Origin of the sequence: Gordonia sp. AC31 (assembly GCF_031844505.1) — a bacterium.
GTDB classification, from domain to species: Bacteria; Actinomycetota; Actinomycetes; order Mycobacteriales; family Mycobacteriaceae; genus Gordonia; species Gordonia hongkongensis.
This window is the reverse complement of record NZ_JAUZVK010000004.1, coordinates 172,696-229,506: the sequence shown is the minus strand read 5'-3', so window position 1 is coordinate 229,506 and position 56,811 is coordinate 172,696. Positions and strand designations below refer to the sequence as shown.

Sequence of the window (56,811 nt, the reverse complement as noted above, 5' to 3'; positions counted from 1 at the left end):
TCGTTCCCGGACCACGAGATGCGCCAACAGATCGCGGGTGGTCCAGCCCTCACACAAGGTGGGCGCGTCGGGGCCCACCTTTCGAAGGGTCTCGACGAGGGCTGCTCTTTCCTTCTGCGCTCCGGTCACACGACCACGGTAGCGACAACGCCGTGGTCTCGTTCCTCGACGCCGGTCAGTCCCCGACCGCGATGACCGTCGGCACGATCATCGGTCGGCGACGATAGGCGGTCGACACCCAGCGTCCCACCGCACGGCGAATCCCCTGGGCGATCCGATGTGTGTCGGAGACACCCTCGGCCGCCAGGGAATCCAGCGTCTGGTTGACGATGTCCGCCGCCTCCTTGAGCGCGTCCGGGTCGTCGGAGAAGCCGCGGCCGGAGACCTCGGGTGTGCTCACCGCACGGCCGGTGGTCACGTCCACGGCGACGGTGATGGCGATGAAGCCGCCCTCCCCCAGCACGAGCCGTTCGGAGAGCGTCGACTCCCCCACGTCGCCGACCGACAGGCCGTCGACGTAGACGTGCCCGACCGGCACCCGTCCGACGATGTCGGCGCGTCCGTCGACGAGGTCGACCACCACGCCGTCCTCGGCGAGGACGACCCGGTCCTCGGGCACACCCGTCGCGACCGCGAGCGCGGCGTTGGCGCGCAGGTGCCGCCATTCGCCGTGCACGGGCATCGCATTCGAGGGGCGCACCGCGTTGTAGAGGTAGAGCAGCTCACCGGCCGAGGCGTGGCCCGAGACGTGGACCTTCGCGCTCTGCTGGGTGATGACGGTGGCGCCGCGCTTGGCCAGCCCGTTGACGACGGCGAACACCGAGTTCTCGTTGCCGGGGATGAGTGAGGACGCCAAGACGACGAGGTCGTCGGCCCGGATGTTGATCTGCCGGTGCTCTCCGCGCGCCATCCGGGAGAGTGCGGACAGCGGCTCGCCCTGTGAGCCGGTCGAGATCAGCACGACACGGTGGTCCGGCAGGCTCGCCGCGGTGTCGAGATCGACGACCACGCCGTCGGGGACCGACAGGTACCCGAGGTCCTGCGCGATCTGCATGTTGCGCACCATCGAGCGGCCGACGAAGGTGACCCGCCGGTTGTGCGTGTGCGCGACGTCGATGATCTGCTGGATGCGGTGGACATGGCTGGCGAACGACGCCACGATGACCCGCTGCTTGGCCTTGCCGATGACCTGGTCGAGAACCCCGCCGATCTGGCGTTCCGGGGTCACGAAGCCGGGCACCTCGGCGTTGGTCGAGTCCACCAGGAAGAGGTCGACGCCCTCGTCGCCGAGGCGGCTGAACCCGGCGAGGTCGGTGAGGCGACCGTCGAGAGGCAGCTGGTCGAGCTTGATGTCGCCGGTGTGCAGCACGACGCCGGCGGGGGTCCGGATCGCGACGGCCAGGGCGTCCGGGATCGAGTGGTTGACCGCGAAGTACTCGCACTCGAACGGGCCGTGCGAGGTCTTCTGACCTTCGACGACCTCGACGAGCTTGGGCCGCAGACGATGCTCGCGGCACTTGGCCTCGACCAGGGCGAGCGTGAACTTCGCGCCGATCACCGGGATGTCACTGCGCAGCCGGAGAAGGAACGGCAGGGCGCCGATGTGGTCCTCGTGGCCGTGGGTCAGGATCACCGCGTCGACGTCGTCCATGCGGTCTTCGATGTAGCGGAAGTCCGGCAGGATCAGGTCGACGCCCGGTTGGGCGTCCTCGGGGAAGAGCACACCGCAGTCGACGATCAGCAGGCGGCCGTCGTACTCGAAGACGGTCATGTTGCGGCCGATCTCGCCGATGCCGCCGAGTGCCACCACGCGCAGACCGCCCTTGGGCAGTCGGCGGGGTGTGCCCAGCCGGTCGACGGGGGCCGGGGTCGCCGGTTCGGGCCGGCGGCCGCCACGGGCGTCGCCGCGCTCGTGGCGGGGGCGACGGGTGTTCGACGCGGGGCTCGCCGGACGCTTGGCCGCGTGCTTCGGCGAGTTCGCGTCGGACTTCGGTTCCGATGATCCGGTCCGCTCGGCTCGCGCGCGCCGGGGTTCCCTTGCCTTCGAGGTCACCTCGACAGGCTCGGCGGACGGGGTGGGCTCGGCGGACGGGGTGGGCTCGGCGGGCGGGGTCGGCTCGGCGGACGGGGAGGCCACTGCGGGGGGCGGACTCGGCGGGCCGGCCTTGCGGGCGGCCGCCCGGCGTCGGGTCCGGGGGCGGACGGTGCCGGTGGTGTCGTTGTCGGCGGTGTCGTTGCCGGTGTGGGGGCCGGTGGTGTCGTTGTCCGCCATCAGAGCAGCACACCCGCCGCACGCAGATCCACGATCAGTTCCTCGATCTGCGCGGGGTTCGCGGGCACCTGCGGCAGGCGCGGGTCGCCGACCTCCAGCCCGAGGATGCGCAGTGCCGCCTTCACCATCGTGACCCCGCCGAGGCGGCCCATGGCGTTGACCAGCGGCAGCATCGAGGTGTTGATCGCGCGGGCGGTCGGCAGATCGCCCTTCTCGACGGCGATCTGCATGTCGCGCAGGCGATCCGGGACAAGGTGGCCGATGACGCTGACATAACCGGTCGCTCCGATCGACAGCCACGGCAGGTTGAGTGCGTCCTCGCCGGACAGGTACTCCAGGCTGGTGCTGGCGATCAGGCCGGCCGCCGAGTGCAGGTCGCCCTTGGCGTCCTTCACCCCGCGGATGTTGGGATGTTCGGCCAGGGCGAGCATCGTCTCGTTCATGATCGGGACCACCGATCGCGGCGGGATGTCGTAGAGCAGCACCGGCAGCGCGGTGGCGTCGGCTACGGTCCGGAAGTGCGCGAGGAGCCCGGCCTGCGGCGGCTTCGAGTAGTAGGGGGTCACCACGAGGAGCGCGTGAGCACCGATCTTCTCGGACTCGATCGCGAACCGGACGCTCTCGGCGGTGTCGTAACTGCCTGCGCCCTGGGTGATCCGGGCCCGATCACCTACCGCGTCGAGGACCACCCGCAGCAACTCGAGCTTCTCCGGCACGGTGGTGGTCGGCGACTCACCGGTGGTGCCGGACACGACCAGCCCGTCACATCCCTTGGCGACCAGGTGGTCGGCGAGGACGGCGGCCTTGTCCAGATCGAGGCTTCCGTCCGGGCGGAAGGGGGTGACCATCGCAACCACGTTCGTCCCGAAGGGATGCTCGTGCAGCGGTTCCTGGACTGCGTTCATGGTGCTCAAGGCTACCGCCTCCCTGTTGGTGACGATCCTCACCCTTCCAGCACGAATGGTGAGGTGGCGACCTCGGTCCCGTCGGCCAGGGTGCCGATCTCGAAATCGCCGAACACGGTGGGCGCCACCCGCATCAGCTGGCGCAGACATTCGACCGCGAGCTGGCGGATCTCGACGTCGGCGTGCTCGGTGGCGCGCATGCCGACGAAGTGCCGCCAGGCGCGATGGTTGCCGGTGACGACGATCTTCGTCTCGGTGGCGTTCGGCAGCACGGAACGAGCAGCCTGACGTGCCTGTTTCCGACGCAGGATGGCGTTGGGGACGTCGGCGAACTTCGCCTCCAGCGCCGCGAGGAGCTCGGTGTAGGCCGCCCGGCTCGCGTCGGTCGCGGCGGCGAACAGGTCCTCGAGTTCCGGGTCGCCCACGATCGCCGGCGGCGCCACCACGTTGGAGTCGTGCTCGGGCACGAACCGCTGGGACAGTTGCGAGTACGAGAAGTGGCGGTGCCGGATCAGTTCGTGGGTGCACGAGCGGGAGATGCCACTGATGTAGAACGTCACCGATGCGTGTTCGAGCAGCGACAGGTGCCCGACCTCGAGGATGTGCCGCAGGTAGCCGGCATTGGTGGCGGTACGCGGGTTCGGCTTGTCCCAGCTCTGGTAGCACGCCCGGCCGGCGAACTCGACCAACGCCTCACCGCCCTCGGCGTCGGTGCTCCACGGCACGTCTCCCGGCGGGGTGAACTGGGTCATCGCCACCATCTGCACCTTCAGCGGCACCAATTCGGACACGCATGTCTCCTGTCGTCCGTCGCGGCCACACGTCCGCGTGCCGCGCGGTATCCGATTCTCCCCCACCACGTGAGTACCGCACCGTCGGGCTCCGCCCGCGGTAGAGTCCCTGCAGGCGTGGGCGAGTACCCGGGGGTGGATGCGATGACGACGCGACGCGACTTCCTGCGCACGGGCGCGGTCGTGACCGGTGCGGCGCTCGCCTCCCCCGCCGTCGTCGCCCAGGGCACGCCGCGGTCGCCCGGGCCCCCGTCGGCGGCGGTGTTCCGCCACGGCGTCGCGTCCGGCGACCCGCTCCCCGACGCCGTCGTCCTCTGGACCCGCATCACCCCGACCCCGGCTGCGACACCCGGCTCCGGCCTGGGGCCGGCGAGCCTCGTCCGCTGGGAGATCGCCCGGGACCCCGGCTTCGGCGCCGTCGTGGCCGCGGGCGAGGTGCGGACGTCCGCCGACTCCGACCACACCGTGAAGATCGACGCGTCGGGTCTGACGCCGCGCACCTGGTACCACTACCGCTTCGCGGTGCTGTCCGGACCCGCGACCGGCGCGGTGTCGCCCGTCGGTCGCACGTGCACCGCCCCCGCGACCGGTGCCGATGTCGCGAAGATCCGATTCGGCGTCGTGTCGTGTGCCAACTGGGAGGCCGGATACTTCGCCGCCTACCGGCATCTGGCCGCGCAGCCGGCACTCGACGCGGTGGTCCACCTGGGCGACTATTTCTACGAGTACGAGACCGGGCGGTACACCGGCAAGACCGGAACCGTCCGGCCGCACGACCCCCGCCACGAAATCATCACCCTGCGCGACTACCGGACACGCCACGCGCAGTACAAGACCGACCCCGATCTCGCCCGGCTGCACCGGGACCTGCCGTTCATCTGCATCTGGGACGACCACGAGTCGTCGAACGACTCGTGGTCGGGCGGGGCGGAGAACCATCAGGCGGGCGAGGGCTCCTGGGCCGCGCGGCGCACCGCCGCACTGCGCGCGTACGCCGAGTGGATGCCGATCCGCCCCGCCGTCGACACCGCGGGCCGGCACCTGTTCCGCAGGCTCCGCTTCGGCCGTCTGCTCGAATTGTCCATGCTGGATCTGCGCTCCTACCGCGACCTGCAGGTCAGCGCCCGGTCGGCGGCCATCGACGATCCCGCCCGCTCGATCCTCGGCCGGTCTCAGATGTCGTGGCTGACCAACGGACTCACGTCGTCGGAGACCCGCTGGAAGATCGTCGGCAACCCGGTGATGATCGCCCCGGTGCTGATCCCCCCGCTGGACCCGCAGACAACCGGCGCGGTCACCGCACTGCTCGGCATCCCGCGGGAGGGCATCCCGTACAACGCCGACCAGTGGGACGGTTACGCCGCCGATCGTCGACGTCTCCTCGAATCACTGCGCCGCAACCGCGTCGACAACGTCGTCTTCATCACCGGTGACATCCACTCGTCGTGGGCGTGCGACATCCCGGCCGACCCGGCGAACTATCCCGGCGGCGGGAGTGTCGCAACGGAATTGGTCGGCACGTCGATCACGTCGACCAACATCGACGACATGCTGAACGTGCCCGCCAACACCGCCGGGGTCGCGGTGTCCTCGGCCTTCGCGGCCACGAACCACCACGTGCGCTGGAGCGAGTTCGACGCGCACGGGTATTCGGTCCTGACCGTGACGCCGGCGGCGACGCAGATGGACTGGTACTTCGTGCACGACAAGACGAATCCGCGCTCCGGCCAGTATTACGCGAGGTCTTACCGGGTCGCGAACGGCACCCAGCGGGTCGTATCGGCGGGCGGGCCGGTCGACTAGCTGCCCGTCTCGACCTGATCCAGCAGCGCCGACAGCTTCGCGTGCGTGTCGGGCCAGCCGTGGACGGCGATAGACGTGATGCCCAGAGCCTTGACCGGGTAGTCGTTGCCGCCCTCGTCGAGCCGGTCGCCGAAGAACAGGATGTCGCTGGTGCTGAGGCCGAGGATGTCCATCAACTTCAGTGCGCCGTAAGCTTTGTCGATGCCCTTCTTGGTGACGTCCACCGACGTCGACCCGCCGCTGCGCACCTCGAGGTCGGGAAGTCGCTCGGCGGCGTAGGCACGCAGGGACTCTTTCTTCGCTCCGTCGGGGTCCCAGGCCGCCTTCGCGTCGACGGGCGCCTTCTGCCCCAGCGCGCTGAAGGTGATCTGGCTGCCGCGGTCCTCGAGGATGTCACCCCACGTCTCGCTCTCCCACAGACCCAGTTCTTTGGCGCCGGTCTCGAGCACGTCGAGCGTGCGCTGCTTCTCGTCGTCGGTGAGGAACTCCGCGTAGACCGTCTCCCAGTCGTTCCCGGACCACCGCACGTACTGCGTTCCGCACGTCGGCATGAGGTGGAGGTTGGCGACGCTGTCGAAGTTGCCGAGCCGCGCGAGAACCTGCTTCTCGAACTGGGTGAAGTTGCCGCCGGAGATGATGCAGCCCAGGCTCACGTCGAGCATCCGCCGCAACAGATCGACCATCTGGTCGTCGAGCGGGCTCTTCGACGGGGCCAGGGTGTCGTCGAGATCGAACATCACCAATCGGTAGTCGTTGCCCTCATACGACACGGTCATCGCTTCGTCTCCCATCGCTGTCGTGAACTTTCGATCCTCAGCATCGCATCACTCGGGGTGAGTCACGCGACGTGCAGCACCCGTTGCAGGTCGGGCGCCAGGTCGCCGCGTCCCGACACGACGACATCGTCGAGGTCCTGCCAGCCGGCGAAGCTCCGCAGATCCGCGGACAGCCGTTCGGCGACGAGGCCTCGGGAACGACCCGGCTCGCAGTAGGCCCCGAGCACCTGCAGGGTGCGGTTCTTGCGGTCGGCCTTCAGGTCCACGCGCGCGGCGATGTCGGTGCCCAGCAGATACGGCAGCACGTAATAGCCGTGCACGCGTTTGTGTTCGGGCACATAGATCTCGATGCGGTAGTGGAAGTCGAAGAGTCGTTCGGCGCGGGGGCGGAAGAACACGAGCGGGTCGAACGGCGACAGGATCGCCGAGGCGTCGACGCGCCGCGGAATCACTGCGCCGGCGGCCAGGTAGGCCGGGTCGCGCCAGCCGTCCACGGAGATCTCCTGCAGCCCACCGTCCTCGACGAGTTCGGCGACCGCCGGCCGCGCGTCGGCCGGCCGGAGCCGGTAGTAGTCGGCCAGATCGGCCACGGTGGCGACACCGAGCGCCTGGGCGGCACGGCTGACGAGTTCACGGTGCGCCTGCCCACGGTCGGGTCGCAGCGCGACGATGTCCGCGCCGACGATCCGTTCGGTGAGGTCGTAGTGCCGCACGAAGTTCCCGTTGCGGACCGCCGACAGGTCACCGGCGGCGAACATGGCCTCGCACAGGTGCTTGACCTCACCGCGCTGCCACCAGCTCCCGGCTGCACCGGGTTCACGTTCGATGCCCAGTTCCGCTTCGATGGCACGGGGCGTGGTCGCGCCGACCGCCTCGATCACGGCCCGGATGTCGCCGACCAGAGAACGGTTGCGACGCATCACGTCTCGCGTGTGCCGATACCGACCGTCGGCGAAGTCGTCCATCCGCCATCGGAAGAGGGGCCAGTCGGGTACCGGGATCAGCGCCGCTTCGTGGGCCCAGTACTCGACGAGTAGCCGCCGACCGCGCCCGGGCTGCCACGCGGCGCGGTGCAACAGGTCGGGATCGTAGGCACCCAGGCGAGAGAACAGCGGCATGAAGTGCGCACGCGCGGCGATGTTGACCGAGTCCATCTGCAGCAGCCGCGTCCGGCCGACGACGCGCTTCAGGTGTGCCATGGTGGGCGCGGCGGCGGGCCGACGGTCGGTGAAACCCTGTGCGGCGAGCGCGATTCGACGCGCCTGTGCGATCGAGAGACGATCCGGCGCCATCAGCCTCGCTCACGGACGTAGTCGATGAAACGGTAGCTAAGGCCGGTCGAGGAGATCTGTGGCTCACCCTTCCTGGCGACCGTCCACTCCGGCTCCACCTTCGGGGCGAATGCGTCGGCCCCTGGAACGTCGACGTCAATCTCGGTGACACACAGCTCTGTCGCGAACCGCATTGCGGCTCGGTAAATCTCACCGCCACCGATGACACTGACCGTGTCGTCGTCGGCAAGCCGCAGGGCTTCCTCGATGGTTGGTGCCACAAGGGCGCCATCTACGGACCAGTCGCGATTTCGCGTAACAACGATATTGGTGCGTCCGGACAGCGGCCGGAACTTCTCCGGCAACGAGTCCCAAGTCTTGCGACCCATGATGACCGGGTGCCCAAGTGTCAGCTTCTTGAATCTCGCCATGTCCTCGGGGACCCGCCACGGAATAGTGTTGTCCCGACCTATCGCAGCTTTGTCGATGGCAGCCCCATTGCCCTGCGCCCACACCAACCGAATACATGTCGGAAGGCGTGGCGATTCGCCCTTCACACTGCCACCGGCGCCTTAATAGCGGCGTGGGATGTGTAATCCACGATCTCGATGTCGGAAAATTCGTAGTCGAAGATCGAATCCCGCTTGCGCAGTTCGAGTTTCGGGTACGGATACGGGTCGCGTGACAGTTGCAACGTCACCTGCTCGACGTGGTTGTCGTAGATGTGGCAGTCGCCGCCGGTCCACACGAACTCGCCGACCTCGAGGCCCGCCTGCTGGGCCATCATGTGCGTCAGCAGCGCATACGACGCGATGTTGAACGGTACTCCCAGGAACAGGTCGGCGCTGCGCTGGTACAGCTGGCACGACAGCTTGCCGTCGGCGACGTAGAACTGGAAGAACGCGTGGCAGGGCGGCAGTGCCATCTGCGGGATCTCCCCCACGTTCCATGCGGACACGATGTTCCGGCGCGAATCGGGGTTGGTCTTGAGCAGGTCGAGGGCGGCCGCGATCTGGTCGATGTGCTCGCCGGACGGTGTCGGCCAGCTCCGCCATTGCACGCCGTAGACGGGTCCGAGTTCACCGTTCTCGTCGGCCCACTCGTCCCAGATCGAGACCCCGCGCTCCTGCAGCCATCGGACGTTGGAGTCGCCGCGCAGGAACCACAGCAACTCGTAGACGATCGACTTCAGATGCACCTTCTTGGTGGTGATCAGCGGAAAACCCTCGGCGAGGTCGTAGCGCAATTGCCTGCCGAAGAGGCTGCGCGTCCCGGTGCCGGTGCGGTCGGCCTTCGGTGTCCCGGTCTCCATGACGAGGGTCAGCAGGTCCTCGTACGGTGTCGGGATGGTCCCGGCCGATGAGATGTCGCGGGTAGCCGTGCTCACGGCGAACAGTCTAGGGCCTGGCCGATTACTCGCAGCTCAGACCCACCGGGCGCCCCTCCTTTTCCCAGCTGAGCAGGTAAGGAGCTGTGTTGGTTAAGACGGAGCCATGGTGACACCAAGTTGTGACTACTGTGACTCGTGTGATCCGAGCGGTAGGCTCCTCCCGTGGCCACCCGCAGCACCACCCGCGCCAATCGGTACGCGAAGCGTCGTCGCAAGCGTGTCGCCGCCCGCGACAACGACCTCACCGACGCCCAGTGGCTCGCGCTGCAGGAGGCCTGGGGTGGGTGCGCGTATTGCGGCGCGGTGGGCGTCGCCCTCCAGCGTGACTGCATGCTGGCCATCTCCCGCGGCGGCCGGTACACCGTCGCCAACGTCGTGCCGTGCTGCGGTTCGTGCAATGCGAGCAAGTGCAATTCCGAGGTCACGACGTGGATGCGGCGTAAGAAGCTGGACGAGAAGGCGTTCCTGGTCCGGCAATTCGAGGTGAGCCGCGCGCTCGCCGCCGCCGTCGACCCGGCCGCCGGCCAGGACGAGTGATCAGCCGGCTCGCGCCGCGCGTCGTACTCGTCCGGGTGAGGACCCGTTGACCCGCTTGAACGCCCGGCTGAACGCCGCTTCGGAGGAGTAGCCGAGTGCGCCCGCCACCGACGCTACGGATGCGTCCGGGTCACGGAGACGATCCGCCGCCACATACATCCGCCACCGGGTGACGTACTGCATCGCCGGCTCGCCGACGACGGCGGTGAACCGGGCCGCGAACGTCGACCGCGACATCGCGCACTCGCGGGCCAGTCGTTCGACGCTCCACTCCCCCGCCGGATCGCGATGGACCGCGGCGACCGCACGCCCGAGTTGTGGATCGGCAAGGGCTCCCAGCCATCCGGTGCGGGTTCCCTCCGCGTCCTGCAACCACGATCGGATGGCGTGGATGACGATGATGTCGGACAACCGGGTGATGACCGCCTCCCCGCCGGGCCGGAGTTCGCCGGCCTCGTCGATCACGATGCGCATGAGGTCCCGCAGCCACGAGTTGCTCGCACCCGCACGGGGATCATTGGCGCGGATGGCGAGGATCGGCGGCAGCATCGACGTCAGCGACCGTGCCGAGGGATGGTCGAAACGGACGACGGCACAGATCAGGACCGAGCGTTCGGGCCCGTCGCCGCCATGTCGCAGGATGGCATACCGATCGCTCAGGTAGTCGTGCGGCAGATCGGTGACGACCGGGGCGAACATCGCCTCGCCGTCGCCGCGGACGACGTGCGATCGGCCGTGCGGCACGACGACGAGATCTCCCGGCGCGAATCGCAGCGACTCTCCGTCCGGCGCGGACAACCGCAGCGCCCCCGACACGACGAGGTGCACGCACAGACAGTCCTCCCAGACCGGCATGGTCAGCGCCCAGGGCTCGGTGAGCTCCGACCGGCAGTAGAAGGCGCCGTTCAACCGGAAGAAGTGCAGGGCCTCCCCGAGCGGGTCGGGGCTGTGGAACGGGTCCGGGCGACTGTCGTCGGGTCTGCGCACCCGTCCATGATCGGTCATCGTGATCCGATCGTCTGCCGTTCTCGGACGATTGAGCATGCATCGCGGACTATGTGCGCTGTGTCGTCCGGCAACCTCGCTTCACTCTGGACATACGACATCGAACGATTCAGGAGGTCCTCATGTACACAGTTCTCGGGGCGACGGGCACCGTCGGCGCACAGGTCACCACCCGCCTGCTCGATGCCGGACACCGGGTTCGGGCGGTTGGGCGTTCTTCTGAGCGGCTCGACGCCCTCGCTAGGCTCGGTGCCGACACCGCGGTAGCCGACACCACCGACCAGTCCGCGCTCGCCACCGCCATGCGCGACTCGGACGCGGTGTTCGCGATGCAACCCGTGGATCACACCGCCGCCGACCACCTCACCTCGCAGCGGACGATGACCGACGCGATCGTCCGCGCCCTCCGCGAGTCGGGTGTGCCGCGTGTGGTCGCGCTCAGCAGCGTCGGCGCCGAGATCAGCTCCGGCACCGGATTTCTGGTCGGTCTGCACATCCTGGAGCAGCGGCTGGCGGAGTTGTCCGGCGTCGAGGTGCTCGCTCTGCGTGCCGGCTGGTTCTACGACAACGCCCGCTCCTACCTCCCGCTGATGCAGAATGCGGGCATCGTCGCGGACTCGCTGGATCCGCATGTCGCCGTTCCGATGGTCGCCACGCGGGACATCGCCGCGGCAGCGGTGGATGCGCTGGTCGGAACAGGCTGGGGCGGTGGACATCTGAGCCGGGAGTTCCTGGGTCCGGTGAACGTCGACCAGGCCACCGTGACGGCCGCGCTGGGACGTGCCTTTGGAATTCCGGAGCTGCGGTATGAGTGCTTGTCCGACGACGACATGGTCGCGACGCTCGTCGACGAGGCCGGATTCAGTCCCGATGTCGCACGCCATCATGTGGGCATGACACGGGCCATCAACGACGGCCGGGTCGTCGGCCGACGTCCGGGCACCACGGTGCTCACCGGGCCGACAACGATCGACGACTACGCCACCGGCCTGGCGGCAGCCGCGATGGCGACGATTTCAAGTCCCACCGATCACCTCTCCCGCTGATAGACATCCGGGATGCCGTCGTGATCGTCGTCCCGGGACTCTTCGTCGGCGACCCGGCGGTAATGCCGGTTGCGCATCCGCAGGATCACCGCCGAGGCCGAGGCGGCCGTCAGCGAACCGACCAGGACACCGATCTTGACGTACTCCGCGCGGTCGGATTCCGGGTCGTACGCCAGGTCGCCGATGAGCAGGGACACGGTGAAACCGATGCCGGCGAGCATCGCGACACCGGTGATGTCGATCCATCGGATGCTCGCATCGAGGGTGGCGCGCGTGAACCTGGCCAGAAGTGCGGTGGTACCGACGATGCCCACCGTCTTGCCGACCACCAGACCGAAGATGATGCCCAGCGCAACGGGATTCGTGAGCGCCTCGCGGAGTCCGCTGAGACCGCCGATCGTGACGCCGGCGGCGAAGAAGGCGAACACCGGGATGGCGAAGCCGGCCGAGATGGGCCGGACACGGTGTTCGAAATGCTCTGCCAGGCAATGCCGGGTATCCGTCTCATCGCTCCCGACCCGCCGGAGCACCGGGACCGTGAAGCCGAGGACGACGCCGGCGACGGTGGCGTGAACGCCGGACTCGTGGACGAATGCCCACGTGAGGGCCGCCAGCGGGAGCAGGAGCCACCACGCGGTGATCCGCCGCTGCACGAGAACGGCGAACGCTGCGAGTGGGATCAGGGCCAGGGCCAGCGCGGTGCCGTTGATGGAGTCGGTGTAGAACACCGCGATCACCGTGATGGCCAGCAGGTCGTCCACGACGGCCAGGGTGAGCAGGAAGGTGCGCAGCGCGACGGGCAGGTGCGTGGAGAGCACGGCCAGCACGGCGACCGCGAACGCGATGTCGGTGGCGGTGGGAATGGCCCAGCCCTGCACGGCTCCATCCCCCGCCCGCATGGTGATTGCGACGAAGATGAGTGCGGGAACAGCCATTCCACCGACCGCCGCGGCGATGGGCAGCGCGGCCCGCGCGGGGTCGCGGAGGTCGCCGGCGACGAACTCGCGTTTCAGCTCCAGACCGACGACGAAGAAGAAGATGGCGAGCAGACCATCCGCCGCCCAGGTGGCCAGGGAGAGATCGAGGTGCAGACCGGGCGCGTCGGACCCCACGTGGATGTCGCCGAGGCCGAAGTAGGCGGCCGACCATGGCGAGTTGGCCCATACAAGAGCTACGACCGCGGCGACGAGCAGCAGCATGCCGCCGATGGTTTCGCGCCGGAAGATGTCGGCGATGCGGGAAGCTTCGGGCCAGGAGCCGCGCGAGAAGAGCGTCGGGGTGGCCCGACGTGAGTCGGTGTCAGTCATGGTGCGTACGGAGTCCTTCGTCTGTTGGGCTACGTACGCGTCGTGGCCGCCCCCTCGTGCAGGGCTCACCGTCAACGCGCAGCCGACCAGACTTCCCGGCACACCGCGTGTCAGTCTAACAGCTAGGCACCTATGCAGCCCTCTGCACGGCGGGATCGGAGCGAGTTGCGTTGCGTTCCTTCCACTCCCACACCGCGTAGAGCACCTCGGTGGTGTAACCCAAATCCATCCGACCCCCACCGATCGGCACCGTCGCATCTACCCCGATCCGTTGATCGGGTCGCCACCCGCCCGGCCTCGAAGTCGGTGGCGCCACCTCGATCTCCGTCCCGTCTGGCCGATGAAAGCTGAACCGCTGCAACCCATGCGCGGTGATCGCGAACTCGCCCCGATGCAACGACCGATGACACGACCCACACAACAAGATCAGATTGTCCGGATCGGTCCGCCCACCCGCCGACCAGAACACCACATGATGGGCATGCAGATGACGCGTACGCCCACACCCCGGCACCTGACAACACCGATCCCGCACGAACAACGCCCGCACCAACGCCTTGTTCGGCGCCCGCTTCCGACGACCCACCCCCAACAACGCCAGCTTGCCGAGTTGCCCGGGCACCCCGCGGCTCACCACCTCCCGCGTCGACGCCCCACACCGAGCTTCGGCCACCTCAACCTCCGACAGGGCCGGACCGTCATCGAGATGAGCCGACTCCACCCCCTCACCAGCATGGATCAGGATCTCCGCACCCGGCGCAAGATCGGGCATCGCCATCCCGTCATGCACCATGTCTGCCATCGCCACCACCGCCGGCGCCACATTCGACGGCACCTGCCGCCACAGATCCCGACGCCGCGACGGAACCACCTCCGAATCCTGTGCTTCTGAACCGGATTCAGTGTTCCGCGGAACACTCTCGACGATAGGCGGATCCGGGTCATCGCATGTCCGGGTCCGTTCGTATTCCGCCCGCACCGACCCAGCAAGGAACCGCGCCCCATCCAACGGACTCAACCGCAACGACACCGACAACGACCCGTCATCGTTCCACTTCCACCGACCCGACGACTCCACCGGTGGCCGGCTTTCCTCCTCGACACCACGGTTACGGTCGATCCGGGCCATCGCCCGCACCGCCCGATCCAACTGACTCGCCGTAGCCGACAACGCCAGATTCACCAACTCCTGCTCCCGCTCCGGTGTAGCCACCCGTGTCAGGGCGCGGACCTTCGAATACGACAACCGGCCTTCGCCAAAGGCCCTGCGGATCACCGGCAATGCTCGTATCGCCTTGGCGACCCTCAACTGCTCATGCGCCGTTCGCGGTGCAATGCCGGCCTTCCACGACAACCAGTGCGCCAGCGAGTGAATCCCCGGCCCCCGCCACGACTCCCGCTCATCCAGTTCTGCCACCAGGTCAAGGAAGTCCGCTGTCAGCGCCGTGATCTGAGCCGCATACCCCAACACCCGCGCCTCGAGCAACTCATCAGACAACGACGCCGGATCCGCACCATCGAACATCGACGACACATCCCCACCGCAACGAAAAGCACTGACCCCCATGCCAACCCCCTGAACCGAACGAGAAGTACAGCAACAAGGTATCGCCTGGCACCGACAGTCTTCGGGGCTCAACCCGAGGTCACGAGTGTTCCGCGGAACACTCGCGAGTCACCACATCAACCCCGCCGCCACCGTCGCACCCAGCTCCCAATACGCGTCGGGAACGAGAGCCTGCCCGCTGAGCGGTTCGCCGGTGCTCACCAGGCGGGCGTCGCCTTCGCGGGTCCATACGAGGAGGCCTACTTTCGTCACGGCGGTCCGCCGACCTCCGCTCTGCTGCGGCATCTTTGGCGTCCGGGGGCCGCCAAGACTAAGCGATGATGACCGCCGCCGGTGACACTCGGCCCGCAGACCTGCCGCGCCTCGTCGCCTCGTGCTGGGCCGCGATCACCTACCTCGCGAACCACCCGCAGATGAACGATACCGCGACCCAGGACGACGTCGATGCCGCGCTGCAGCTCCCCGCGACGACGAGGACGGGCGCGCCCACGCCCCCGCGGCGATCAGGTCTGGCAATGTGCCGGGGACATTCACCGTCACACCCCGGCAGCGAGGCTGAGGGCTGGCGGGCGGGTGAGTTCATCCCGAGACGTCAGAGCAGCGAGGCATACTCACGCACATGACTGACACCTGGACCGACCGAGACCTGCCCGTATTACGCGCTGCGGTCAGAATTTACGATGAGACTGGTGACCCTGCACAGCCCAACGAACTCGCAAGGGCGTGCGGGTTAGATATTGACACGGTCCAGCGCGCCGTACGCGCTCTCGGTCGAGAACCATTCTTCGAGGTTGAAGAGGACAACGGCGGGGGCGTCTCGATCATGGGTCCGCCGACTGGTCACGCGCTTCGGGTTGCCGGTCAGTGGCCCTCACCGCAGACGCAGTTGGAGCGCCTGATTTCCGCGCTGGAAGCCGCCGCCGACGACGAGTCGCAGCCAGAAGAGCAGCGCAGTCGATTCCGTCAGGTTGCCTTAGCGCTGGGCGGGGCGGCGTCGCAGATCGCCATCGGCGCACTCGGCGGCGCGGGCGGAAACCTGCTGTCCTAGGCCCCATCCACGGCCCATGGGCGCGTTTGGACTAGGGCGCGCCAGAGGAGATCGCGGCTAGCTCGTCGGTACGCTCCTTGACGTGCATCTTCAAGTTCTCGCGGTAGAACTCGTAGCGCTGGTGGTCGCTCAGCGCGTCCGCAATCTCCTGGTCGGTAAAACCAGCGTGCGAGAGCAGGCACAGCCTTAACACCCAGATTGCCGACGACTCAGCGATCATCCAGTTGTAGACCTGCTCCTCGAACGGGCGTCCGGTGTTGTGGTGCGCCAGGTCGTTGCGAGCGTTCCTGATGACCTCGTCCCACTTCGCCACCGGCTCTGTAATCTCGGGGGCGATACGCTGCGCTGTCGCATGCAGATCACGCACGCGGTCGATGTAGGCCTTCTTTCCGCCGACGATGCGCTTGTGAATGCCCTCGATAAGTGAGCACGCCACTAGGCCCTGCACCTGCATGGCCTGTTTCTCAACGGGGTTCGCGACCGCGGCAGCGAGTCCGTCCATGGTCTGCTCAATCGCGAGCCACCCGGCGATGCGCTCCAGCGTCACAGACGTTGGTGGAAGGAGGTCACGAGGGCTAGGCCACGAAGTCTTACTAGGGTCCTGGTCTCGGGTCTTTACGTCGAGCCAGTCGCTCTGTCCGGTCTCGCGGACCTGCACGTATAGCGGTGTGAGGTCGACAGCGACGGCCAACTTCATCAGCGTCATCACCGATCGGACTGCGCGGTCCGCTGAGCGCAGCCTGAGCGTGAACGATGGCCGGAACTCCAACCACACCAGCTCGTCGTCGCCGCGTTCACACAGCAGCTCGCCCGCGTCGCTCGTCGCTGACCCGGCGTCGGGTAGCTGCTCCCACCAACCCGGGCTGTCGAGAGTGAAGCGCACGGCGTCAAGCGTCGCGGCGTGGCCAGTCGGCAAGTGCGCCCCAACGATCAAGGTGTACGGGTCCCAGACCTGCTGCAGTGGCGGCGTCTCGAAGTCGAACAGATTTTTCGGGAGATGCTGCAGATACGAGTCGATACCCGTGACGGGACCGGTCTCCGTGTCTCCGAGCAGCACGCGCGGCACGCCGTCCTGGACGATGCTTGCTGGGTCAGCACGGTGGCTGATCCGCAACTCCCCCGTTTCGGTGATTTCCGCTGGTTCGTTCAACTCGTCGATGACGCGGTGCTTCAGCTTGAGCCGAGCCCGCGCACCTGACTCCCATGTCAGGGTCCCTGGGACACGTCTCGCTTCGTTGCCGGACGACCAGAACTCACCCGTTGTCTCTAGTGATTCCACACGGTAACCGTAGTTAAGCAGACCTGACAGGACGAGCATCTTCGGCGATGATTCGTCCGACTGAGCGTCCGCCACGGAGCGGCCGCTAGTGGTTCTTGACTCCGTCAATCTCTGCTTGCAATTGGTGGGCAAAGTCGAGGAGGACAGGCGCGGTGTCGAGGTGAAAATCCTGCGCCTACGGATTGCCCGCGCCTAGAACGACATACGCCCACGCTCACCGCGTTCATCGATTACCTGCCGCCAGAACTCACTCTCGGCCTTATTCTGCGCCCAGTCCGAGGGGTCAATCGGCGCAGCTAGGTAAGACCTTAACCGTTCTTTGAGTTTTGGGGTCTGCTTGGTCGGACGAACCACTTCGTCGAAAGTGAACCGGTGCCATACACTTTGGCGGAGCCCCCGGGGGTCACCTCCCAGCCTAAGTCGGTGCGGCCCGCGGGGAGCCGCCAGCTCCGACTAAGACCGACGTCAAGGGCAATGTGTCGACGGAGACCGGCGACCGCCCCGCCCCCCGCACCGCTTCGATACCAAAGAGATCAGGCGAGTGGTTCGTGAATCGCGGGTCTGTCCTAGGCCTGCGCCCACTTCCCACTGTCTGGACCACCGCGGGTCCTCCTCTTTGGTGGTGGAACAGCAGCTCGACCCGCAGCCGCGTACCGGACACCCGGTAAACGGTGAACTGCCAGTCAAACTACCGAGGGTGATGTAGACGCTCGTAATCGACACGCTAAGCGCAGCAATGGCCGCTCCCCGCGCGTCACCCCTCCATCAACCCCGCTGCCACCGTCGCACCCAACTCCCAGCACGCCTCGCGATCGTCCTTGCTCGGCGAACCGGAGACGATGACGTGATCGGCAGCCTTGGTCCAGCCGAGCCCGGCGGTGATCGAATCGACCGCTCGCACAGCCCCTTCGGTGCCCTGGTTGCCGTGCAGGTAGAGCCCGAACGGCCGACCCTGAGTCGAGTCGAGGATCTGGTAGTAGCTGACGTCGAAGGCGTGTTTCAGTGCGCCGCTGATGTATCCGAGGTTGGCGGGCGTGCCGAGAAGGTATCCGTCGGCGTCGAGGAAGTCGGAGGCGGTGACGGCGAGCGCCGCGCGTCGGATCACCTCGACGCCTTCGATCTCGGGGTCGGTCGCACCGGACACGACGGCCTCGAACATCTCCTGGCATGCCGGTGACGGGGTGTGGTGGACGATGAGCAGCCGGCTCATCGGACTACTGCTCCCGGCCGTGGTACTGGGCGACAGCCCGTTTCATCATCGAGCGGGCGCGGGTGCGGTCGCCGGCGTAGTCGTAGGCACGGGCGATGCGGTAGGTGTTGCGCCAGTCGCTCGGGTCGGCCTCCCACTCGGCCTTCACCTGGGCGAAGAGCTCGTCGGCCGCGTCGCGCTCCATTCGGCCCGATGCGCGGTGCGGCAGGTTCGAGATGTCGAGTTCACGTCCCTCGTCGGCCATGATGGCGGCTAGTTTCTGGTGCTCGAGGCCCGCCCGCAGCGTCGCGTAGACCAGCCACGCCCCGATCAGCGGCAGCGCGATCACGCCCAGACCGAGACCGATCCCGGCGGCCGACCCGGAGGCGATCAGCTGGAAGCCACGCCATCCGAGCAGGACGAAGTACACGATGAGCGCCAAGACGAGAAATGCGATCATCCAGACGATCGGACGGGAGTCCTTCTTCCGCGGGCCGAGTCGGGGTGCGCCGCCCTCGGTGTCGTCGTCGTGAGCTGGCTCGTTCGGCGGGCCGGAGGAGGTCATCGTCAGAGGTCCATCAGTTCTTCGAGCCCGATCGTGAGTCCCGGACGGCCGGCGATGCTGCGCACGCCCAGGAGCACTCCGGGGGCGAACGACGCCCGGTCGAGGGAGTCGTGCCGGATGGTGAGCGTCTCGCCTTCGGTGCCGAGCAGCACCTCCTGATGTGCCACGAGTCCCGCGAGGCGCACCGAGTGGACACGTACGTCGTCGACGACCGCGCCGCGGGCGCCGTCGAGTTCCTCGGTCGTGGCATCGGGACTGCGTCCGACACCGGCCTCGGCCCGCGCGCGCCCGATCAGCTCTGCCGTCCGATAGGCGGTTCCCGACGGCGCGTCGGCCTTGTGCGGGTGATGCAACTCGATGACCTCGACCGAGTCGTAGTACTTGGCGGCCTGGGAGGCGAAACGCATGGACAGCACTGCGCCGATCGCGAAGTTGGGTGCGATGAGGACGCCGACACCGGGGTTCTCCGACAACCAGCCGCGGACGGTGTCGAGGCGTTCCTCGGTGAATCCGGTGGTCCCGACGACGGCGTGAATTCCGTTGGCGATGAGGAACTTCAGGTTGTCCATGACCACATCGGGATGGGTGAAGTCGACGACGACCTGGGTCTCGGTGTCGGTGAAGAACTCGAGTGAGTCACCTTTGTCGACGCCCACGGTGTAGGTGAGGTCGTCGGCATTCTCGACCGCCGCGACGATCGCCTGCCCGACCTTGCCCTGGCTGCCCAGGACGCCCACCTTGATACCGCTCATGTCCACCTCTTCGTGTCGTGTCCTGCCGGCCGAGTCGCTGCCGGGCCAGTCTAGTGGCGTCTCTCCTCAGAAGATCGGGGCACCGCCGCGGCGGTGTTCGAACACCAGCGACGTGGTGGTTCCGGCGACCTCCGGCCGGCCGTTGAGTCGTTCGACGAACTGGCGCAGAGCCTCGGTGTCGGCGGCGGCGACATGCAGCAGGTAGTCGTCGGTGCCGGCGAGGAAGAACACGTCGATCACCTCGTCGTGGGTGGCGATCTCGCCGACGAAGCGCCGGATCTGACCGCGCGCGTCGGACTGCAGACTGACGGCGACCATGGCACGCAGCGGGCGCCCCAGCGCCGCCGGGTCGACGTCGGCGAAGAAGCCGCGGATGATGCCGAGGTCGACGAGCCGACGCAGGCGGCCGTGGCAGGTCGACGCGGCGATGCCGACACGCTGCGCCAGTTCGCTGTTCGGCATCCGCGCATCGGACTGCAGCAGGCGGAGCAGCTCCCGGTCCGTCGCGTCGAGTTCACCGGCCCGAACATCCTTCGGTGTGGTGGCCATCGCGCCCTCCGTCCTCACACGATCGTCGGCAGACCGAGCTGCACGAGAATATTCTTCCGCACGATTGTGTCATGGCCGATGTTCCTTCACGCTGAAAACCAGTTCATCGAGGAACGTTCAGGAGACCACAACCCGACGGAGTCATCATGCGCATCGGCATCCCCACCGAGATCAAGAATCACGAATACCGCGTGGCCATCACCCCCGCCGGCGTCGCCGAACTCCACCAGTGCGGCCACGACGTGATCGTCCAGGCCGGCGCGGGCGAGGGATCTGCCATTGCCGACAACGACTTCAAGGCCGCCGGTGCACAGATCCTGGGAACCGCCGCCGCGGTCTGGGAGCAGGCCGAACTACTGCTGAAGGTCAAGGAACCGATCGCCTCGGAGTTCGCGCTGATGCGTCGGGATCAGACGCTGTTCACCTACCTGCACCTGGCCGCCGGCAGGGCCTGCACCGACGCGTTGCTGGCGTCGGGCATCACCTCCATCGCCTACGAGATGGTCCGGACCGCCGACGGCGCGCTCCCGTTGCTGGCCCCGATGAGCGAGGTCGCCGGACGCCTCGCACCGCAGGTGGGTGCCTATCACCTGATGCGTTCGGCGGGCGGTCGGGGCGTACTCATGGGCGGCGTGCCGGGAACCGAGCCCGCCGACGTGGTCGTTCTCGGCGGTGGCGTCAGCGGCGTGAACGCGGCGCAGATCGCGCTCGGCATGGGCGCCCAGGTCACCGTCTTCGACATCGACATCGCCAAACTCCGATCGATCGACGCCCGCTTCGGCGGCCGCGTCCACACCCGGTACAGCACGGCCCTGGCAGTCGAGGAGGCGGTCCTCGGCGCCGACCTGGTGATCGGGGCCGTCCTCGTGCCGGGCGCCAAGGCACCGGTCCTCGTCTCGAACAGCACGGTCGCCCAGATGAAGCCGGGCGCGGTGCTCGTCGACGTCGCGATCGACCAGGGCGGCTGCTTCGAGGACTCTCGACCCACCACCCACGACGACCCGACCTTCGCCGTCCACGACACCGTCTTCTACTGCGTCGCGAACATGCCCGGCAACGTCGCGCGCACGTCAACGCAGGCGCTCACCGGTGCGACCCTCCCCTACGTCCTCCGGCTGGCCGAATCGGGACCGGAGCAGGCGTGCGCAGCCGACCCGGCACTCGCCTCGGGACTGAGCACCCGGCACGGTCAACTGTTCACCGCCGAGGTCGGTGCTGCACTCGACCTGGACGTGTCGCCGAACCCCTTCGCGCACAACTGATCAGAACGTCAGCGTGGTGGTTCCCCGGCGGCGGCCCCGCCAACCGTAGCGGCGCTCGGTCATCGATCCGTGGCCGTCGTACCCAACGCGCAGCAGGGTCGATGCCCGGGTGCCGTACCCGGGGATGTTGATGAACATCGGCGACAACGCCGCCTCGGCCTGTGGCCCGACGCCGGTGTCGGGCAGACGCGCCGGGTCCGGCCGATCCTGGTCGGCCAGCATGGCGAAGTAGGACTCGTCCGGAGACCCAGCCGACCCGCCACCGTCTGCCTCGACCAGCCCACTCAACGCCGCCACACCGTCGACGACCTTCGGCCAGTCGTTGTCCAGGGCCCCGTTCGAGAGACCGTGCACGCCGTCGGCGACCCGCTCGGCGCGTGGCTCCGGCCAGTTGGTCATCCACCACAGCTCGTCCCGATCGGTGACGAGCAGATTCACCGGATCGTACGCGGCCGCGTCGTCGAGGACCCGGTGGGCGTACACCTTCGGGTCGTCGTCGCCGATCAGATAGTTCACGGGAAGTTGTCCGCGCGAACGGATTCCGGCCCGTCGAGCCGGACCGACACGGACGTTGCTGACCATGGCCACCCGGTCGGGGATCTCGGCCGAGACAGCCATCCACGTACCGCCGGCGACGGCGTCGCGACCGCCGAGGATCGGCAGGTCGTCCCAGTGCGACAGCGCGAAGGTGCGGCGACGGTGTTGCTCGTCCCGATTGGCGGCCACGATCAGCCGCTGAGTGGGGTGTGCGTTCCACGCACAAAGGATCAGGCACATCGGGTTTCAGGTCACCTGCTCGGGTCCGGGAAGAAGTCGGCTCATGGTCGACATGCGGCGCTGCACTCCGGCGATCTCGCGCACCGCCTGCCCGAGCAGGCTGCGGTCCAGCGGGGACAACTGCCTGACATCGAACCGATCGCCGGGCGGATCACCGTTGTCGAACTGTGCGACCTGATATCGCAGCCGAACACGCTGCAGCACATCGAAGACCTCGATGAGCGTCGACGCCTGATCGGTCGGCAGCATCTCGCTGCCGGACGCCGCGCGCAGACGGCCACGGGTGTCGACGTCGGTCGAACCCACACTGACCGCGGCCCACCGCGCGATGTTGACGAGCGGTGTCACCGCATGCCCCTTGATGTCGACGATGTTGCCCCGACCGGTCCACACATCCCGCCGGGACCGCAACCGGGCACGCATCGAAAGGGTTTCGGCCAGCAGCAGATTCATCGTCCGGGGGTCACGCCGCAACCCGGCGATCATCGCGACCGCGGGCGTCGCCGACACCGCGTCGCGCCCACGGACCGGCCGGCCGTCGAGCATCAGCGATGTGAAGATCATGCCCTTGCCGGCGAGCGGATCATCGATCCACGCACGCGCCGCCGTCTGCCACTGCGTGTGGGTCCGCGCGAACAGCGGCTTCGACGCGACGGCGCCGTTGTCGTCGACCCGCAGTCCGGCGTTCCGCACCACCTCGTCGACCTCACCGAAGGCTGCCCGATAGCGTTCGATCTCGCCGCCGGCCGAATCGTCGAAGGAGACAGCCGAATCCACGTCCGAGCTCAGCACCGGCTCCCGACGGGCGTTGCTGCCCAGCGACAACCAGATGAACGCTGCGGGATCGAGTTCGGGGTGTGCGGTCAGGACGACATCGAGCGCGCGACCGACGACCGCGTCGACGATCATGGAAGCCGCGCGCGAGATCTCGTACGGCGGTCGGTCCCGGCGAACCTGATCGGCCACGAACTGCGGCAGCCTGCGCGCGTGCCCCTGCAGCTCCTCGACGTCGATCGAACGTCGGATCTGTTCGCGCAGCGGGATGCCCGCACCGACGGGGTCGGCGACGAAATCCCCCGCCCCGACGACACCCAGGACTTCTCCATCGGCGTCGCAGACCGGGACGATCGCGAGCTCGCGGTCGACGAGCTCGGTCAGGACGTCCATCGCCGATGCGTCGGCCCCGACGACGAAGGCCGGCGTCGTCACGATCTCACCCACGGGAGTGTCGACCCTGCGCCCGGCGGCGACCACCTCGGCCCGGATGTCGGAGTCGGTGAGCACGCCGTACCGGCGGCCCGACAGCGGGATCACGACATAGTCCTGGCCGCGCTCGGTCATCAGTGCGGCCGCCTGACGGACGGTCATGTCGACCCTGCCGATCACCGGTTCGGTGCGGAGTAGTTCCGCGACCGTGCTCGCCGCAGAGATCCCGCCGGCGTCCCGACGCCGCGCCACCGTCAGCTGCGGCTTCTCCTCACCGGCCATGTCTGCAGAGTCTAGGCGGGCCGGAGGTCTTCGAAGACCGTCGGCCGGTCGAATGATTCGGAGTCCGGCCGGCACACCGCGGGGCCCGGGTTCGGCTCGAAGGGAGCAGACACCCTCTCGGAGCAAAGGACCCCCGATGATCAAGCCTCACGTCGCCGCCGCGACCACCCTGCTGGCCGCTCTGGCCGTGGCAATGGGCACGACCGCCCCCGCAGCCGCCATCACGCCCGAGTACGCCGACACACTCACCGCCGGCCAGGGCATCCTGATCGGCGACGGCCTGTGTTCCATCGGCTTCTTCGGGACCAACGCCGACGGTGATCGTCTCGCCGTCACGGCCGGGCACTGCGCCGAGGGCGTCGGCGACGAGGTCACCACCACCGACGGCGAGACGATCGGTGAGGTCGTGGACTGGCAGGACGACGGCGGCACCCCCGACGGGTCGATCACGCTCGCCGATCCCCGCGGTTTCACCGTCATCGCGATCGAGGACGACTGGGAGGTGGACCCCGTGTTCGCGACGGCGGCCGACCCCGAGGTCGGCGAACCGGTCGCCAAGACCGGCGAACGCACCGGGACGACCGTCGGCACCGTGACCGCCCTGCTGCATCAGGACGCCGCGCCCGAGCATCGTCTCGTCAACGCCGAACTCGTCGTCCTCGGCGGGGATTCGGGTTCACCGTGGTACCAGGAGACCCGTGGCGGACGGTATGTCCTCGTCGGGATCTCCTCGAGCGGCAACTTCGGCACGCAGAACCCCGACCAGGCGATCTCGACGGCCCAGACCATCGAAGGCCTCTACGAGCAGATCGCCGGATCCGGGTCGGCCTGGACCGACGGCTTCGAGATCAGCTTCGACACGGCCGACCGATCCTGACGCCGGCTTCCAGACGACACCGGGGCCCGCCGTCCGCAATGGACGGCGGGCCCCGGTGGGTCGTACTCAGATCAGGCGTCGGCCTTCACCGCGTCATCCTTGACCGCGTCGGGGGCGGGTGCGTCGGCCTTGTCGGCGTCGTCGTCGACCGGGACGAGGCTGATCTTGCCGCGCTCGTCGATGTCGGCGATCTCGACGCGGAGCTTGGAGCCCACGTTGACCACGTCCTCGACCTTGTTGATGCGCTTGCCCTTGCCGAGCTTCGAGATGTGCACGAGGCCGTCGCGACCCGGGAGCAGCGACACGAAGGCGCCGAACGCGGTGGTCTTGACGACGGTGCCCAGGAAGCGCTCCCCGACCTTGGGCAGCTGCGGGTTGGCGATCGCGTTGATGCGGTCGATCGCCGCCTGCGCGGACGGGCCGTCGGCCGCGCCGACGAACACGGTGCCGTCGTCCTCGATGGAGACGTTGGCGCCGGTCTCCTCGGTGATGCCGTTGATCGTCTTGCCCTTCGGGCCGATCAGCTCGCCGATCTTGTCCATCGGGATCTTGATGGTGGTGATCCGCGGCGCGAACGGGCTCATCTCGTCGGGCTCGTCGATGGCCTCGGCCATGACGTCGAGGATGGTCAGTCGGGCGTCCTTGGCCTGGCTGAGCGCACCCGCGAGCACCTGCGACGGGATGCCGTCGAGCTTGGTGTCGAGCTGCAGGGCGGTCACGAAGTCCTTGGTGCCCGCGACCTTGAAGTCCATGTCGCCGAAGGCATCCTCGGCGCCGAGGATGTCGGTCAGTGCGACATAACGGGTTTCGCCGTCGACGGTGTCGGAGACGAGGCCCATGGCGATACCGGCGACCGGGGCGCGCAGCGGCACACCGGCATTCAGCAGCGACATGGTCGACGCACAGACCGAGCCCATCGAGGTCGAACCGTTGGAGCTCAGTGCCTCGGACACCTGGCGGATCGCGTACGGGAAGTCCTCGACGCTCGGCAGCACCGGCATGAGGGCACGCTCGGCGAGCGCACCGTGGCCGATCTCGCGACGCTTGGGCGATCCGACGCGACCGGTCTCGCCGGTCGAGTACGGCGGGAAGTTGTAGTGGTGCATGTACCGCTTGGACGTCTCGGGTCCGAGCGAGTCGATCTGCTGCGCCATCTTGACCATGTCGAGGGTGGTGACACCCATGATCTGGGTCTCGCCGCGCTCGAACAGCGCACTGCCGTGGGCGCGCGGGATGATCGCGACCTCGGCCGAGAGGGCACGGATGTCGGTGATTCCGCGGCCGTCGATGCGGAAGTGGTCGGTGAGGATGCGCTGCCGGACGAGCTTCTTGGTCAGCGACCGGTAGGCCCCGCCGATCTCCTTCTCGCGGCCCGCGAACTGCTCGCCGAGCTGCTCGAGGACGTCTGCCTTGAGCTCGTCGGTCTTGTCGTCGCGCTCCTGCTTGCCGGCGATGGTCAGGATCTCCGACAGGCGATCGGTGGCGGCGGCCGCCACCGCGTCGTAGGCATCCGACTGGTATGCCGGGTACAGCGGGAACTCGGCGGTCTCCTTGGCCGCGGCGGCGGCCAGGGACTTCTGCGCCTCGCAGAGGCGGGCGATGAACGGCTTGGCGGCTTCGAGGCCCTCGGCGACGATCGCCTCGGTCGGTGCCTGCGCGCCGCCGGCGATGAGGTCGATGACGTTGTCGGTGGCCTCGGCCTCGACCATCATGATCGCGACGTCGGCGCTGTCACCGGAGCCGGCGACGATGCGGCCCGCGACGACCATGTCGAACACGGCGCCCTCGAGCTGCTCGACGGTCGGGAACGCGACCCACTGGCCGGCCTTGTTCTCCTCGGTCGGGATGAGCGCGACGCGCACGCCGCCGACCGGACCGGAGAACGGGAGACCCGCGAGCTGGGTGGAGGCGGACGCGGCGTTGATCGCGACGACGTCGTAGAGGTCGTTCGGGTTCAGCGAGAGGACGGTCACGACGACCTGGATCTCGTTGCGGAGACCGTCGACGAACGACGGACGCAGCGGACGGTCGATGAGACGGCAGGTCAGGATCGCGTCGGTCGAGGGGCGGCCCTCGCGACGGAAGAACGATCCGGGGATGCGGCCGGCGGCGTACATCCGTTCCTCGACGTCCACGGTCAGCGGGAAGAAGTCGAAGTGCTCCTTCGGGTGCTTCGACGCCGCGGTGGTCGAGAGCAGCATGTTCTCGTCGTCGAGGTAGGCGGTCACCGAACCGGCGGCCTGCAGCGCGAGGCGTCCGGTCTCGAACCGGATCGTGCGGGTGCCGAAGCTCCCGTTGTCGATGACGGCGGTCGCCTCGGTGATCGCGTCGTCGTAGTCGTCGGCGAAGTCTTCGGTGGTGTTCACATCTGTCATGTGGGGTGGAATCCCTTCGTAGCGGCTGCCGGTGGCGGCCGTCTGACGCGGCCACGAGAAGGTGGCCGCTTGTGCGGTTGGGGGTGGCCTTCGCGGAGGTGCGCAGCACGAACTCACGTGTGACGTCGAGCGGGCTCGCACAGGAGCGCACGCGCGGATCGGACCTACCCAGAACGCGCCGAGAATGTGCGGCAGCACGGTGAATGGCGCAGCGTGTCTGCGCCGGCTGAGTGCTCAGACGGCCTTCGATCGAAGCGGCCGGAATCCTGCGCGCCCGAGGGTTGCCCGGGCGAGGGTTCCGGCGGCCACTACCGAGGACCGATCTGGCTGGTCGTTCCGCACTGCCTCGAGTTCCGGCACGATCCGTCTGTCAGCGTATCACCGCCGACTGTCGATACCTCAATACGACAACCCCCGATACGACAAACCGGCCGCCCCCGTTTCGGGGGCGGCCGGTGGAAGTCGGGAGATCAGCGACGCAGGCCGAGACGCTCGATGAGCGAACGGTAGCGGTTGATGTCGACCTTGGCGACGTACTTCAGCAGACGACGGCGACGGCCGACCAGCAGCAGCAGACCGCGGCGGCTGTGGTGATCGTGCTTGTGCTGCTTCAGGTGCTCGGTGAGGTCGGTGATGCGCTTGGTCAGCATCGCGACCTGGGCCTCGGGCGAGCCGGTGTCGGTCTCGTGCAGACCGTACTCGGCGAGGATTTCCTTCTTCTGCTCGACAGTCAAAGCCATGGAGATACTCCTGTTTCTCAGTACCGCGTCCGAAACAACCACGGTGCGCCACCGCGGACTGCAGCAACACCGACTGATCAGGCTACCGCCCGGGTGGCACCCGGCCCAAATCCACCGGGCTCAGCCCTCGGCCGCCGCCAGGATCTCGCGCGTCTTCGTCACGTCGTCGCCCATGGCGGTGATCAGGTCGTCGACCCCGTCGAACTGTTCCATCCCGCGGATGCGGTGCACGAAGTCGACGGCGACGTGCTGCCCGTAGAGGTCGGCGCTCTTGTCCAGGACGAACGCCTCGACCGTTCGGGTGCGGCCGGAGAAGGTGGGGTTGGTGCCGACCGACACCGCGGCCTGGTAGCGCTCCCCCGGTTCGACCTCGCCGACGACCGGACCCGCGCCCAGGATCGTGAACCAGGCGGCGTAGACGCCGTCGGCGGGGATGGCGGCGTACATCGGCGGGGCCACGTTGGCCGTCGGGTATCCGAGGTCGCGGCCACGGCCGTCGCCGCGCACCACCACTCCCTCGACCCGATGCGGACGGCCGAGCGCCTCGGTCGCGCGGTCGACGTCACCGGCCGCGACACACGAGCGGATGTAGGTCGACGAGAAGGTCACCGCATGTTCACCGAACAGCGAGACCGATTCCACCGAGAAGCCGAACTTCCCACCGAGTTCGGCGAGCTTGGCCACGTCGCCGGCCGCCTTGCGTCCGAACGTGAAGTTGTCGCCGACGACCACGACGGCCGCGTGCAACGTCTCCACGAGGATGTCGTGGGCGAAGTCCTTGGGCGACCGGGCGGCGAGTTCGGGTGTGAACGGCATGACGCAGAAGACGTCGATGCCGAGCTCCTCGGCCAGCTCGGCGCGTCGTGTCAGCGTCGTCAGTTGCGGCGGATGGGATCCCGGGCGGACCACCTCGGACGGGTGCGGGTCGAACGTCATCAGCACCGCCGGGACGCCGTGCTCCTTCGCCGCCTTCGTGGCGGCGTTGATGAGCTCCGCATGTCCCCGGTGAACACCGTCGAAGACACCTATGGTGACCACGCACCGTCCCCAGTCCGCGGGGATGTCGTCCAGACCTCGCCAACGCAACACGCGACCAGACTACGGGCACCCGGTGTTCCAAACCACCACCGCCACTCGCGTTTGCGGTGGGGTTAAGCTCTTGGTCATGCCTCGGGGAACGGATCGTCCGGTGACAGAACTGTCACAGGTGACCCAGGACTATCTGAAAGTGATCTGGACCAGCCAGGAGTGGGAAGACGTCAAGGTCACCACCAAGCTGCTGGCTCAATCCCTCGGCGTGTCCGCATCGACCGCGTCGGAGGCGATCCGCAAACTCGCCGACCAGGGCTTCGTCTCGCACGAACCGTACGGCGCGGTCACCCTCACCGCCGCGGGCCGGTCCGCGGCAGTCCTGATGGTGCGCCGCCACCGGCTGATCGAGACCTTCCTGGTGCGCGAGCTGGGCTACCGCTGGGATGAGGTCCACGACGAGGCGGAGATCCTCGAACATGCGGTGTCCGACCGGTTGATGGCCCGGCTCGATGCGAAACTCGGCTTCCCCGACCGGGATCCGCACGGCGACCCGATTCCCGCACTCGACGGCTCGATCCCCGCACCGGACGCGGCGCTCCTGGCCGACCTGGAGGTCGGGGCGTCGGGCGCCATCGCCCGGATCTCCGACACCGATCCCGAGATGCTGCGCTACTTCGACCAGGTGGGCGTCGCCCTCGACTGTGTGGTGACCGTCGCCGAGAAGCGCCCGTTCGCGGGCACGATCTCGGTGTCGCTCGACGACGGCGATCCCATCGACCTCGGCGACATCGCCGCACGCGCCATCTTCGTCGTCCCGCGCGGCTGACCCGTTTCTTCGGCAGGGCGCGTCAGCGCAGGGTCGCCGGCCGCACCACCATCACCGAACTCGCGCGGCGTCCCTTTTCCTGGATCAGCGCGATCGCCTGTTCCCGCGGATCGACGACGACATAGATCTCCTTGCGGCCGATCGGCTCCAGCCATCGACCCTGACTGATCGACTCGGCCTCGTCGTCGTCGATGTCGCGGCGCGGGAACGAGATCTTGACCGCCTCGTCGATGTCGAGGCTGACGCGGGGCTCGTCGCGGACGTCGTCGAGTGTTCGCGCGTGGTCGAGGGTGAACGGGCCGACCGCCGTCCGCCGGAGTTCGGTCAGGTGCCCGCCGACCCCGAGCGCGGCGCCGAGATCGCGCGCCAGTGACCGGATGTACGTGCCCGACGAACAGTCAACGGCCACATCGAGATCGACGCACGCCGCGTCGCGCCGGGCGTCGAGCAGCTCGAAGCGGGACACGGTGACCGGGCGCGGCGCGAGGTCGAAGTCGGCTCCCGTCCGCACCAGTGCGTGCGCTCGCCGGCCGTCGACCTTGATGGCGCTGACCTTCGCCGGGACCTGCTGGATGTCACCGGTGAGATCGGCCATGGCCGCGGTGATGTCGGCGTCGAGGACCCCGGATGCGTCTGCCGTGCCGAGGATCTCGCCTTCGCGGTCGTCGGTCGTGGTGGACGCGCCGAGTCGGATCGTCGCCGTGTACGACTTCGTCGTCAGCGACAGCAGTCCGAGAAGCTTTGTGGCCCGCTCGATCCCGACGACCAGGACCCCGGTGGCCATCGGGTCGAGGGTGCCGGCGTGCCCGACGCGGCGGGTGTTGAAGATCTTCCGGCATCGTGAGACGACGTCGTGGCTGGTCATCCCGGCCGGCTTGTCGACGACGAGCAGGCCGGCGTTCTCGATGGTTGCGTCGGCCACGTCAGGTCAGCGCGATCGTGGTGGTGATGATGCCGCGCTCGACCAGCCAGCGTCCGGAGAACTCCAGCAGTGGCGGCCCACCGTCGGCGGCGGCCGGGTCGATGAGGATGCGGGAGGTGAACGTCCCCGACGTCGGGGTGGACTGTTCGAAGGTGATGTGGGCGTCCTCGAAACCCAACCAGCGCTTGGCGACCGGGAACCAGGCCTTGTAGGTGGCCTCCTTGGCGCAGAACAGCAGCCGGTCCCAGTGCAGGTCGCCCGACCGGGTCGCGAGCACCTCGCGCTCGGCGGGCAGGCTGGTGTGCTCGAGCACACCATCGGGCAGGCGGTCGTGCGGCTCGGCATCGATGCCGAGGGAACGCACCGACATCGCGTAGGCGACCGTTGCGGCGCGGTAACCGTCGCAGTGGGTGAGGCTGCCCACGATCCCGGCCGGCCACACGGGTGCCCCCTTGTCCCCCTTGAGGATCGGGACGGGTTCGTAGCCCAGCTCCCCCAACGCCTGCCGGGCGCAGTGCCGAACGGTGGTGAACTCGCGACGACGCTTCTCCACCGCGCGCGAGATCAGGCTCTGCTCGGCCGGCAGCAGGACGAGATTCGGTGGATCGGCGAACGCCTCCGCCGAGGCGACGCCGGCCGGCAGGAGTTGTTCGATCATCGGTTGTCCTCTCGCGCTTGCCGTTCCGCTTGCCGCTCGGCCTGTCGTGTTCGTCGTTCCGCCTGCCGCTGCTCGACCCGCTGCCGGAACTCGGCGGCCCGCTCGGCGTAGTCGGGCGGCAGATCGAACCGGACGCCGTGCTCGGGCAGATCAGAGGCGCCGAGCCCGTCTCCGGGAACGATGTTGCGCATCAGGGGGTTCGGGAGTCCCCGGCGCTTCCACTCCCGCGGGTAGCCGACCGACACCTCCTCGAACCGGATGCCGTCGTACCAGGTGGTCCGAGGGATGTGCAGGTGTCCGTACACGCAGCACGCCGCGTTGAACTCGGTGTGCCAGTCGGCGGTCAGCTCGCTGCCGCACCACAGCGCGAACTCCGGGTAGATGAGCGCGTCACACGGTTCGCGGCGCAGCGGCCAGTGGTTGATGAGGACCGTCTTCTCGGTGGGGTCGATGGCCTGCAGCCGACGCCGGGTGATCTCGATCCGCGCCCGGCCCCAGGCGTCCCGGGTCGGGAACGGCTCGGGCGACAGCAGGAACTCGTCGGTGGCCACCACATTGCGTTCCCGGGCGAGCGCGAGCGCGGTCAGTTTGTTGGCCGTGCCCTCCGGGCGGAAGGTGTAGTCGTACAGCAGGAACATCGGGACCACGCGGACGGGATCGGAGCCATCGCCCGGATCGAACAGCGGGTAGATGTCCTCCGGGGTCACCACGCCGATGTCGCGGCAGGCCTGGACGAGGTAGTCGTACCGCGCGACGCCGAACACCTGCAGCGGGTCCTTCGCCGTCGTGTACAGCTCATGGTTGCCCGGCACCCACACGACGGTGGCGAACCGAGCCCGCAGACGACGCAGGGTGTCGACGATGTCGTCGGTGCGTTCGGCGACGTCACCGGCGACGATGAGCCAGTCGTCCGGCGACGTCGGCCGGATGCTGTCGATGATGTGCTCGTTGCCCCGATGCGCGATGTGCAGATCGCTGATCGCCCACAGAGTAGCCACGAGGATCCATCGTGCCAGAGGACCGCGATCAGGCGCGGACCGCACCTGCCCGGCGCCACCGGCCGGACCGGATCCGCCACACCACGGTGGCCAGACGCACGAGCATGAACACCACCAGGCCCGACCACACACCCGCGAGTCCCCAGTCGAACACGAGCGACAGCCAGATCAGCGGCAGGAACCCGATGAGGGCGCCGGCGAGGGTCGCGGTGCGCAGGAAGGCGGCGTCGCCGCTGCCGAGGAGCACGCCGTCGAGCGCGAAGACCACGCCGGCGATCGGCAACATGCCGACGAAGAACCACCAGGGCACCCCGACGGCGTCAAGGACGGCGGCGTCGGAGGTGAAGATGCGCGGGATGAGCGCCGCACCGGCCGCGAAGAGGGCCGCCATCGCGGTGGCGGCGACGACGGACACCGCGGTGACGCGCCGGGCGACGGAATCGGCTGCGGAGAGTCGTCCCGCTCCCAGCGCCGCGCCCACCAGCGCCTGGGCGGCGATGGCCACCGAGTCGAGGAACAGCGCCATGAACTCCCACAGCTGCAGCACGAGCTGGTGCGCCGCCACCTGGGCGACCCCGAATCGCGCGGCGACCGCGGCTGCCGAGACGAAGCAGACCTGGAACGACAGACTCCGCACGACCAGATCCCGCGCCATGACCAGCTGCGCGCGGATGATCGACCAGTCGGGTGCGAAGGCGCGCGAACCGGGCCCGTGGCCGGCACCCACGGCGACCCGCCGTGCCTCGCGGACCACCCGCACGGCGAACAGCACGCCCGTCACACCCTGTCCGATCACGTTGGCCATCGCGCTGCCGTCGAGACCGAGACGCGGGAACGGGCCGACGCCGTGGACCAGTCCGACGACGAGGACCGCGGCGAGGGACAACCCGACCACGACGTAGACGACGGGACGACGGGTGTCCTGGACGCCGCGCATCCACCCGTTCCCGGCCATCGACAGCAGGATCAGCGGAACGCCGAACATCGCGATCCGCAGCCAGCCCGCCGCATCGTCGGCCACCGCGGCGGACTCCGGCGACGACGTCCCGACCAGCAGACGCATCACGACCGGGGCGCACGGGTAGGCGACGGCGACGATCAGGACGCCGACCGCCACCGCTATCCAGCTCGCCTGCACGCCTTCGACGACGGCGCCGGCCCGGTCACCGGAGCCGAAGCGACGCGCGGAGCGGGCTGTGGTGCCGTAGGACAGGAAGGTCAGCTGCGTACTGACGATCGAGAGCACCAGGGTGCCGACGCCGAGAGCGGCCAGTTGTTCGCCGCCGAGGCGTCCGACGACCGCCAGGTCCAGCAGGAGGTACAGCGGCGGCGCGATGAGGACGGCGAGAGCCGAGACGGTGAGGGTGGCGATGCGTGCCACGCCCGGGGCGTCCCCGGCATCCGGCTCCGACGGGAGGCTCAGAGCGACTCCAGCAACCTGGCGACCACCTCGTCGGCGGTACCGGTGTCGCTGTACCCGGAGGCCTGACGATGCCCGCCGCCGCCGTGCGCCCGGGCGATCGGTACGAGATCGACGATGTCCTTGGACCGCAGCGAGACCGTCCAGACGCCCGGCTCGCCCTCCTTGAACACCGCTGCCACCTCGGCCTCGCGGGCGGTCCGGATGGTGTCCACGACGCTCTCGGACTCCTCCCAGCTCATCCCGGCCAGCGCCTGCTGGTCGACGACGGCGTACACCAGACCCTCACCGTCGCAGGCGGTGGGTACGAGCTGCGCCGACGCCAGGACACCCGACATCATCGAGAACCAGGCGAACGGATGGGAGTCGAACAGGATCCGGCTCCACTTCCGCGTGTCGACGCCGGTCTCCAGAAGCCGGGCCGCGACGCGGAACGACGCCGGTCGCGCCCAGCGGAACGAGCCGGTGTCGGTGCTGAGGCCGGCGTAGACACAGGTGGCGATGTCGGCGTCGAGTTCGACGCCCAGATCGTCGAGGATGTCGAGCACCAGCACGGCGGTGCAGTCGGCGGCCGGGTCCACCAGGTCGAGATCGCCGAAACCGGGGTTCGACGCGTGGTGGTCGATGACGATCGAGGTCTGCGCCGCGGTGAACGTCTCACCGAGCGAGTCCAGCCGCTCGAGGTTGGCGGCGTCGACCGCGACCACCAGTGGGTGTCCGACGACCTGCGCCGGAGCGCACAGCAACTTGCCACCGGGCAGCCCGGCGAGCGAGGCCGGGAGCTGTTCGGTCCCCGGGTAGGAGACCTCGACGTCGACGCCCCGGCGGTCGAGTGCCAGCCCCAGCGCGAGACCGCTGCCGATCGTGTCCGCATCGGGCCGGACGTGACAGCAGATGGTCACCGCGGTTGCGGAGGCCAGCGTCGCGGCGATCGCCGCGCTCGACGAACTGCTCACTCGCGGGTACCGGTGGTGTCGTCGTCCGCCGACCGATAGGGGTCGGAGTCCCCCGCCGGCTTCGCCTCGGCGGCGCGTCGGGCGACGAGTTCGTCGTTAGCGCGGGCGCGGGCGACGAGCTCCTCCATCTGACGCGCGGCATCGGGAACCGTGTCGAGTACGAAGCGCAGGGTCGGGGTGAAGCGCACCCCGGTACCCGCACCGACCTTCGACCGCAGCACGCCGGTCGCCTTCGCCAGACCCGCGGCCGCAGCCTCGAAGTCGGGTTCGGCGTCGATGGATTCACCCATCACGGTGTAGTAGATCGTCGCATCGTGGAGATCGTTGGTCACCCGGGCATCGGTGACCGTCACATACGCCAGTCGCGGATCCTTGATCTCGTGCGCGATCGCCGACGCGACGATCGACGAGATCCGCTTGGCCAGGCGCTGAGCCCGTGCCGGATCTGCCATTCCAGGACTCCTTCCATAGCGCTGCGTGCGCGCCGACCGGAGACCGGTCGGCGCGCACCACAACTGTCGAGATGTCGAACGAGGGTGGTCGTCGCCGCGATCAGTCGCGCGGCTTCTCCCGCAGCTCGTAGGTCTCGATCACGTCGTCCACCTTGATGTCCGAGTAGGTCAGCGTGAGACCACATTCGTAGCCTTCGCGAACCTCGGTGGCATCGTCCTTCTCACGCTTGAGCGACGACACGGTGAGGTTCTCGGCGACCACCACGTTGTCGCGCAGCAGGCGGGCCTTGGCGTTGCGCCGCATGATGCCCGACTGCACGAGGCAACCGGCGATGTTGCCGACCTTCGACGACTTGAAGATCGCGCGGATCTCGGCGCGGCCGAGCTCCACCTCTTCGTAGATCGGCTTGAGCATGCCCTTGAGCGCGCTCTCGATCTCGTCGATGGCCTGGTAGATCACCGAGTAGTACCGGATGTCGACGCCCTCGCGGTTGGCCAGCTCGGTGGCCTTGCCCTCCGCCCGGACGTTGAAGCCGATGATGATCGCATCCGAGGCCGCCGCCAGGTTGACGTTGGTCTCGGTGACGCCACCGACACCGCGGTCGATGATCCGCAGCGAGACCTCGTCGCCCATCTCGATGTTCAGCAGGGCCTCTTCGAGGGCCTCGACCGTACCCGAGTTGTCACCCTTGAGGATGAGGTTGAGCTGGCTGGTCTCCTTGAGAGCCGAATCCAGGTCTTCCAGGCTGATCCGCTTGCGGCTGCGTGCGGCCAGCGCGTTGCGCTTGCGTGCGTTGCGCCGGTCGGCGATCTGCCGGGCGATGCGGTCCTCCTCGACCACGAGCAGGTTGTCGCCTGCGCCGGGGACCGAGGTGAAGCCGATGACCTGGACCGGACGCGACGGCAGCGCCTCGGGGACGTCGTCGCCGTGCTCGTCGACCATGCGTCGGACACGTCCGTAGGCGTCGCCGGCGACGATCGAGTCGCCGACCTTCAGCGTGCCGCGCTGGACCAGCACGGTCGCCACCGGGCCGCGGCCGCGGTCGAGGTGCGCCTCGATGGCGACACCCTGGGCGTCCATGTCCGGGTTGGCACGCAGGTCCAGCGACGCGTCCGCGGTGAGCAGGACGGCCTCGAGCAGTGCGTCGATGTTCTCGCCCTGCTTGGCCGAGATGTCGACGAACATGGCGTCGCCGCCGTACTCCTCGGGGACCAGACCGTATTCGGTCAGCTGCCCGCGGATCTTCTGCGGGTCGGCGCCTTCCTTGTCGATCTTGTTCACCGCGACCACGATCGGCACGTCGGCCGCCTGGGCGTGGTTGACCGCCTCCACCGTCTGCGGCATGACGCCGTCGTCGGCTGCGACCACGAGGATCGCGATGTCGGTCGCCTTGGCGCCGCGGGCACGCATGGCGGTGAACGCCTCGTGACCCGGGGTGTCGATGAAGGTGATCAGGCGATCCTCACCGTTGAGGTGAGTGTTCACCTGGTAGGCACCGATGTGCTGCGTGATGCCGCCGGCCTCGCCCTCCCGGACGTTGGCCTTACGGATCGTGTCGAGCAGTCGGGTCTTACCGTGATCGACGTGGCCCATGACGGTGACCACCGGCGGACGCTGTTCGAGGTCTTCCTCGCCGCCCTCGTCCTCGCCGTAGGTGAGGTCGAAGCTGTCGAGCAGCTCGCGGTCCTCGTCCTCGGGGCTGACCACCTGGACGCGGTAGTTCATCTCCGAGCCGAGCAGCTCGAGCGTCTCGTCGTTGACCGACTCGGTCGCCGTCACCATCTCGCCGAGATTGAACAGCGCCTGGACCAGCGAAGCCGGGTTGGCGTCGATCTTGTCGGCGAAGTCGGACAGCGACGCACCGCGGGCAAGACGGATGATCTCGCCGTTGCCGCGCGGCAGCCGGACGCCACCGACGGCCGGTGCCTGCATGTTCTCGTACTCGGCGCGTTTCGCCCGCTTCGACTTGCGACCACGGCGCGGTGCACCACCGGGACGACCGAAGGCGCCTGCTGCGCCGCCGCGTCCACGGCCGCCACCGCCACCGCCGCCGGGACGACCGCGGAAACCGCCACCGGGAGGTCCTCCCGGTGCACCGGCTCCGCCGCCGCCGCCGCGGTAACCACCGCCGCCGCCGGGGCCACCACGGCCTCCGCCGGCACCGCCGCGACCACCCGGACGGGCGTCGGGACGGGCCGCACGCGACGGCATGGCGCCGGGACTCGGACGCGGGGGCATGTTGCCGGGATTGGGACGGGGACCGCCCTGGCCGGGAGCGGGACGACCGCCACCGGGACGCGGACCACCCTGGCCGGCGGCGCCGGGACGGCCACCGCCGGGACGCGGACCGCCCTGACCCGGTCCGGGACGGGCAGCCGGACGCGGCGCGGGCGCCGGTGCCGACGAATACGGGTTGTTGCCCACCCGCGGCGTACGCGGACCCGGCTTCGGGCCCGGACGCGGACCCGGGCTCGACGTGGGGGCAGACGGTGCTGCCGACGCGGCCGGGGCCTGCGGCGCCGGTGCCGCGGGACGCGGGCTGGGACGCTCCGCCGCGGGGGCGGGCGCCGGGGCCGGGGTCTCCGCCGGTGCGGGTGCGGGCTTGGGTGCGCCCGGCTTCGGCGCGTTGGTGCGCGGGCCGGGGCTCGGACGATCGGCGACCGGCGCCGACGGGGTTGCGGGTGCACCGGGCTTCGGTGCGTTCGAGTTGCCGGACGGCTTGGGTCCGGGCTTGGCGCTCTGGCGCGGGCCGGGGGCCGGGGACGACTTGGAGTCCTTGGCTCCCCCGTCCTTGCCGGGGAACGATTCACGCAGTCGACGGGCCACGGGGGCCTCCACCGTCGACGACGCCGATTTGACGAACTCGCCCTGCTCCTTCAGACGCTCGAGCACCTGCTTGCTCGTGACGCCGAGCTCTTTGGCCAATTCGTGCACGCGGGCTTTGCCTGCCACTGCTCTCCTCACTTGGAGGCCAAGCGGCTCACCCGCTACGGCCTCGATTTAAGTCCGGTACATGCTCATCGTGACTTCACGGTGTGCTCATGTCTTCTGCTACCTGTTCCGGCTCCGGGGAGCCATCCTCTGGTGGGTGATCGCGCCGAGCTGTTCGGTGAGATCGTCCGGGTCCACGGTCAGACCGGGGGTCCGGAGTGCCGCGGCGAAGGCCCGGCGTCGCGTCGCGGTGGAGATGCACTCCGACCGCGCGTGCAGCCACGCGCCTCGTCCCGGCATGGTCTTCGCGGGATCGACCACGACTGTCGGGGTGTCACCGCACAGCTGTGCGACGACACGGACCAACTCGCCGGCCTCTGCCCGCTGCCGGCAACCGATGCACATCCGGATGGGTGTGCCGCCGGCTGGCGAACGGGGGGCGGATCGCTGAACCATCGATCAGTCTAGCGCGAGCGGGCCCGGCGGGGACAATCGGCTGCTGTGCGTCACTCCGGCCCGCCCTCGGCCGCCGGCGCGGCGTCGGACCGGATGTCGATCCGCCACCCCGTGAGCCGGGCCGCGAGCCGGGCATTCTGGCCCTCTTTGCCGATGGCCAGCGACAGCTGGTAGTCCGGCACGATGACCCGCGCGGCCTTGGCGGCGGCGTCGACGACCGTCACCGAGACAACCTTCGCGGGCGACAACGCATTCCCGACGAAGACCGCCGGGTCGGTGTCGAAGTCGATGATGTCGATCTTCTCGCCGGCGAGTTCGCTCATCACGTTCCGTACGCGCTGGCCCATCGGACCGATGCACGCGCCCTTCGCGTTGAGGCCGGCCACGCCGGTGTGCACCGCGATCTTCGACCGGTGGCCGGCCTCGCGCGCCACGGCGACGATCTCGACGCTGCCGTCCTCGATCTCGGGCACCTCGAGGGAAAACAGTTTGCGCACCAGGTTCGGGTGGGTCCGGGACAGGGTGATCTGCGGACCGCGTGGTCCGCGGCTCACGCCGACGACGTAGCACTTGATCCGGTCGCCGTGGGTGTAGACCTCGCCCGGCACCTGCTCGGCCGGCGGGATGATGCCCTCGGTCGAGTTGGCGTCGCTGCCGATCTGGACGACGACCATCCCGCGCGCGTTGGCGCGCGAGTCCTGCTGCACGACGCCGCCGACGATCTCGCCCTCGTGGGCGACGAGGTCCCCGAAGTTCTTCTCGTTCTCGGCGTCGCGCAGGCGCTGGAGGATGACCTGCCGTGCGGTCGTCGCCGCGATGCGGCCGAAACCTTCGGGGGTGTCGTCCCATTCGTGGACGACGTTCCCGTCCTGGTCGACCTCCTGCGCCATCACACGGACGGCGCCGGACTTGCGGTTGACGTCGACACGGGCATGCGGGGCGAAACCGTCGGTGTGTCGGTAGGCCGTCAGCAGAGCGGTCTCGATGGCGGTGATGACGGTCTCGATCGAGATGCCCTTGTCGGCCTCGATCATGCGCAGGGCGGCGATGTCGATGTTCATGTCGTCGATCTCCTATTCACTTGTCGTGTTCATTTGTGGTGTTCAGTTGTCGCGCGGCCGCGGGGGCGCGGCGCGCTTCGATCTCGTCGGGTTCGAGGCCGCACAGTTCCAGCTCGCGCACGCTCGGCTGAGAGAAATCCACCTGCACCACGGCTTGCGTCACCGAGGCGAGGTCGACGGTCTCCACCGCGATCCGCCCCTTGTGGTTCGCGACCACCTCGACCGCCGGCGCCGGGTCGTCGAGCAGCCTGCCGATGCGTCCGGCGACGGTGCGCGGCTGCGATCCGGGTCCGCCGTCGACCTCCACGACGACGCGCCGACCGGTGTTGCGACGCCAGTGCCGGGGCAGGGTCAGCGGGCTGTCGACGCCGCGCGAGGTGACCTCGAGTACGTAGGCGAGGTCGGCGAAGTCGGGCGTGGCGTCGAGGAGGTCGGAGATCTCGGTGCTGAGTACGGCGAGGACGTCGAGGTCGCTGCCACCGTCGCGGTCGACCACGATCGACAGTTCCTCCTGGCCGTCCCGGCTGCGCACCGTGATGTCCTCGAGGTCGAATCCCCGCTCGGCGACAAGCTTTTCGACGAGTTCGCGCACCTGCGTCGGGCTGATCGGCATGCCACTCCCCTCGTCTTCAGTTGTCGGGCCGTGCCGGGTGTCGCACGACGTTGCTCCGAACATCCTAGTGGATCGATCGCGCGGAGAACTGCTGGCATGATGTCCCGGGTGAGCATGCCCCCGATCGAGCGACGGACCCTGCGGCACCCGATCGACCGGCGCACCGCCTTGCGCGGCGGACTCCTCGCGGGCGCCGTCGTCGTCGGTGCCGGGGCGGCCGGCGTCGGACTGACCGGTTGCGATTCGTCGCCCTCCGCGGAGACCCTGCTGGCCGAGAGCCTGGTGCCCCTGGTGCGCTCGGCGTCCGCGGACGAGAGCACCGCGCGCGCCCTGGTCGCCGTCGAGCCCGCCTACGCCACCGCACTCGGTGTCGTGGCCGATCAGCGCGCCCAGCACGCTCGCGCACTGCGCGAGGAGATCATCCGGCTCGACCAGGAGGTGGCGGCGACACTCGACCGTCCCGCCACCTCGGCGACCGCCTCGACATCCCCGGCGGGTGCCCCACCGGCGGCACCGTCCCTGGCTCGACTGCGCGTCGATCTCGACGCCGCGGCCGGGCAGGCCCGCCGGGTCGCGCTCGGCGCCGCCGGGTACGCAGCCGGGCTGACCGGGTCGGTCGCCGCGGCGGTCACTTCGATGCGAGAGGTGCAACTGGCATGACGTCCCCCGTGAACACACCGGCGTCGGATTCGCCGGCCGCGCAAGCAGATCCCGACGACCCGTTGGTCGTCGCCGCCGAGACCGAGAACGCCGCGATCTTCACCTACGGCGTCATCACCGCCTTCGTCGCCGCCTCCCGTCGACGCACCGTCGCCGAGTACGCCGACGCCCATCGCGCCCGACGCGACGAGATCGACCGGACGATCGAGGCGGCGGGGAACACACCGCCGCTGGCGGCAGCCGGCTACACGCTGCCGATCGAGGTCACCGACCCGACCACGGCGGCCCGCGCCGCGCTCGGCGCCGAGATCGACTGTGCGAGCGCCTATCGTGCGTTGCTGGAGCAGGCCGACGACGAGACCGGACGCCGGATCGGCGCCGACGGGCTGTCGGACAGCGCGGTGCGCGCCGCGCGCTGGCGGGTGGCTCTGCAGGAGAGCCCGGTCACGGTGGCGTTCCCCGGCTCCCCCGCTGGCGGCTGAGCCGCCTCAGCCGCGGGCGGCCGCCACCACCGCTTCGACCGCGGTGTCGACCGCGACCTCGGTGGCCTCACCGGTGAAGCGGTCGCGGATCTCGATGGTGCCGTTGGCGTATCCGCGGCCGACGACCACGACGGTCGGCATGCCGAGGAGTTCGGCGTCCTTGAACTTCACTCCGGGCGACGCCTTCCGGTCGTCGAGGAGCACCTCGAGACCGGCCGCGTCGAGGTCGGCGGCGAGCTGCTCGGCGCCGGCGACGGCGGCCTCGTCCTTGTTGGCGATGACGAGGTGAACCGCGAACGGCGCCACCGACTTCGGCCAGCGCAGACCCTTGTCGTCGTAGGACTGCTCGGCGATGACCGCGACGAGGCGCGACACCCCGACACCGTAGGAACCCTGGGTCAGGCGGACCGGCTTGCCGTTCTCGCCGAGGACGTCGACCTCGAAGGCGTCGGTGTACTTCTGGCCGAGCTGGAAGATGTGCCCGATCTCGATGCCCTTGGCACTCACCAGGGGTCCGGCGCCGTCCGGCGACGGATCGCCGTCGCGGATCTCGGCGGCCTCGACCGTCCCGTCGGGCGTGAAATCGCGGCCGGCGACCAGACCGACGTAGTGCCGCCCCGGCTCATCGGCGCCGGTGATCCAGGACGTCCCCTCGACCACCCGCGGGTCGACGAGGTAGCGGATGCCGTTCTCGGCCAGCGCCTTCGGTCCGATGTATCCCTTGACGAGGAACGGGTTCGCGGCGAAGTCGGCGTCGGTGAGCAATTCGACCTCGGCGGGCTCGACGGAGGCCTCGAGACGCTTGAAGTCGACCTCGCGATCGCCCGGGACACCGATGCCGGTGACCTCCCAGTCACCGCCCGGCACACGGAGTTTCACGAGCACGTTCTTGAGGGTGTCGGCGCCGGTGTACTGACCGTCGAGCGTCGCGTTCGCCCAGTCGACCAGGCTGTCGATCGTCGGGGTACCGGGCGTGTCGTGGACGACCGCCGCGGGCAGGTCGTCAAAGGGCAGCGGGTCGGGCGCGCGGGTGATGACCGCTTCGACGTTGGCGGCGTAGCCGGATTCGACGCAGCGCACGAAGGTGTCCTCGCCGACCGCGGACTCGGCCAGGAACTCCTCGGAGGCGCTGCCGCCCATCGCGCCGGAGGTCGCGGCGACGATGACGTACTCGATCCGCAGCCGCTCGAAGATCTTCTGATACGCCTCGCGGTGCGCGTTGTAGGCGGTCTTGAGTCCGTCGTCGTCGAGGTCGAAGGAGTAGGCGTCCTTCATCACGAACTCACGTCCGCGCAGGATGCCCGCGCGCGGCCGTTCCTCGTCGCGGTATTTGGTCTGGATCTGGTAGAGGATGACCGGCATGTCCTTGTACGACGAGTACTCACCCTTGACCAGCGTCGCGAACAGCTCCTCATGGGTCGGACCGAGGAGCATGTCGGCACCCTTGCGGTCCTTGAGGCGGAAGAGCGAGTCGCCGTATTCGGTCCAGCGGTTGGTGGTGTCGTAGGGCTCGCGGGGCAGCAGGGCGGGCAGCAGGATCTCCTGGCCGCCGATGGCGTTCATCTCCTCGCGGACGACGTTCTCGATCGCCTTCAGCACGCGTAGACCGAGCGGTAGCCACGAGTACACACCGGGCGCGACCCGGCGGATGTAGCCGGCTCTGACCAGCAGCTTGTGGCTGGGGACCTCCGCGTCGGCGGGGTCGTCGCGCAGGGTCCGCAGGAACAGGGTCGACATGCGTGTGATCACGACCAACCAGCTTAGTTATGGTGTTGCGGTGCTCGTCATCCTGCCTCCCTCCGAAACGAAATCCGACGGCGGGCGCGGCGCTCCCCTGGATCTCGACACGCTGTCCTTCCCCGAGCTGAACCCGGTCCGCAAGCAGGTCGCCGAGGCGCTCGTCGCCCTGGCCGCCGACCTCGAGGCCAGTCGTACCGCGCTCGGGCTCGGCGCCACCCAGCTCGACGAGGTCGACCGCAACGCCGACCTGTGGCTGTCCCCCACCCGGCCGGCTCTCGAGCGCTACACCGGCGTCCTCTACGACGCCCTCGATCACCGGTCGCTGACCCGGGCGGGCAAGACCAAGGCCGCCGACCGGCTGGCGATCGGGTCGGCGTTGTTCGGTGTCGTGCGGGCACCCGATCCGATTCCGGCGTACCGGCTCTCGGGCGGTTCCAAGCTGCCTGGGATGCCGACCCTGGCGGCGCTGTGGAAGCCGGACCTGTCCCCCGCGCTGGACGCGGTCGACGACTTCGTCGTGGACCTGCGCTCGGGCGTCTACCACCAACTCGGACCGGTACGGGGTGCGGTGACGGCGACCGTCATGACCGAACAACCGGACGGCTCACGCAAGGTGGTGAGCCATTTCAACAAGCACTACAAAGGTCTGATGGCCCGCGAACTGGTCCGCACGAGGCGTTCCGTACACGACGTGAACGGTGTGGCCGCGGTCCTCGCCGACGCCGGGCAGCGGGTCGAGATCGAGGCCCCGGACCGCATCGTCGTACTGACCGTCTGACCCGGCACCGAGGTCCGCGACGCTACTGCGCGTCGAAGTCGAAGAGGGTTGCGCCACCGGGCTCCACGGTCTGCAGGACGGTCGCCCGCCGCGGCGTCACCCGGTAGACGTACCAGGGCGGCGGGCCGGCCGACGGCGCACTGAAGTCGGCGGTCAGCGCGGCACCCGACTCGTCGACGCGGCACGGCCACCCGTCGCTCGCCCACAGCTCCGCCATCTCGGCGACGACGGCGGGCTCGGTGACCAGGTTCGCGTCGCCCTCGACCACCAGGTCGGCCTCGTCGAGTGCCACCGACAGGGTGCAGCGCGGGTCGCGGGCGAGGTTGCGCGCCTTCCGGGTCGACGGACCGGTCTCCAGCCATATCGCGTCCCGGTGCCACAGCGCCCCGATGCCGGTGACGTGCGGGCTGCCGTCGGCGTTGATCGTGGCGATCCACCACGTGTGCCGGTCGGGGCCACCGGTCCCGGGTGCCTGGGACACCCCGGCGGTCAGTCGGGCCGCGACGGGCTGCCAGTCGAGCGTGCCGATGTTGTAGAGGTCAGCGAGGTTCTTGGCGTCCATACCGGGACCGACCGTGCGTCCGCCCGGAATTCATCGCCGGGTGTCGGACCCCGGGGTGCTCGTATCGGCGTCGAGCCCGGCGTCGGCGGCTTCCTGGGCGGCCTGTCCCTCGGCGACCTGCTCCGGCGTGAATCGCATGAACAGCACCACGATCGCGGCGAGGACGGCGATGCCCGCGCAGGCGGCGAAGGCCAGCCCGTAACCCTCGGCCTGCGCGGCGAGCTGGGTGGGATTCATCGTCTCGACCGGCGCGGTGGTGCCGCCCTTCGACAGCGCGCGCGAGGTGACCATCGCACCGACGGCGACCAGGCCGACGGCCCCGCCGAGGTTCTGCGCGACCTGCGCGAGCGCGGTCAGGGGACCGATCTCGGTGGTGCCCACCCCGGCCACCACGGACAGGGTCAGCGGGATGACTGCCAGACCGACGCCGAAGCCGATCACGACGACGGGGACGAAGATGCTCGGGAAGTAGTCCGGTGAGTCGGTCGCGATCGACGATGCGTAGAGGCAGCCGACGAGGATCACCGCGCCGCCGACCAGGACGAGCCAGCGCGGCTGGATCATCAGCGCCAGCTTCGACGCGATCGCCGCGGCGATGCCCAGCCCGAACGCGAACGGCACGACCGCGAGCCCGCTCTGGATCGGCGAGTACTGCAGGATGCCCTGCAGGTACAGCGAGATGAACACCGCCATGCACATCATGATCATGCTGGCGAGCAGGATGGCGAGCAGGGCTGCGACGCGTGAGCTGTTGTCGAAGAGGGAGAACGGCAGCAGTGGGTTCCGGGCGCGCCGTTCGACCACGATGAACGCGGCCAGGGCGAGTGCGCCGAGGATGAACGAGCCGACCACGACCGGCGCCGTCCAACCGTTGGGCCCCTCGTTCACCGCGAGCACCAGCAGGGTGCAACCGAGGGTGCCGAGGACCGCGCCGGGCACGTCGAGGGGCAGCCGCTCACCCTGGGATTCCCGCAGCGCGACGATCGCCCCGACGACGACGATCAGACCGATCGGCACGTTGATGAGGAAGACCAGGCGCCACGACAGCTCGGTCAGCACCCCGCCGAGGATGAGCCCGGCCACCGATCCCACGCCGGTCATGGCCGCGTAGACCGCGAAGGCCTGACTGCGCGGTTTGCCGGGCGCGAAGGTGGTGGCGACCAGCGCCATGGCGGTGGGCGCCGCGATCGCCGCCGACGCGCCCTGCAGGGCCCGGCCGGCGAGGAGGCTCGCCTCGTTCCAGGCCAGTCCGCACAGCAGCGAGGTGAGGGTGAAGGCGACCACGCCGACGATGAACATCCGCTTGCGGCCGAATGTGTCACCGAGACGGCCGCCGAGGAGCATGAGACCGCCGAACGCCAGCACGTAGCTGCTGATGACCCAATTGGCGCTGGACTCCGAGAGCGTGAGCGCGTCGCGGATGCTCGGGAGCGCCAGCGCGGCCACGGTGCCGTCGAGCACGACGAGCAACTGCATCCCGGACAGCACCAGGATCGGCAGGCCGAAGACCGGACGGAACTGCTCGCTGTTCGGAGTTCCTGTGTTCACCGTTCCAGTGTTCACGGTTCCGGTGTTCGCAGCTCCGGGAGTCGACATAGAGAACGACCGTACCGGCCGATCGCCGGGACATGCCAATCTGCGTTGATTCGGTCTGGGTTGATCTGTTCAGGCGCCCTCGGTGAACGCGGCCACGTCGCCGATGACGACGATCGCAGGCGGACGCAGCCCCTGCGCCTCCGCGACCTCGCCGGCGTGGGCGAGATCGGTACGCAGCAGACGCTGGGTCGGCAGGGATCCGTTCTCGATCATCGCGACCGGGGTGTCGGGCCGCCGGCCGCCGTCGAGCAGTGCGTCGGCGAAGACCTCGACCCGTTCGACCGCCATCATCAGGACCAGGGTGCCGCGCAGCTTGCCCATCGCCGACCAGTCGATCAGCGAGTCGGGGTGGCCGGGCGGCACGTGGCCCGAGGCGATCACGACCTCGTGGGTGACGCCGCGGTGCGTCACCGGGATGCCCGCCGATGCCGGTGCGGCGATCGAGCTGCTGATCCCCGGCACCACGGTGACCGGGACCCCGGCGGCCACACAGGCCTGCAGTTCCTCGAAACCCCGCCCGTAGACATAGGGGTCGCCGCCCTTGAGGCGGACCACGAACTTGCCCTCCTTGGCCTTCTCCACGAGGACGTCGTTGATGGCTTCCTGCTTCATCGCGCGGCCGTAGGGCACCTTGGCGGCGTCGATCACCTCGACCTGCGGGCCGAGTTCGGCGAGCAGTTCGGGGGGCGCGAGCCGATCGGCCACCACCACGTCGGCCTCGGCGAGGAGCCGCTGGCCGCGGACGGTGATCAGGTCGGGGTCGCCGGGACCGCCACCGACGAGGGCCACGCCCGCGGCGTGCGGGGCGGCGTCGTCGACACTCAGCGACCCCTCGGCGAGGGCACGGCTCATCGCGGCGCGGAGTGCGGCCGACAGTTTGTGGTCGCCGCCGGCGAGGACGCCGAACTGGACGTCGCGGTGACGGCCGGACGCCGGGGTGACGGCGGTGCCGTGGCGGGCGTCGTCGGCCCGGACGCAGAACGTGTGCCTGCGCTCGGCCTCGGCCACCACCGCCTCGTTGACGGCGGGATCGTCGGTGCAGGCCATCGCGTACCAGGCGCCCTCCAGATCGCCGTCGGCGTAGCGGCGCTGGGTGACGGTGATGCCGGTGAAGGATTCGACGGCCGGGGTGGGATCGAGCGCGATGACGTGCACGTGGGCACCCGCGGCGACCAGATTGGGCAGCCGCCGCTGCGCGACGGACCCGCCGCCCACCACGACGACCTTGCGTCCGCGGAGGTCGAGGCCGACCAGGTAATGCCCCTCTCCGGAGGGGAAGGCGTCGGGCCCGGGGACGTGCGGGGGTCCTGGGACATTCGACCCGGGGACGTTCGACCCCGGGACATTCGACAGGGCGGAGTCAGGCTCGGACATGGGAGCTGACCTTACCGGGACAGCCGATCTAGAGCGGCAACTCACCCGTCCGCCGGACGTGGGCCCACACATCGGCAGCCGGGACACCGAGCCGGTGGGCCGCGGACTGCAGCAGCGCCCCGAGCAGGCTCGAGGTGCAGAACGCGGCGTCCAGCGAGTCGTCGGCGTTGATCCGGATCTGGTTCCACCACAGCGGGTTCCGGTCCGCGGCGGCCTCGGCCATGGCGATCGCGGTGGCGAAACCGGCAGGGGCGGAGGCGGACGGCCGCGCGCCGGCCCCCCTCACGTCGGTCACGGTCACGTCGGTCACGGTCACGTCGGTCACCGGGCCCGCAGTTCCCGTGCGTGCTGGCGCTGCAACGCCCGCTCCCGCGACTCCTCGAACTTGCGCACCTTGACGTCCATCTCCTCCAGGAACTCCGCGAGGCGTTCGCGGTAGTGCTCGCCGACCGGCCCGAAGTCGTCGCGCTCGAAGATGCGCCACTTCCGCAGCACGGGCATGACGACATCCGACATGTGTTGCGGCAGATCGTAGATGCCGCCCTTGGCGATCAACACGGCGTTGCGCCGGAAGTTCGGCATGGTCGCGCCGGGCATCTGGAAGTTGGTCACGATCGCGTGGATGGCGGCCATGGTCTGGTCGGGAACGAGGTCGAGCGCGCCGGCGACGATGTTGCGGTAGAAGAGCATGTGCAGGTTCTCGTCGGCCGCGACACGTTGCAGCATGCGGTCGGCGATCGGGTCCCCGCATGCCTTCCCGGTGTTGCGGTGCGAGACCCGGGTGGCCAGTTCCTGGAAACTGACGTACGCGACCGCGAACAGCATGTCGAAGCTGTGGTCGCGCTGCCCGTCGTCGTCGGGCAGCGGGTTGAACCCCGACGTCATGTGCGCCATGCGTATCTCTTCGAGCTCGACCGGGTCGACACCGCGGGTCACCACCAGGTAGTCGCGCATTACGATCGAGTGGCGGTTCTCCTCGGCCGTCCAGCGCCCCACCCACCAGCCCCAGGCATCGTCGAGGGTGAAGTTGTCGGCGATCACCCGGTGGTACGACGGCAGGTTGTCCTCGGTGAGCAGATTGGTGATCATCGCGGCCTTGGCGACATCGGAGAGGCGCGACTGCGACGGATCCCAGTCGAGTCCGCCGAGAGCCGCGAAGTTGCGTCCGTCGTCCCAGGGCACGTAGTCGTGCGGGTGCCAGTCGCGCGTCATCTTCATGTGCCGCTCGACCTCGGTCTCGCACACGGGCAGCAGTTCACGCAGTAGATCCGAACCGGTCATGCCGCGGTCGGCGGGTTCGGCGTCGGGGGGTCCGATGAGGGTGGTCACGTGCTCTCCTGATCACAGCGGGGTCGTACCATCCACTCTGCGCGGCGGGACGGGTGGTGCTCGTGAGGCGAAGGTCCCGCCTGTATGGGGTCCGACGTCGCGACTTCCCGGCGCCGCACATCCGGTACTTTCAGACCCATGTCCCCTGTCACGACCGATTCGGCCACCGCCGATCCGACCCCGTCCCCGAATCCGGTCCGCGCCTACCTCGTCGACGACCACGAACTCGTCCGGCGCGGTCTGCGCGACCTGCTCGGGACCGCCGGCGACATCGAGGTGGTGGGCGAGGCGGCCTCGGTCGGCGAGGCCCTTGTCGGCATCCTGGCGACCAAGCCCGATGTGGCCGTGCTCGACGTCCGGTTGCCCGACGGCAACGGGGTCGAGCTGTGCCGGGACGTTCGCGCCGCCGAACCGGGGATCAAGTGCCTGATGCTCACGAGCTACGCCGACGACGACGCGCTGCTCGCCGCGGTCCTCGCCGGCGCCTCGGGTTTCGTGCTCAAACAGATCCTGGGGCACAACCTGGTCGCCGCGGTCCGGACCGTCGGCCGGGGCGGTTCACTGCTCGACGATCGGTCCACGGCGGCCCTGCTCGCCAAGCTGCGCAACGAGAAGCAGACCGAGAAGGATCCGCTCGCCGAGCTCACCCATCAGGAGCGCGAGGTGTTCGCCCTGATCGGCGAGGGCCTGACCAATCGCCAGATCGCCGGCCGGATGTTTCTGGCGGAGAAGACGATCAAGAACTACGTGTCCCGCATCCTGGGCAAGCTGGACATGCAGCGACGCACCCAGGTCGCCGTGATGGCGACCAGACTCCGCGACGGCAAGGAGTGAGCTAACCCACCAGCGGCACCGACCAGGTGAGCGTCGTCCCGCCGCCGCTGGTCCGGCCCTCGCTCGTCCCGCCCCCACTCGTCCCCCGCGGGCGGGTGACGATGCTGAACGTCCCGTCGCAGTCCTCGGCCCGGCGCGTCAGGTTCTCGAGACCGCGATAGGTGACTTCGGCGCCGATACCGACCCCGTCGTCGCTGATCTCGACGGTCAGGACGTCGTCGGCGGTCACCGACACCGCGATGTGGTCGGCCCGCGCGTGTCGGAGCGCGTTGCTCAATCCCTCTCGCAGGACGGCGTCGATGTGTGGTCCGAGGGAGTCCGGGACCACCGTGTCGACGGGGCCGTCGAACTCCACGCTCGGCGAGATCGACGCGTGCCCGGACAGTTCGGAGACGATGTCGAGCACCCGCCGCCGCAGCGTCGGGCCGACCTCGGTTCCGTAGGGCGTCTGCAGGTCGAAGATCGAGGTGCGGATCTGGGCGATCGTGCGGTCGAGGTCGGTCATGATCTGCTCCAGGCGCGCGGCCGCCGCGGCCGGATCGGTGGTCCCGGCCAGCAACGTCTGTACCGACATCCCGACCGCGAAGAGTCGCTGGATCACATGATCGTGCAGGTCGCGGGCGATGCGGTGCCGGTCTTCGAGGACCTCGAGATCGCGGGCGATCTGTTGCTGCTCGGCGTAGACGACCGCCAGCGAGGCGACCTCGGCGACACCGGCGAGCCCGGCGATTTCCTCGTCGTCCCAGTAGGGGCGGTTGCGGTGGGTGATCAGCATCCAGCCGAACGCGCCCGATGCGCGCTGGAGGGGTTGTACCGAGGTCCACCGGGCGCCGCGGCGGATCAGCGACTCGGCGATCTGGCCGGAGCGCTGCACCCGCAGTGCCGTGGCGTCCGGCGGGATGAAGTTCTCGATCTCCACCGGGTCGCCGGTGTGCCCGCTTAGTTCCACCTCCCCCGCCATCTCGGTGAGCAGGTAGACATCGACCGCGCCGACGAGATCGGCGACATCGGCGCACATCCGGGACATGGTGTCCGACAACGCGATTCCGGCCAGCGGCTCCGACCCACGCCGGGCCAGGACCTGCATCCAGCGGTGGCGGGTGCGGGCCCGTTCGAAGAGACCCGCGTTGTCGACGGCGATCCCGGCGGCCACCGCCAGCACCGCGACGACGGTCTCGTCGACCTCGGAGAAGTCCTCCGCGGACCGCTTCTCGGTCAGGTACAGACTGCCGAACACCTCGCCGCGCACCATGATCGGAGCACCGAGGAAGGTGTGCATCGGGGGGTGGTTGGGCGGGAACCCGACCGACGTCGGATGAGCGCCGAGGTCGTGGATGCGGTGCAGGCGGGGATCGTCGATGAGCAGGCCGAGGACCCCGCGGCCGACCGGCAGATGTCCCATGGTGGCGCGTTGCGCATCGGTGATACCGATGTGCACGAATTCACTCAGCCCGCCGTCCGGTCCGCGCACGCCGAGGGCACCGTACTGGGCGTCCACGAGTCCCGCCGCGACCTCGACGATGCGCTGCAGCGCGCGGTCGAGTTCGACCCCCTGCCCGACCACCAGCACCGCCTCCAGCAGTTCCCGGAGCAGGGCGGGATCGTCGGCACCGTGATCGGCGAGCGCGTCGAGCGTCTCGCGGAGCCGGTGCGCCAGCATCAGGACGCCCCGGGGGCGTCGCCGACGGACTGGGGCGTCGGCACCCGCCCACTCTCGGCGGATCGGGACACGAAGCGGCACAACGCTTCCGGGATCGCGGCCGGATGCAGATGCAAGTACGAGGCGTGCACTGCGGCCGTCGCGAACCCGTGCATCGACGCGCGGCCGGCCGAGTCGCGCCAGGCCCAGGCCGGGGCGAGAGCGCCGTCGCCGACCCCGCTGCGGTGGAACTCGTGACCGGTGACGCGTTCGCCGGTCCGGAACAGGGCCGAGTCGCCCACGGCCACGGCATCGCGGTATCCGAGCGTCAGGGTCGGGCCGAAGTGGCCGGGGATGTCGAGGACGCCGCTCATCGGGTGCCCGTCGAGTTCGGTGCACAGGTACAGCAGGCCCGCGCACTCGGCGTGGATCGGCCGACCCGCCGCGGCGTGCGCCCGGAGGTCGGCGCGCAGGAGATCGTTGGCGGCCAGCGCCTCGGCGTGTTCTTCCGGGAAGCCGCCACCGATCACCACGCCGGCCGCGTCCGCGGGCAGCCGGTCCACGAGCGGGTCGAAGACGACGACGCGCGCGCCGGCGGCGGTCAGCATCTCGGCGTGCTCGGCGTAACCGAAGGTGAACGCCGCGCCCCCGGCGACCGCGATCACCGGCGAACCGGCCGACGCGACGGGACGATATGGCGCGACGGCTTCCGCAGCCGACCAGGCCGCGGCGTCGGGGACCGCACGTCCGCGGGCGGCGGCCACGATCGCCGGCAGGTCGAGGGCGCCGCGCAGGTGCGCGGTCATCGCGTCCACGGCGGCGACCGCGTCGGCGTTGCGTTCGGCGGCCGGGATCAGGCCCAGGTGCCGGGAGGGCACCGTCAGCGACGGGTGACGCCGCAGCACACCGAGAACCGGCAGTCCCACCCGCGCGGCGGCCTGTCGCAGCACCATCTCGTGGCGTGGCGAGCCGACGCGGTTGAGGATGACGCCCGCGATCGACACCGAGGGGTCGTACGAGAGGAACCCGTGCAGCACGGCGGCCAGCGACTGGCTGTGGCCCGCGGCGTCGACGACGAGGATCACCGGCGCACCGATGATCGACGCGACGTGCGCGGTGGAGCCGACGCCGAGCGAACCGGCATCGCCACCCGTGCCGTTGCCGCTGTCGTGCTCCACGATCCGGCCGTCGAAGAGGCCCATCACGCCCTCGACGACCGCGATGTCGGCGCCCGCGGCGCCGTGGGCGAAGAGCGGCGCAATGCGTTCGGCGCCCACGAGATTCGGGTCGAGATTGCGTCCGGGTCGTCCGGCCGCGACGGCGTGGTACCCGGGGTCGATGTAATCGGGGCCGACCTTGAACGGCGCCACCCGGTGTCCGGCCGCCCGCAGTGCGCCGATCAGGCCGGTCGTCACGGTGGTCTTGCCGCTACCCGACGACGGCGCGGCGATCACGACGGCGGGGGTCGACGCCCGCACGGAGATCACCATTCGATCCCCTTCTGCCCCTTGCGTCCGGCGTCCATCGGGTGGGCGACCTTGTGCATCTCGGTCACGAGATCGGCAGCGTCGACGAGGGCCTGCGGGGCGCGCCGGCCGGTGATGACCACATGCTGGCGTCCGGGTCGACGGGCGAGGGTGTCGAGCACCTCGGCGGTGTCGACCCAGCCCCAGTGCAGCGGATAGGTGAACTCGTCGAGGACGTAGAAGTCGTGTTCGCCGGCATCGAGACGGCGTGCGATCTCCGCCCAGCCGGCCCGGGCGGCGGCGGCGTGGTCGTCGTCCTGGTCGTCGTTGGCCCGCAACCAGGACCAGCCCTGACCCATCTTGTGCCATTCCACCGGCCCACCGGCGCCGGTCTCCGCGTGCACCCGGTCGAGGGTGAGCATCGTCGACTCCTCCCCCACCTTCCATTTCGCACTCTTCACGAATTGGAACACCGCGACCCGCATACCCGCGTTCCACGCGCGCATCGCCATCCCGAAAGCGGCGGTCGACTTGCCCTTGCCGTCGCCGGTGTGCACCGCGAGGACGGGCTGGTTACGGCGCTGTCGCGTCGTCAAGCCGTCATCGGGGATGCTGACCGGAACTCCCTGGGGCAATCGACTTCTCCTCTGGTCTCAGATCGGGGTGGCGGGGGCGGTCAGGCCGCTCCCCGCGCGGGTGCGTGTCCGGTCAGCGTGGTGGCGGACAGTTCGTCCATCGGGATCAGGCTCGCGCCGAGGTGGGCCGCGAGATCGCCGGCGAGTCCGAGCCGGACCATCCCCTGCTCGCAGTCGACGACCACGGACCCGATGCCGCGACGACGGATACCGTCCGCGGCTTCCCGCGCCCGTTCCATCGCGCCTCGTCCTGAGGTGGCACGTCCGTCGGTGAGCACCACCAGCAGCGGTCGTCGGTCGGGCTCAGCGCGGCGACACCGCTGCACGACATCGGCGGCGAGCTGCAGGCCCTCGCCGAGCGGTGTCCGGCCGCCGGTACGGATCTCCTCGAGGCGGCGCACCGCGATCTCGACCGATTTGGTGGGCGGCACCGCAAGCGTCGCGGAGGAACCCCGCGCCACGACCACCGCGACGCGGTCGCGCCGGGTATACGAGTCGCGCAACATCTCCACGCACAGTTCGGACACCGCGGCCAGCCGACGCCGGGCGGTCATCGACCCGCTGAGGTCGACCACGAAGACGACGAGGTTGGCCTCCTGGCCGACCCGTTGCGCCGACCGCAGGTCGGGGGCGGCGATCCGCACACCGCGCTCGGACCCGGCCCCGCCACGACCGGCCCGGCCCGCGGCGGCGAGCACCGTGCCGAACAGATGCACCGGTCGGCCGGCATCGAAGTCCACGGCGTGGGTGGTGTGTCCGCGACGGCTCCGCGCCTTCGAGCGGCGACCCGGGTCACCGTCGCCGAGTCCCTCGACGCGCAGGGTCGGCATGCGGCGAGCCGTCGAGGTCGGCACGGACCCGAACGCCGGTCCGGGAGCGTGCTGCGGGGCGTCGGTGTCGCCGGTCTCGGGCGCCGCATGGGAGTCGGGGCCGGTGTCGGGCGCCTGGCCGGTGTCGGACGCGGAGTCCGGGGCCTCGCCGCCGCCACCGGGCGGTGGTGTCTCGGGCGGTTCCGGGTCGTCATCGGGTGAGTCGGGTCCGGCCGCGTCCTCGCCCGCCGACATCGCCTCGTCGAGCTGGTCGCGGCTGAGCCCCGACTCGTCGAAGGGGTTGCGGCGGCGCCGATGCGGCAGCGCGAGCTCGACGGCCGCCCGGACGTCGACGTCCTCGACGGCGGTGGCCCCGCGCCAGGCGGCATGGGCGAGCGCGGTCCGGGCCACCACGATGTCGCCGCGGAGTCCGTCGACGTCGAGGTGGGCGCAGATCCCGGCGATACGGCGCAGTTCCCGGTCCGGGAGGGCCACCGCACCCACGGCGGCTCGTGCGCTCGCGATCCGTTGTGTCAGTTCGTGTTCGGCGGCGGCGTGGGCGGCGACGAACGACGCCGGGTCGGCGTCGTACGCCATGCGGCGGCGCACCACCTCCACGCGTTCGTCGACCTCGCGGCCGGCGGCCACGTCGACGGCGAGCCCGAACCGGTCGAGCAGCTGCGGGCGCAGCTCTCCCTCCTCCGGGTTCATGGTGCCGACGAGTACGAAATCGGCCGCCATGGTGTGCGACACACCATCGCGTTCGATCGTGACCCGGCCACTGGCCGCCGCGTCCAGCAGCACGTCGACGAGGTGATCGGCCAGCAGGTTGACCTCGTCGATGTACAGCACCCCGCGGTGCGCCCGGGCGAGCAGACCGGGAGTGAACTCGGCACGGCCGTCCCGCAGCACCGAGGTGAGGTCGAGCGAGCCGATCACACGGTCCTCGGTCGCACCGATGGGCAGTTCGACCACGCGGCCGGCGGTGTCGTCCGTGGCACCGGGGACGCTGAGCAGCGGGCCGAGCCCGCGCACGATGGTCGATTTCGCGGTGCCCTTCTCACCGCGGATCAGGACACCCCCGATACCCGGTGAGATGGCCGACAGGATCAGTGCGAGCTTGAGCTGCTCCTGCCCGACGACGGCGCTGAACGGATAGCGCACGTCGGCGTGCGTGTCCACGGAAGCGGGCAGTTCACCGAGGATCGTCATCGTGACCCGGCGCGGAGCATCGACACGTGGGGGATCCCGTCCTCGAGGTAGTCGTCGCCGTCGCGGACGAAACCGAACTTGCCGTACATCTCGGTGAGGTAGGCCTGCGCCTCGATCCGGCACGGGCGCTCCCCGACCTCGGCGAGCGCGGCGGTCATGAGGGTCGCCACGAGGCCGTGACCCCGATGGTTGCGTTCGGTGCAGACGCGGCCGATCCGGAAGACCTGTCCGCCGTCGGCCTCCGGTTCCTCGAGCAGACGCAGCGTCGCCAGTACCGCCCCCGGGTCGGGCCCGTCCTCGTCGCCTCCGTCGGTCCGGTCCCCACCGTCGGTGATCCAGAACTGGCGCGTCGTCGGTTCCAGGTCTCGGCCGTCGAGTTCGGGATACGGACAGGCCTGCTCGACGACGAAGACCTCGACCCGCAGCCGGAGGACCCGATACAGCGTGGCTGCGTCCATGTCGTCGGCCAGGGCGCGGTGCACCCGCGGTTCAGAGATCATGTGTCGTGGTTAGCACACAAGGCGACCGGACTTCACCTCGCGCGGATCAGCCGGCGGTGGCGGGCGCGAGCCGGCCGGTCTCGGCGGGGACCTCGTTCCGGTCGGTCAGCTGCAGCGTCTTGTTGGTCCAGTCCCACACCTGGCGGTACAGGTCGCGGTTGTCGTTGAGCTTCTGACCGAAGGACGGGATGATCGCGGTCAGCTTCGACGACCAGCCCGCGTACTCCTTCGGGAAGCACTGTTCGAGCACCGAGATCATCGCCGGCACGGCGGTCGAGGCGCCGGGGGACGCACCGAGGAGCCCGGCGATGGTGCCGTCGCCGGCCGCGACGACCGCGGTGCCGAACTCCAGCTGACCACCCACCCCGGTCTTGCGGATGACCTGCACGCGCTGTCCGGCGGTGATGAGCTCCCAGTCGGCGCCGAGCGCGCGGGGGACGAATTCCGACAGCGTCTTCACCCGGTCGGCCGGCCCGGCGGCGAGCTCGCTGATGAGGTACTTGAGCAGCCCGAACTCTTTGGGCGCGATCGACACCATGGGGAGCAGGTTGCCCGGCTTGATCGAGGCGGGCAGGTCGGTGATCTTGCCGCTCTTGAGGAACTTCGGCGACCACCCGGCGTACGGGCCGAACAGCAGGCCCGGCTTGTGGTTGATGACGCGGGTGTCGAGGTGCGGCACCGACATCGGCGGGGCACCGACGGCGGCCTGCCCGTAGACCTTCGCGTGATGCTCGGCGACGAGATCGGGGTTGGTGCAGCGGAAGAACTCACCGGACACCGGGAACCCGCCGAACCCCTTGGCTTCTTTGATGCCCGACTTCTGCAGCAGGTGCAGCGCACCGCCGCCGGCACCGACGAACACGAACTTCGCGTGCACGGACAGCTTCTGCCCGGTCCGGCCGTTACGGACCTTCACGATCCAGCTGCCGTCGGACTGCTTGGACAGGTTGGTCACCGAATGGCCGAAGTAGATGTCGGCGCCCTGGGCGACGTAGTTGAGGAGCTGCTGGGTGAGCGCGCCGAAATCGACGTCGGTACCCTGGTCGAACCAGTTCAGCGCGACCGGGTCGGCGAAGTCGCGTCCCTCCGACATCAGCGGCAGTCGTGCGGTGAACTCGGCCGGGTCGTCGATGAACTCCATGCCCTCGAACAGGGTCTGGGTCGCGAGATTGTCGTAGCGCTTGCGGAGGTACTTCTGGCCTTCGGCGCCGTGGGTGAAGGCGACGTGCGGAATGGGGTTGATGAACTCCGACGGGTCACCGAGGATGCCGTTGTCGACCGAGTGGGCCCAGAACTGG

General features: G+C 69.2%; 55 protein-coding genes (2 of these 55 cut by a window edge). 11 read left to right on the top strand and 44 right to left on the bottom strand.

Annotated features, from left to right (window positions below):
- The 4 genes in view from Q9R39_RS07010 to thyX are tightly spaced (at most 46 nt apart) and all read right to left on the bottom strand, a layout consistent with a single transcriptional unit that may run on beyond the window.
- Positions 1-129: the beginning of a TIGR03085 family metal-binding protein gene (locus Q9R39_RS07010; protein WP_058250173.1), read on the bottom strand. It extends 504 nt beyond the left edge of the window; the window shows 129 of its 633 coding nt (coding positions 1-129); it begins with the start codon at positions 127-129; the stop codon falls past the left edge of the window.
- A gap of 46 nt (positions 130-175) precedes the next feature.
- Positions 176-2,272, bottom strand: coding sequence for a ribonuclease J (locus tag Q9R39_RS07005; RefSeq protein WP_311277245.1), 2,097 nt, complete (start codon positions 2,270-2,272; stop codon positions 176-178).
- Positions 2,272-3,177 (bottom strand): 4-hydroxy-tetrahydrodipicolinate synthase, encoded by a 906-nt coding sequence (gene dapA / locus Q9R39_RS07000; RefSeq protein ID WP_137808707.1) that lies wholly within the window; start codon positions 3,175-3,177, stop codon positions 2,272-2,274. Before dapA ends, Q9R39_RS07005 begins: the two co-directional genes overlap by 1 nt.
- A 38-nt stretch (positions 3,178-3,215) precedes the next feature.
- Entirely contained in the window at positions 3,216-3,968 is a 753-nt protein-coding gene (thyX, locus tag Q9R39_RS06995; RefSeq protein ID WP_137808706.1) for an FAD-dependent thymidylate synthase, read from the bottom strand.
- A gap of 144 nt (positions 3,969-4,112) precedes the next feature.
- On the opposite strand from thyX, the gene Q9R39_RS06990 reads away from it, so the two are divergent.
- Positions 4,113-5,771, top strand: coding sequence for an alkaline phosphatase (locus Q9R39_RS06990; RefSeq protein WP_137808705.1), 1,659 nt, complete (start codon positions 4,113-4,115; stop codon positions 5,769-5,771).
- Here the strand turns inward: Q9R39_RS06990 and Q9R39_RS06985 are convergent.
- The 4 genes from Q9R39_RS06985 to Q9R39_RS06970 form a co-directional block, all read right to left on the bottom strand.
- The gene (locus Q9R39_RS06985; protein WP_137808704.1) at positions 5,768-6,547 is read right to left on the bottom strand and encodes an HAD-IIB family hydrolase; all 780 of its coding nucleotides are present in this window, start codon (positions 6,545-6,547) and stop codon (positions 5,768-5,770) included. The two genes, Q9R39_RS06990 and Q9R39_RS06985, sit on opposite strands and share 4 nt — an antisense overlap.
- A 62-nt stretch (positions 6,548-6,609) precedes the next feature.
- Positions 6,610-7,839, bottom strand: a complete 1,230-nt coding sequence (locus tag Q9R39_RS06980) for a winged helix-turn-helix domain-containing protein (protein WP_137808703.1) — start codon at positions 7,837-7,839, stop codon at positions 6,610-6,612.
- Positions 7,839-8,342 carry a dihydrofolate reductase gene (locus Q9R39_RS06975; RefSeq protein WP_311277271.1) on the bottom strand — a complete coding sequence of 168 codons (504 nt, stop codon included), beginning with the start codon at positions 8,340-8,342 and terminating at the stop codon, positions 7,839-7,841. The genes Q9R39_RS06980 and Q9R39_RS06975 overlap by 1 nt, the downstream gene beginning before the upstream one ends.
- 29 nt (positions 8,343-8,371) lie before the next feature.
- Positions 8,372-9,205 carry a thymidylate synthase gene (locus Q9R39_RS06970; RefSeq protein ID WP_311277244.1) on the bottom strand — a complete coding sequence of 278 codons (834 nt, stop codon included), beginning with the start codon at positions 9,203-9,205 and terminating at the stop codon, positions 8,372-8,374.
- 165 nt (positions 9,206-9,370) lie between these two features.
- Here Q9R39_RS06970 and Q9R39_RS06965 point away from each other — a divergent pair, with 165 nt between their 5' ends.
- Entirely contained in the window at positions 9,371-9,745 is a 375-nt protein-coding gene (locus Q9R39_RS06965; RefSeq protein WP_058250166.1) for an HNH endonuclease, read from the top strand.
- On the opposite strand, the gene Q9R39_RS06960 is transcribed toward Q9R39_RS06965, so the two are convergent.
- Entirely contained in the window at positions 9,746-10,750 is a 1,005-nt protein-coding gene (locus Q9R39_RS06960) for an AraC family transcriptional regulator (RefSeq protein ID WP_311277243.1), read from the bottom strand.
- A 122-nt stretch (positions 10,751-10,872) separates the two neighbouring features.
- Here Q9R39_RS06960 and Q9R39_RS06955 point away from each other — a divergent pair, with 122 nt between their 5' ends.
- Positions 10,873-11,796 carry an NAD(P)H-binding protein gene (locus Q9R39_RS06955; protein WP_311277242.1) on the top strand — a complete coding sequence of 308 codons (924 nt, stop codon included), beginning with the start codon at positions 10,873-10,875 and terminating at the stop codon, positions 11,794-11,796.
- Here the strand turns inward: Q9R39_RS06955 and nhaA are convergent.
- The 3 genes from nhaA to Q9R39_RS06940 all read right to left on the bottom strand — a co-directional run bounded on the left by nhaA (position 11,781) and on the right by Q9R39_RS06940 (position 14,922).
- Positions 11,781-13,103: a Na+/H+ antiporter NhaA gene (gene nhaA, locus Q9R39_RS06950; protein ID WP_311277241.1), complete on the bottom strand. Its 1,323-nt coding sequence runs from the start codon at positions 13,101-13,103 to the stop codon at positions 11,781-11,783. The genes Q9R39_RS06955 and nhaA overlap by 16 nt on opposite strands.
- A 130-nt stretch (positions 13,104-13,233) precedes the next feature.
- Positions 13,234-14,628 (bottom strand): HNH endonuclease, encoded by a 1,395-nt coding sequence (locus Q9R39_RS06945; protein WP_311277240.1) that lies wholly within the window; start codon positions 14,626-14,628, stop codon positions 13,234-13,236.
- Positions 14,629-14,778: 150 nt separating this feature from the next.
- Positions 14,779-14,922, bottom strand: coding sequence for a hypothetical protein (locus Q9R39_RS06940; protein WP_165629182.1), 144 nt, complete (start codon positions 14,920-14,922; stop codon positions 14,779-14,781).
- 367 nt (positions 14,923-15,289) lie between these two features.
- Between Q9R39_RS06940 and Q9R39_RS06935 the strand changes: the two genes are divergently transcribed.
- Positions 15,290-15,718, top strand: a complete 429-nt coding sequence (locus tag Q9R39_RS06935; protein ID WP_165630181.1) for a hypothetical protein — start codon at positions 15,290-15,292, stop codon at positions 15,716-15,718.
- Positions 15,719-15,749: 31 nt separating this feature from the next.
- On the opposite strand, the gene Q9R39_RS06930 is transcribed toward Q9R39_RS06935, so the two are convergent.
- From Q9R39_RS06930 to Q9R39_RS06910, 5 genes are all read right to left on the bottom strand, one after another.
- Complete coding sequence (locus Q9R39_RS06930) at positions 15,750-17,072, bottom strand: HEPN domain-containing protein (protein ID WP_311277239.1); 1,323 nt, start codon at positions 17,070-17,072, stop codon at positions 15,750-15,752.
- A 679-nt stretch (positions 17,073-17,751) separates the two neighbouring features.
- Entirely contained in the window at positions 17,752-18,207 is a 456-nt protein-coding gene (locus Q9R39_RS06925; RefSeq protein ID WP_311277238.1) for an NAD(P)H-dependent oxidoreductase, read from the bottom strand.
- A gap of 4 nt (positions 18,208-18,211) precedes the next feature.
- A complete protein-coding gene (locus Q9R39_RS06920) occupies positions 18,212-18,751 on the bottom strand; it encodes a hypothetical protein (RefSeq protein WP_311277237.1) in 540 nt (179 codons plus the stop codon).
- A gap of 2 nt (positions 18,752-18,753) precedes the next feature.
- On the bottom strand, positions 18,754-19,503 hold the full coding sequence (gene dapB / locus Q9R39_RS06915; RefSeq protein WP_078112443.1) for a 4-hydroxy-tetrahydrodipicolinate reductase: 750 nt from the start codon (positions 19,501-19,503) through the stop codon (positions 18,754-18,756).
- A 66-nt stretch (positions 19,504-19,569) separates the two neighbouring features.
- Positions 19,570-20,052 carry an Lrp/AsnC family transcriptional regulator gene (locus tag Q9R39_RS06910; RefSeq protein ID WP_058250145.1) on the bottom strand — a complete coding sequence of 161 codons (483 nt, stop codon included), beginning with the start codon at positions 20,050-20,052 and terminating at the stop codon, positions 19,570-19,572.
- A 146-nt stretch (positions 20,053-20,198) separates the two neighbouring features.
- On the opposite strand from Q9R39_RS06910, the gene ald reads away from it, so the two are divergent.
- On the top strand, positions 20,199-21,314 hold the full coding sequence (gene ald, locus Q9R39_RS06905) for an alanine dehydrogenase (protein WP_311277236.1): 1,116 nt from the start codon (positions 20,199-20,201) through the stop codon (positions 21,312-21,314).
- On the opposite strand, the gene Q9R39_RS06900 is transcribed toward ald, so the two are convergent.
- Together Q9R39_RS06900 and Q9R39_RS06895 are read right to left on the bottom strand one after the other, a co-directional pair.
- Positions 21,315-22,091: an NRDE family protein gene (locus tag Q9R39_RS06900; protein ID WP_311277235.1), complete on the bottom strand. Its 777-nt coding sequence runs from the start codon at positions 22,089-22,091 to the stop codon at positions 21,315-21,317.
- Positions 22,092-22,097: 6 nt separating this feature from the next.
- Positions 22,098-23,579 carry a putative nucleotidyltransferase substrate binding domain-containing protein gene (locus Q9R39_RS06895; protein WP_311277234.1) on the bottom strand — a complete coding sequence of 494 codons (1,482 nt, stop codon included), beginning with the start codon at positions 23,577-23,579 and terminating at the stop codon, positions 22,098-22,100.
- 136 nt (positions 23,580-23,715) lie between these two features.
- On the opposite strand from Q9R39_RS06895, the gene Q9R39_RS06890 reads away from it, so the two are divergent.
- Positions 23,716-24,456 (top strand): hypothetical protein, encoded by a 741-nt coding sequence (locus Q9R39_RS06890; protein WP_311277233.1) that lies wholly within the window; start codon positions 23,716-23,718, stop codon positions 24,454-24,456.
- Between the two features lie 71 nt (positions 24,457-24,527).
- On the opposite strand, the gene Q9R39_RS06885 is transcribed toward Q9R39_RS06890, so the two are convergent.
- From Q9R39_RS06885 to Q9R39_RS06875, 3 genes are all read right to left on the bottom strand, one after another.
- Entirely contained in the window at positions 24,528-26,831 is a 2,304-nt protein-coding gene (locus Q9R39_RS06885) for a polyribonucleotide nucleotidyltransferase (protein WP_058250140.1), read from the bottom strand.
- Positions 26,832-27,301: 470 nt separating this feature from the next.
- Positions 27,302-27,571 (bottom strand): 30S ribosomal protein S15, encoded by a 270-nt coding sequence (rpsO, locus tag Q9R39_RS06880; RefSeq protein ID WP_004021887.1) that lies wholly within the window; start codon positions 27,569-27,571, stop codon positions 27,302-27,304.
- Between the two features lie 120 nt (positions 27,572-27,691).
- Positions 27,692-28,660, bottom strand: coding sequence for a bifunctional riboflavin kinase/FAD synthetase (locus tag Q9R39_RS06875; RefSeq protein ID WP_311277232.1), 969 nt, complete (start codon positions 28,658-28,660; stop codon positions 27,692-27,694).
- Between the two features lie 100 nt (positions 28,661-28,760).
- Between Q9R39_RS06875 and Q9R39_RS06870 the strand changes: the two genes are divergently transcribed.
- Positions 28,761-29,429, top strand: coding sequence for a metal-dependent transcriptional regulator (locus tag Q9R39_RS06870; protein WP_078112279.1), 669 nt, complete (start codon positions 28,761-28,763; stop codon positions 29,427-29,429).
- 22 nt (positions 29,430-29,451) lie between these two features.
- On the opposite strand, the gene truB is transcribed toward Q9R39_RS06870, so the two are convergent.
- From truB to rimP, 10 genes are all read right to left on the bottom strand, one after another.
- Positions 29,452-30,351, bottom strand: coding sequence for a tRNA pseudouridine(55) synthase TruB (gene truB, locus Q9R39_RS06865; protein ID WP_311277231.1), 900 nt, complete (start codon positions 30,349-30,351; stop codon positions 29,452-29,454).
- A 1-nt stretch (position 30,352) separates the two neighbouring features.
- Positions 30,353-31,009 carry a 4'-phosphopantetheinyl transferase gene (locus Q9R39_RS06860; protein ID WP_311277230.1) on the bottom strand — a complete coding sequence of 219 codons (657 nt, stop codon included), beginning with the start codon at positions 31,007-31,009 and terminating at the stop codon, positions 30,353-30,355.
- Entirely contained in the window at positions 31,006-32,007 is a 1,002-nt protein-coding gene (locus Q9R39_RS06855) for a metallophosphoesterase (RefSeq protein WP_311277229.1), read from the bottom strand. Before Q9R39_RS06855 ends, Q9R39_RS06860 begins: the two co-directional genes overlap by 4 nt.
- Before the next feature lie 28 nt (positions 32,008-32,035).
- The gene (locus tag Q9R39_RS06850; protein ID WP_311277228.1) at positions 32,036-33,388 is read right to left on the bottom strand and encodes an MATE family efflux transporter; all 1,353 of its coding nucleotides are present in this window, start codon (positions 33,386-33,388) and stop codon (positions 32,036-32,038) included.
- A gap of 38 nt (positions 33,389-33,426) precedes the next feature.
- Entirely contained in the window at positions 33,427-34,383 is a 957-nt protein-coding gene (locus Q9R39_RS06845) for a bifunctional oligoribonuclease/PAP phosphatase NrnA (protein ID WP_311277227.1), read from the bottom strand.
- Positions 34,380-34,835, bottom strand: a complete 456-nt coding sequence (rbfA, locus tag Q9R39_RS06840) for a 30S ribosome-binding factor RbfA (protein WP_078112274.1) — start codon at positions 34,833-34,835, stop codon at positions 34,380-34,382. The genes Q9R39_RS06845 and rbfA overlap by 4 nt, the downstream gene beginning before the upstream one ends.
- Before the next feature lie 100 nt (positions 34,836-34,935).
- Positions 34,936-37,788, bottom strand: coding sequence for a translation initiation factor IF-2 (gene infB / locus Q9R39_RS06835; RefSeq protein WP_078112273.1), 2,853 nt, complete (start codon positions 37,786-37,788; stop codon positions 34,936-34,938).
- 99 nt (positions 37,789-37,887) lie between these two features.
- Positions 37,888-38,172, bottom strand: a complete 285-nt coding sequence (locus Q9R39_RS06830) for a YlxR family protein (RefSeq protein ID WP_058250131.1) — start codon at positions 38,170-38,172, stop codon at positions 37,888-37,890.
- Positions 38,173-38,273: 101 nt separating this feature from the next.
- Positions 38,274-39,284 (bottom strand): transcription termination factor NusA, encoded by a 1,011-nt coding sequence (nusA, locus tag Q9R39_RS06825; protein ID WP_058250130.1) that lies wholly within the window; start codon positions 39,282-39,284, stop codon positions 38,274-38,276.
- Positions 39,285-39,300: 16 nt separating this feature from the next.
- Positions 39,301-39,897, bottom strand: coding sequence for a ribosome maturation factor RimP (rimP, locus tag Q9R39_RS06820; protein ID WP_311277226.1), 597 nt, complete (start codon positions 39,895-39,897; stop codon positions 39,301-39,303).
- A 96-nt stretch (positions 39,898-39,993) separates the two neighbouring features.
- On the opposite strand from rimP, the gene Q9R39_RS06815 reads away from it, so the two are divergent.
- Together Q9R39_RS06815 and Q9R39_RS06810 are read left to right on the top strand one after the other, a co-directional pair.
- Positions 39,994-40,557 (top strand): hypothetical protein, encoded by a 564-nt coding sequence (locus tag Q9R39_RS06815; protein WP_058250128.1) that lies wholly within the window; start codon positions 39,994-39,996, stop codon positions 40,555-40,557.
- Positions 40,554-41,039, top strand: a complete 486-nt coding sequence (locus Q9R39_RS06810) for a ferritin-like domain-containing protein (RefSeq protein ID WP_078112270.1) — start codon at positions 40,554-40,556, stop codon at positions 41,037-41,039. The genes Q9R39_RS06815 and Q9R39_RS06810 overlap by 4 nt, the downstream gene beginning before the upstream one ends.
- 6 nt (positions 41,040-41,045) lie before the next feature.
- Here Q9R39_RS06810 and Q9R39_RS06805 read toward each other — a convergent pair whose 3' ends face one another.
- The gene (locus Q9R39_RS06805; RefSeq protein ID WP_311277270.1) at positions 41,046-42,776 is read right to left on the bottom strand and encodes a proline--tRNA ligase; all 1,731 of its coding nucleotides are present in this window, start codon (positions 42,774-42,776) and stop codon (positions 41,046-41,048) included.
- Here Q9R39_RS06805 and yaaA point away from each other — a divergent pair.
- Complete coding sequence (gene yaaA / locus Q9R39_RS06800) at positions 42,775-43,557, top strand: peroxide stress protein YaaA (protein ID WP_311277225.1); 783 nt, start codon at positions 42,775-42,777, stop codon at positions 43,555-43,557. The genes Q9R39_RS06805 and yaaA overlap by 2 nt on opposite strands.
- 22 nt (positions 43,558-43,579) lie before the next feature.
- Here the strand turns inward: yaaA and Q9R39_RS06795 are convergent, their stop codons facing one another.
- The 5 genes from Q9R39_RS06795 to Q9R39_RS06775 all read right to left on the bottom strand — a co-directional run bounded on the left by Q9R39_RS06795 (position 43,580) and on the right by Q9R39_RS06775 (position 48,418).
- Entirely contained in the window at positions 43,580-44,119 is a 540-nt protein-coding gene (locus Q9R39_RS06795; protein ID WP_311277224.1) for a pyridoxamine 5'-phosphate oxidase family protein, read from the bottom strand.
- 30 nt (positions 44,120-44,149) lie between these two features.
- On the bottom strand, positions 44,150-45,595 hold the full coding sequence (locus Q9R39_RS06790) for a DHA2 family efflux MFS transporter permease subunit (RefSeq protein WP_311277269.1): 1,446 nt from the start codon (positions 45,593-45,595) through the stop codon (positions 44,150-44,152).
- A gap of 189 nt (positions 45,596-45,784) precedes the next feature.
- Positions 45,785-47,089: a uroporphyrinogen-III C-methyltransferase gene (cobA, locus tag Q9R39_RS06785; RefSeq protein WP_231742230.1), complete on the bottom strand. Its 1,305-nt coding sequence runs from the start codon at positions 47,087-47,089 to the stop codon at positions 45,785-45,787.
- Between the two features lie 28 nt (positions 47,090-47,117).
- Entirely contained in the window at positions 47,118-47,384 is a 267-nt protein-coding gene (locus Q9R39_RS06780; RefSeq protein ID WP_091344227.1) for a hypothetical protein, read from the bottom strand.
- A gap of 26 nt (positions 47,385-47,410) precedes the next feature.
- Positions 47,411-48,418 (bottom strand): acyl-ACP desaturase, encoded by a 1,008-nt coding sequence (locus tag Q9R39_RS06775; RefSeq protein WP_058250123.1) that lies wholly within the window; start codon positions 48,416-48,418, stop codon positions 47,411-47,413.
- 138 nt (positions 48,419-48,556) lie between these two features.
- On the opposite strand from Q9R39_RS06775, the gene Q9R39_RS06770 reads away from it, so the two are divergent.
- Positions 48,557-49,252 (top strand): response regulator transcription factor, encoded by a 696-nt coding sequence (locus Q9R39_RS06770; protein ID WP_058250122.1) that lies wholly within the window; start codon positions 48,557-48,559, stop codon positions 49,250-49,252.
- Position 49,253: 1 nt separating this feature from the next.
- Here Q9R39_RS06770 and Q9R39_RS06765 read toward each other — a convergent pair whose 3' ends face one another.
- The 6 genes in view from Q9R39_RS06765 to mqo are tightly spaced (at most 46 nt apart) and all read right to left on the bottom strand, a layout consistent with a single transcriptional unit that may run on beyond the window.
- Positions 49,254-50,912, bottom strand: coding sequence for a GAF domain-containing protein (locus Q9R39_RS06765; protein ID WP_311277223.1), 1,659 nt, complete (start codon positions 50,910-50,912; stop codon positions 49,254-49,256).
- Positions 50,912-52,381 (bottom strand): cobyrinate a,c-diamide synthase, encoded by a 1,470-nt coding sequence (locus tag Q9R39_RS06760; protein WP_311277222.1) that lies wholly within the window; start codon positions 52,379-52,381, stop codon positions 50,912-50,914. The genes Q9R39_RS06765 and Q9R39_RS06760 overlap by 1 nt, the downstream gene beginning before the upstream one ends.
- Positions 52,375-52,992, bottom strand: a complete 618-nt coding sequence (gene cobO, locus Q9R39_RS06755) for a cob(I)yrinic acid a,c-diamide adenosyltransferase (protein ID WP_311277221.1) — start codon at positions 52,990-52,992, stop codon at positions 52,375-52,377. Before cobO ends, Q9R39_RS06760 begins: the two co-directional genes overlap by 7 nt.
- Before the next feature lie 41 nt (positions 52,993-53,033).
- A complete protein-coding gene (locus Q9R39_RS06750; RefSeq protein ID WP_311277220.1) occupies positions 53,034-55,013 on the bottom strand; it encodes a VWA domain-containing protein in 1,980 nt (659 codons plus the stop codon).
- On the bottom strand, positions 55,010-55,513 hold the full coding sequence (locus tag Q9R39_RS06745; protein ID WP_058250117.1) for a GNAT family N-acetyltransferase: 504 nt from the start codon (positions 55,511-55,513) through the stop codon (positions 55,010-55,012). The genes Q9R39_RS06750 and Q9R39_RS06745 overlap by 4 nt, the downstream gene beginning before the upstream one ends.
- A 46-nt stretch (positions 55,514-55,559) precedes the next feature.
- A protein-coding gene (mqo, locus tag Q9R39_RS06740; protein WP_058250116.1) for a malate dehydrogenase (quinone) crosses the window boundary here: on the bottom strand, positions 55,560-56,811 show its 3' portion. It continues 275 nt past the right edge of the window; the window shows 1,252 of its 1,527 coding nt (coding positions 276-1,527); its start codon lies off the right edge, out of view — the gene reads right to left on this strand; its stop codon occupies positions 55,560-55,562.

Coding starts and splice junctions, on each gene's coding strand:
- Q9R39_RS07005 (WP_311277245.1), bottom strand. CDS start 2,272: ATGGCGGACAACGACACCACCGGCCCCCACACCGGCAACGACACCGCC.
- dapA (WP_137808707.1), bottom strand. CDS start 3,177: ATGAACGCAGTCCAGGAACCGCTGCACGAGCATCCCTTCGGGACGAAC.
- Q9R39_RS06990 (WP_137808705.1), top strand. CDS start 4,113: ATGACGACGCGACGCGACTTCCTGCGCACGGGCGCGGTCGTGACCGGT.
- Q9R39_RS06985 (WP_137808704.1), bottom strand. CDS start 6,547: ATGACCGTGTCGTATGAGGGCAACGACTACCGATTGGTGATGTTCGAT.
- Q9R39_RS06980 (WP_137808703.1), bottom strand. CDS start 7,839: ATGGCGCCGGATCGTCTCTCGATCGCACAGGCGCGTCGAATCGCGCTC.
- Q9R39_RS06960 (WP_311277243.1), bottom strand. CDS start 10,750: ATGACCGATCATGGACGGGTGCGCAGACCCGACGACAGTCGCCCGGAC.
- Q9R39_RS06955 (WP_311277242.1), top strand. CDS start 10,873: ATGTACACAGTTCTCGGGGCGACGGGCACCGTCGGCGCACAGGTCACC.
- nhaA (WP_311277241.1), bottom strand. CDS start 13,103: ATGACTGACACCGACTCACGTCGGGCCACCCCGACGCTCTTCTCGCGC.
- Q9R39_RS06945 (WP_311277240.1), bottom strand. CDS start 14,628: ATGTTCGATGGTGCGGATCCGGCGTCGTTGTCTGATGAGTTGCTCGAG.
- Q9R39_RS06935 (WP_165630181.1), top strand. CDS start 15,290: ATGACTGACACCTGGACCGACCGAGACCTGCCCGTATTACGCGCTGCG.
- Q9R39_RS06925 (WP_311277238.1), bottom strand. CDS start 18,207: ATGAGCCGGCTGCTCATCGTCCACCACACCCCGTCACCGGCATGCCAG.
- Q9R39_RS06920 (WP_311277237.1), bottom strand. CDS start 18,751: ATGACCTCCTCCGGCCCGCCGAACGAGCCAGCTCACGACGACGACACC.
- dapB (WP_078112443.1), bottom strand. CDS start 19,503: ATGAGCGGTATCAAGGTGGGCGTCCTGGGCAGCCAGGGCAAGGTCGGG.
- Q9R39_RS06910 (WP_058250145.1), bottom strand. CDS start 20,052: ATGGCCACCACACCGAAGGATGTTCGGGCCGGTGAACTCGACGCGACG.
- ald (WP_311277236.1), top strand. CDS start 20,199: ATGCGCATCGGCATCCCCACCGAGATCAAGAATCACGAATACCGCGTG.
- Q9R39_RS06900 (WP_311277235.1), bottom strand. CDS start 22,091: ATGTGCCTGATCCTTTGTGCGTGGAACGCACACCCCACTCAGCGGCTG.
- Q9R39_RS06895 (WP_311277234.1), bottom strand. CDS start 23,579: ATGGCCGGTGAGGAGAAGCCGCAGCTGACGGTGGCGCGGCGTCGGGAC.
- Q9R39_RS06890 (WP_311277233.1), top strand. CDS start 23,716: ATGATCAAGCCTCACGTCGCCGCCGCGACCACCCTGCTGGCCGCTCTG.
- Q9R39_RS06885 (WP_058250140.1), bottom strand. CDS start 26,831: ATGACAGATGTGAACACCACCGAAGACTTCGCCGACGACTACGACGAC.
- rpsO (WP_004021887.1), bottom strand. CDS start 27,571: ATGGCTTTGACTGTCGAGCAGAAGAAGGAAATCCTCGCCGAGTACGGT.
- Q9R39_RS06860 (WP_311277230.1), bottom strand. CDS start 31,009: ATGATCGAACAACTCCTGCCGGCCGGCGTCGCCTCGGCGGAGGCGTTC.
- rbfA (WP_078112274.1), bottom strand. CDS start 34,835: ATGGCAGATCCGGCACGGGCTCAGCGCCTGGCCAAGCGGATCTCGTCG.
- Q9R39_RS06830 (WP_058250131.1), bottom strand. CDS start 38,172: ATGTGCATCGGTTGCCGGCAGCGGGCAGAGGCCGGCGAGTTGGTCCGT.
- nusA (WP_058250130.1), bottom strand. CDS start 39,284: ATGAACATCGACATCGCCGCCCTGCGCATGATCGAGGCCGACAAGGGC.
- rimP (WP_311277226.1), bottom strand. CDS start 39,897: ATGCCGATCAGCCCGACGCAGGTGCGCGAACTCGTCGAAAAGCTTGTC.
- Q9R39_RS06815 (WP_058250128.1), top strand. CDS start 39,994: ATGATGTCCCGGGTGAGCATGCCCCCGATCGAGCGACGGACCCTGCGG.
- Q9R39_RS06810 (WP_078112270.1), top strand. CDS start 40,554: ATGACGTCCCCCGTGAACACACCGGCGTCGGATTCGCCGGCCGCGCAA.
- yaaA (WP_311277225.1), top strand. CDS start 42,775: ATGCGTGTGATCACGACCAACCAGCTTAGTTATGGTGTTGCGGTGCTC.
- Q9R39_RS06805 (WP_311277270.1), bottom strand. CDS start 42,776: ATGTCGACCCTGTTCCTGCGGACCCTGCGCGACGACCCCGCCGACGCG.
- Q9R39_RS06795 (WP_311277224.1), bottom strand. CDS start 44,119: ATGGACGCCAAGAACCTCGCTGACCTCTACAACATCGGCACGCTCGAC.
- Q9R39_RS06790 (WP_311277269.1), bottom strand. CDS start 45,595: ATGCAGTTGCTCGTCGTGCTCGACGGCACCGTGGCCGCGCTGGCGCTC.
- cobA (WP_231742230.1), bottom strand. CDS start 47,089: ATGTCCGAGCCTGACTCCGCCCTGTCGAATGTCCCGGGGTCGAACGTC.
- Q9R39_RS06770 (WP_058250122.1), top strand. CDS start 48,557: ATGTCCCCTGTCACGACCGATTCGGCCACCGCCGATCCGACCCCGTCC.
- Q9R39_RS06765 (WP_311277223.1), bottom strand. CDS start 50,912: ATGCTGGCGCACCGGCTCCGCGAGACGCTCGACGCGCTCGCCGATCAC.
- Q9R39_RS06760 (WP_311277222.1), bottom strand. CDS start 52,381: ATGGTGATCTCCGTGCGGGCGTCGACCCCCGCCGTCGTGATCGCCGCG.
- Q9R39_RS06750 (WP_311277220.1), bottom strand. CDS start 55,013: ATGACGATCCTCGGTGAACTGCCCGCTTCCGTGGACACGCACGCCGAC.
- Q9R39_RS06745 (WP_058250117.1), bottom strand. CDS start 55,513: ATGATCTCTGAACCGCGGGTGCACCGCGCCCTGGCCGACGACATGGAC.